At 33.1% G+C, this 57671-nt stretch carries 41 protein-coding genes and 1 pseudogene (1 of these 42 running past the window's edge); 13 read left to right on the top strand and 29 right to left on the bottom strand.

Annotation, left to right across the window (positions count from 1 at the left end; genetic code table 11):
• Positions 1-492 precede the first annotated feature (492 nt).
• The 12 genes and pseudogenes from ANASTE_RS00595 to ANASTE_RS00540 all read right to left on the bottom strand — a co-directional run bounded on the left by ANASTE_RS00595 (position 493) and on the right by ANASTE_RS00540 (position 22718).
• Positions 493-3240, bottom strand: coding sequence for an ATP-binding protein (locus tag ANASTE_RS00595; protein ID WP_007048910.1), 2748 nt, complete (start codon positions 3238-3240; stop codon positions 493-495).
• Positions 3241-3357: 117 nt separating this feature from the next.
• Positions 3358-4902, bottom strand: a complete 1545-nt coding sequence (locus ANASTE_RS00590; protein WP_007048909.1) for an InlB B-repeat-containing protein — start codon at positions 4900-4902, stop codon at positions 3358-3360.
• A 57-nt stretch (positions 4903-4959) separates the two neighbouring features.
• Positions 4960-6807 (bottom strand): leucine-rich repeat domain-containing protein, encoded by a 1848-nt coding sequence (locus ANASTE_RS11140; protein ID WP_007048908.1) that lies wholly within the window; start codon positions 6805-6807, stop codon positions 4960-4962.
• Between the two features lie 539 nt (positions 6808-7346).
• Positions 7347-9986 (bottom strand): annotated as a pseudogene (ppdK, locus tag ANASTE_RS00580) (pyruvate, phosphate dikinase).
• A 90-nt stretch (positions 9987-10076) separates the two neighbouring features.
• A complete protein-coding gene (locus ANASTE_RS00575; RefSeq protein ID WP_007048905.1) occupies positions 10077-10592 on the bottom strand; it encodes a hypothetical protein in 516 nt (171 codons plus the stop codon).
• 189 nt (positions 10593-10781) lie between these two features.
• Positions 10782-12170 (bottom strand): glycine--tRNA ligase, encoded by a 1389-nt coding sequence (locus ANASTE_RS00570; protein ID WP_039944547.1) that lies wholly within the window; start codon positions 12168-12170, stop codon positions 10782-10784.
• Between the two features lie 28 nt (positions 12171-12198).
• On the bottom strand, positions 12199-12960 hold the full coding sequence (gene recO / locus ANASTE_RS11135; protein ID WP_007048903.1) for a DNA repair protein RecO: 762 nt from the start codon (positions 12958-12960) through the stop codon (positions 12199-12201).
• 18 nt (positions 12961-12978) lie between these two features.
• On the bottom strand, positions 12979-14418 hold the full coding sequence (locus ANASTE_RS00560) for a TrkH family potassium uptake protein (RefSeq protein WP_007048902.1): 1440 nt from the start codon (positions 14416-14418) through the stop codon (positions 12979-12981).
• A 15-nt stretch (positions 14419-14433) separates the two neighbouring features.
• Complete coding sequence (gene trkA, locus ANASTE_RS00555; RefSeq protein WP_007048901.1) at positions 14434-15789, bottom strand: Trk system potassium transporter TrkA; 1356 nt, start codon at positions 15787-15789, stop codon at positions 14434-14436.
• A gap of 64 nt (positions 15790-15853) precedes the next feature.
• The gene (locus tag ANASTE_RS00550; RefSeq protein WP_007048900.1) at positions 15854-18244 is read right to left on the bottom strand and encodes an endonuclease MutS2; all 2391 of its coding nucleotides are present in this window, start codon (positions 18242-18244) and stop codon (positions 15854-15856) included.
• A 1-nt stretch (position 18245) separates the two neighbouring features.
• Positions 18246-19763 (bottom strand): D-alanyl-D-alanine carboxypeptidase family protein, encoded by a 1518-nt coding sequence (locus tag ANASTE_RS11130; RefSeq protein ID WP_007048899.1) that lies wholly within the window; start codon positions 19761-19763, stop codon positions 18246-18248.
• Positions 19764-19790: 27 nt separating this feature from the next.
• Positions 19791-22718, bottom strand: a complete 2928-nt coding sequence (locus ANASTE_RS00540) for an insulinase family protein (protein ID WP_039944546.1) — start codon at positions 22716-22718, stop codon at positions 19791-19793.
• 232 nt (positions 22719-22950) lie between these two features.
• Between ANASTE_RS00540 and ANASTE_RS00535 the strand changes: the two genes are divergently transcribed.
• From ANASTE_RS00535 to ANASTE_RS00515, 5 genes are all read left to right on the top strand, one after another.
• Positions 22951-26130: a transglycosylase domain-containing protein gene (locus ANASTE_RS00535; protein ID WP_007048897.1), complete on the top strand. Its 3180-nt coding sequence runs from the start codon at positions 22951-22953 to the stop codon at positions 26128-26130.
• Positions 26131-26255: 125 nt separating this feature from the next.
• Positions 26256-26981 (top strand): DUF421 domain-containing protein, encoded by a 726-nt coding sequence (locus ANASTE_RS00530; protein WP_007048896.1) that lies wholly within the window; start codon positions 26256-26258, stop codon positions 26979-26981.
• A gap of 15 nt (positions 26982-26996) precedes the next feature.
• Complete coding sequence (locus ANASTE_RS00525) at positions 26997-28442, top strand: spore germination protein (protein ID WP_007048895.1); 1446 nt, start codon at positions 26997-26999, stop codon at positions 28440-28442.
• 1 nt (position 28443) lies between these two features.
• Entirely contained in the window at positions 28444-29520 is a 1077-nt protein-coding gene (locus ANASTE_RS00520; RefSeq protein ID WP_007048894.1) for a Ger(x)C family spore germination protein, read from the top strand.
• A 3-nt stretch (positions 29521-29523) separates the two neighbouring features.
• Entirely contained in the window at positions 29524-30594 is a 1071-nt protein-coding gene (locus ANASTE_RS00515; RefSeq protein WP_007048893.1) for an endospore germination permease, read from the top strand.
• A gap of 91 nt (positions 30595-30685) precedes the next feature.
• Here ANASTE_RS00515 and ANASTE_RS00510 read toward each other — a convergent pair whose 3' ends face one another.
• Complete coding sequence (locus ANASTE_RS00510) at positions 30686-31405, bottom strand: RsmE family RNA methyltransferase (protein ID WP_148344995.1); 720 nt, start codon at positions 31403-31405, stop codon at positions 30686-30688.
• 176 nt (positions 31406-31581) lie between these two features.
• Between ANASTE_RS00510 and sigG the strand changes: the two genes are divergently transcribed.
• Positions 31582-32343, top strand: coding sequence for an RNA polymerase sporulation sigma factor SigG (sigG, locus tag ANASTE_RS00505; protein WP_007048891.1), 762 nt, complete (start codon positions 31582-31584; stop codon positions 32341-32343).
• A gap of 116 nt (positions 32344-32459) precedes the next feature.
• On the top strand, positions 32460-33053 hold the full coding sequence (locus ANASTE_RS00500; RefSeq protein ID WP_007048890.1) for a DUF3267 domain-containing protein: 594 nt from the start codon (positions 32460-32462) through the stop codon (positions 33051-33053).
• An 11-nt stretch (positions 33054-33064) separates the two neighbouring features.
• Here the strand turns inward: ANASTE_RS00500 and ANASTE_RS00495 are convergent, their stop codons facing one another.
• Genes ANASTE_RS00495 through rnr form a run of 9 tightly spaced genes read right to left on the bottom strand, consistent with a single transcriptional unit; the run spans position 33065 to position 45111 of the window.
• Positions 33065-33484 carry a DUF3842 family protein gene (locus tag ANASTE_RS00495; protein ID WP_007048889.1) on the bottom strand — a complete coding sequence of 140 codons (420 nt, stop codon included), beginning with the start codon at positions 33482-33484 and terminating at the stop codon, positions 33065-33067.
• A complete protein-coding gene (locus ANASTE_RS00490) occupies positions 33485-34750 on the bottom strand; it encodes a methionine gamma-lyase family protein (RefSeq protein ID WP_007048888.1) in 1266 nt (421 codons plus the stop codon).
• Positions 34743-35669: a tRNA (adenosine(37)-N6)-dimethylallyltransferase MiaA gene (miaA, locus tag ANASTE_RS00485; RefSeq protein ID WP_007048887.1), complete on the bottom strand. Its 927-nt coding sequence runs from the start codon at positions 35667-35669 to the stop codon at positions 34743-34745. The genes ANASTE_RS00490 and miaA overlap by 8 nt, the downstream gene beginning before the upstream one ends.
• A gap of 2 nt (positions 35670-35671) precedes the next feature.
• Positions 35672-37651: a DNA mismatch repair endonuclease MutL gene (mutL, locus tag ANASTE_RS00480; RefSeq protein WP_007048886.1), complete on the bottom strand. Its 1980-nt coding sequence runs from the start codon at positions 37649-37651 to the stop codon at positions 35672-35674.
• A gap of 2 nt (positions 37652-37653) precedes the next feature.
• Positions 37654-40329, bottom strand: a complete 2676-nt coding sequence (mutS, locus tag ANASTE_RS00475; RefSeq protein WP_007048885.1) for a DNA mismatch repair protein MutS — start codon at positions 40327-40329, stop codon at positions 37654-37656.
• Positions 40330-40344: 15 nt separating this feature from the next.
• Positions 40345-41661, bottom strand: a complete 1317-nt coding sequence (gene miaB / locus ANASTE_RS00470; protein WP_007048884.1) for a tRNA (N6-isopentenyl adenosine(37)-C2)-methylthiotransferase MiaB — start codon at positions 41659-41661, stop codon at positions 40345-40347.
• Positions 41662-41686: 25 nt separating this feature from the next.
• The gene (mnmM, locus tag ANASTE_RS00465; protein ID WP_007048883.1) at positions 41687-42244 is read right to left on the bottom strand and encodes a tRNA 5-(aminomethyl)-2-thiouridylate-methyltransferase MnmM; all 558 of its coding nucleotides are present in this window, start codon (positions 42242-42244) and stop codon (positions 41687-41689) included.
• Between the two features lie 7 nt (positions 42245-42251).
• Positions 42252-42968, bottom strand: coding sequence for a pseudouridine synthase (locus ANASTE_RS00460; protein ID WP_007048882.1), 717 nt, complete (start codon positions 42966-42968; stop codon positions 42252-42254).
• A 28-nt stretch (positions 42969-42996) separates the two neighbouring features.
• Positions 42997-45111, bottom strand: a complete 2115-nt coding sequence (rnr, locus tag ANASTE_RS00455; RefSeq protein ID WP_007048881.1) for a ribonuclease R — start codon at positions 45109-45111, stop codon at positions 42997-42999.
• Between the two features lie 117 nt (positions 45112-45228).
• Here rnr and lysA point away from each other — a divergent pair, with 117 nt between their 5' ends.
• The 4 genes from lysA to scpB are packed head-to-tail and all read left to right on the top strand — an operon-like array spanning position 45229 to position 48493.
• On the top strand, positions 45229-46503 hold the full coding sequence (lysA, locus tag ANASTE_RS00450; RefSeq protein WP_007048880.1) for a diaminopimelate decarboxylase: 1275 nt from the start codon (positions 45229-45231) through the stop codon (positions 46501-46503).
• A 14-nt stretch (positions 46504-46517) separates the two neighbouring features.
• Positions 46518-47129 carry a site-2 protease family protein gene (locus ANASTE_RS00445; protein WP_007048879.1) on the top strand — a complete coding sequence of 204 codons (612 nt, stop codon included), beginning with the start codon at positions 46518-46520 and terminating at the stop codon, positions 47127-47129.
• Positions 47130-47138: 9 nt separating this feature from the next.
• On the top strand, positions 47139-47858 hold the full coding sequence (locus ANASTE_RS00440) for a segregation and condensation protein A (RefSeq protein ID WP_007048878.1): 720 nt from the start codon (positions 47139-47141) through the stop codon (positions 47856-47858).
• 8 nt (positions 47859-47866) lie between these two features.
• Entirely contained in the window at positions 47867-48493 is a 627-nt protein-coding gene (gene scpB / locus ANASTE_RS00435) for an SMC-Scp complex subunit ScpB (RefSeq protein WP_007048877.1), read from the top strand.
• A 285-nt stretch (positions 48494-48778) separates the two neighbouring features.
• Here scpB and ANASTE_RS00430 read toward each other — a convergent pair whose 3' ends face one another.
• A complete protein-coding gene (locus tag ANASTE_RS00430; RefSeq protein WP_007048876.1) occupies positions 48779-49363 on the bottom strand; it encodes an SOS response-associated peptidase in 585 nt (194 codons plus the stop codon).
• A 121-nt stretch (positions 49364-49484) separates the two neighbouring features.
• Here ANASTE_RS00430 and dinB point away from each other — a divergent pair, with 121 nt between their 5' ends.
• Together dinB and ANASTE_RS00420 are read left to right on the top strand one after the other, a co-directional pair.
• Complete coding sequence (gene dinB, locus ANASTE_RS00425) at positions 49485-50729, top strand: DNA polymerase IV (protein ID WP_007048875.1); 1245 nt, start codon at positions 49485-49487, stop codon at positions 50727-50729.
• A 9-nt stretch (positions 50730-50738) separates the two neighbouring features.
• Entirely contained in the window at positions 50739-50972 is a 234-nt protein-coding gene (locus ANASTE_RS00420; protein WP_007048874.1) for a hypothetical protein, read from the top strand.
• An 83-nt stretch (positions 50973-51055) separates the two neighbouring features.
• Here ANASTE_RS00420 and ANASTE_RS00415 read toward each other — a convergent pair whose 3' ends face one another.
• From ANASTE_RS00415 to lpdA, 6 genes are all read right to left on the bottom strand, one after another.
• On the bottom strand, positions 51056-53272 hold the full coding sequence (locus ANASTE_RS00415; protein WP_007048873.1) for a leucine-rich repeat domain-containing protein: 2217 nt from the start codon (positions 53270-53272) through the stop codon (positions 51056-51058).
• Between the two features lie 206 nt (positions 53273-53478).
• Positions 53479-54345: an ABC transporter permease gene (locus ANASTE_RS00410; protein ID WP_007048872.1), complete on the bottom strand. Its 867-nt coding sequence runs from the start codon at positions 54343-54345 to the stop codon at positions 53479-53481.
• Positions 54338-55255, bottom strand: coding sequence for an ABC transporter ATP-binding protein (locus ANASTE_RS00405; RefSeq protein WP_007048871.1), 918 nt, complete (start codon positions 55253-55255; stop codon positions 54338-54340). Before ANASTE_RS00405 ends, ANASTE_RS00410 begins: the two co-directional genes overlap by 8 nt.
• Positions 55256-55395: 140 nt before the next feature.
• Positions 55396-55818 carry a hypothetical protein gene (locus ANASTE_RS00400; protein WP_007048870.1) on the bottom strand — a complete coding sequence of 141 codons (423 nt, stop codon included), beginning with the start codon at positions 55816-55818 and terminating at the stop codon, positions 55396-55398.
• 14 nt (positions 55819-55832) lie between these two features.
• A complete protein-coding gene (locus ANASTE_RS00395) occupies positions 55833-56267 on the bottom strand; it encodes a LytTR family DNA-binding domain-containing protein (RefSeq protein ID WP_007048869.1) in 435 nt (144 codons plus the stop codon).
• Positions 56268-56388: 121 nt separating this feature from the next.
• Positions 56389-57671: the 3' portion of a dihydrolipoyl dehydrogenase gene (gene lpdA, locus ANASTE_RS00390; RefSeq protein WP_007048868.1), read on the bottom strand. Its footprint extends 757 nt past the window's final position; the window shows 1283 of its 2040 coding nt (coding positions 758-2040); its start codon lies off the right edge, out of view; the stop codon is at positions 56389-56391.

Here is a 57671-nt window from a genome sequence, read left to right as displayed (position 1 = left end):
ACTTTTACCATTTTAATATTTAAAATTTCCGCATAAGACCAAGATATGGAGAAAACCAATAAGATAGAAAAATACGATGTAGTCGCAGAATTAAGTAAAGTTACTATATCAAATATAAATCTAATATTTTGACTTTGGAGCCAAGATTGATAAGCAGGTATCGGAATCGATAAAATAACAGAGGAAAATGAATAGACCATTATTATAGGTATCATAAAAATAAAACCACGTCTAACGGCTTGGATAAATTTTACTTGTTCAAATTTTTCAGCTAAATTGAGAAGTTTATTTTTAAATGCCTGCAAATTCATGAGCTGATTTCCCCTTTTTAATATAAAGTAATTATATCATATGAAATATTTTAAGTAAAAGAAAAAATAAGTTTGATCAATAACTTATACAGTTATGAACATAAAAAAGTAAAAAAATTACTTATTTTTACTATGTATCATAAAAATAGAAGCCTAAATTTAATCTCAGGCTTCTATATATTTATTTTGTTTCAGATATTATTTTATAAAATTCGTCTACATTAAAAGGTTTGGAAAGAAATGCATTCATACCGGCATCAAAAGCATTCTTTCTATCTTCTTCGAAAGTATTGGCAGTCATCGCAATTATTGGTATGTTTTTTGCATAATCACTGTTTATACGTCTGATTTCTTTGGTGGCTTCAATACCGTCCTTTTCCGGCATTTTTATATCCATTAAAATCAAATCATAATAATTATCTTCACTATCTTTAAATAAAGTGACAGCCTCTTCCCCGTTTAAAGCTCTTTCAACATTAATATTATTCATTTCAAGAAGGGAAATAACTATCTCTGCATTCAAATCATTGTCTTCTGCAATAAGGACCCTCGTATTTTCCAGCTTTGTTATATTGTTTTCCGCTATTTCTTTTTTTACATCTTTTTCAGAAGCAATAGGTAAATTCAAAGTAAAGTAAAAATCGGAACCTTCACCTTCTGTACTTTTTACTTTTAAATCTCCGCCCATAAGCTTAACCAAATGATTACATATGAATAATCCCAGTCCGGTGCCGGTTTCATTATTATAATTGATTGAAACCTGTTCAAAAGCTTCAAATATTTTACTTAATTTATCTTCTTTGATACCGATTCCGTTATCTTTTATGCTAAAGAAAACATCGGAAGAATTACTATCTTTAACAATCTCTCTGATAGTTAAAATAATTTCTCCGTCTTCTTCGGTAAATTTGAAAGCATTGGAAACTATATTGGATATTATCTGCTTGATCCTTACACTATCACCCATAAAGTATTTATTTTGAAGGTCTATATCATAAGTTAGTTTTATACATTTTTCTTCTTTTTTAGATATAAATAATTCATCAATATCATTTATAACCTTAGTCAAATCAAAACACTCACTGTTTATAACCATTTTATAATTTTGAATTTTAGACATATCTAAAATATCATTTACCAAGGATAATAAGAATTGTGCGGATGAATCAATTTTAGATAAGTTCTTTTTCAAAGGTTCAGGTAAATCCTCGTTCATCATATTAATATTTGTAAGACCTATTATCGCATTGATAGGAGTCCTGATTTCATGTGACATCAAAGAAAGAAACTCGGATTTAGCTTTTGACGAGGCTTCAGCTTCTTCTACTTTCACCTTCATAACATTATTTTTCATTTTAAACCATATAAATAATAATATGATAACAGCTACCAAGATTATAAATCCTACTATTATGGAAATTACCAAAGTTGGATTGGAATAATAATAAGATTTAAAGCTGACCTTATTATCGCCTATTGAAACCATATTATCTTTTTTTATGTTTCCGGCTTCGGTTTCAGAAATATTATTGACCGTCTTGTTTAGAACCGTATACAATCTTGAATCGGAACCTTTCTTTAATGCTATGGATAGCCCCGGTAACGAATGCTCACTGGAGGTATAAATCACATTTGGATAGTAATTTTTCAAATATAAGCTTTCCATTACGGAAGAGGGCATTATAGTTTGGTCGGTTTGTCCTGAATTGACCGATTTTAAACATTCTTCATAACTATCATAATATTTTAAGACAATATCTTTACTTGCAGAATTTGTATTTCCGCCTTTTAAAACAGCTTGCGTTACTTTCGATGAACCGGTATTAGCATTTTTATTTTTGAGTATTACTCCGTCTACATTTATATATGACTTTGTCAATATTAAATTTTGTTTGTCCGCGAAATAACTGTCATCAAAAAAGCCTCCGAGGATATCCGCTTTACCGTCCTTTACAAGGTTTAGCGCATCCTCATATGTCTTTGCGGTTACATAAGTAAATTTCAGTCCGCTTTTTTCAGATATCAGATTTATGATATCTGGTATTATCCCGTCTGCTTCTTTATCCTTATAACTTATCGGATATAATTCTTCCGATACTGCAACCTTTATCGCTCCCGCATTTTTTATAAAAGATAAATCGCTTTTGGAAAAGCTTATTGTATTTATATACTGCTCAGGGAAATATTTATTATAAAGCTCGTCGGCAAAATTAGGATTTGCGGCATAAATCTCTTCCATTGCATCGCTGATTTCTTTGCATATTTCCTTTTGATCATGCGAAGTAACAATGTAATAAGGATCGGCGACGAATTTAGCAGCTACATTATAATCATCGTTCATATAAACATCGGAACCAAGCATCAAATCAGCTTTTTTATTTTTAAGACAAGATTCATAATCCTTTAAATCCAAATATTTTATTTTACATTTTATTTTATTTGAATCGAGAAATATTTTAAGTCTTTTTATTTTATGACCGGCTTTTTTATAAACGCCGATAGTTTTGCCATTTAAAGTACTGAGGTCAAAGCTTTTTATACTTTCATCTTGTTTAGGGTATATTAGAAGAGAGTAATTGCTTCCCATTGAATATTTGGGATAAGAAAAATACTTTTCCAAATCCTTTTGATAAAGCATCCCGCCCATTATATCATATTTGCCCTGCATCATTTCGCCCAAAAGTTCATCTGCATTCCCGTTTACGAATTCATATTCCCAGCCGGTATATTTCGATATTTCCATTAACCATTCATATACACTTCCTCCGTAAGAACCGTCTTCATATACTTCATTTATCCCCGCACTTTCGGGAAATGCAACCTTTAATACTTTTTTATTATTTTTAGCATTAACAGGCACACAAAATACTGATAATGATATTATTACAGCAAGAACTACAGCCCCTATTTTTTTAACAAAACCTCTCATAAAACTATCCTATCCTTAATGTTTACGATATTTATTTAATAATAACATAATTTTTACCCTTATACAAAAATATAAACAATAAAAACAGAGTCGATTAAAGACTCTGTTTTCATTTAATTAAATATGCTTTTTCTTATATATTATTATTGCTAAAATTGCAATAAGTGATGCAATACAAATACCTGCGTATAAAAAAATATTACTGCTGTCGCTTGTATCTACTGTATTGATTTTATCTGTGTAAATGCCATTTGTATTTAATTTGTTATTATTAGTATTTTTACTGTTATCGGAAACTGACACCATTTCACTGCCGATAGATTTAAACACGGCTTTTATACTATGATCTTTATCTATATTTTTAAATGTATATTTTTCTTCTGCCTTACATTTTTCACCGTCTACAAGAATATAATCGACTTTATAACCTATATCGGGATTTATATAAAATGTCTTGCTCTCACCTTTTTTGACTTCTACATTCCCCTTCGGTGAAATGGATCCATGTTTTGATGCAGAAGCTTTGACAGTAAATTTCGATACTGTTTCGTTATCCTTATAAGATAAGGCATATACCGAGAATTTATCGCTGCTTACTGTTACGGTACCTTCTATATCATCTTCATCTTTTAGCATATCTACACTCTGAATACCGTTTTCTTCATGAAGTCTTATAATAAAGAATTCCCTAAGTGTATTTTTACTTGATAATAATTCCTTAGGTATATCAAAACTTAGTTTGATAGGATAACTTAAGTTAGATATAATTAAAGATTTATTATTGCCCCCTGCGGATATAACATCTTTCTTGATACTTATATCATAGTAATTTGAAATATCTATATCTTTTACAGATTTATTGATTATGTTTTGATAGCTATTATTTGAGTTTACCTTTTTAATATCCAAACTCATGCTTATTTTTGTATCGGGGTCGTCTTTTAATATCTTAATATCATCAGAAGTTAAATTATCTAATAGAAGAGAACTATCATTAATATTTATTTCCTTATTTATATTTTTAACTTCCAAATATATTTGAGGAACTTTCAATAACGCTTCACATAATTCCTGTTTCTTCTCATATGTTAAACTTCCCTTTGAATTATCATCTAATGTTTCATAGTTCAGTTTTGTATCCAAAACATCATCAACTTCACTTTCAGTCAGCTCATTATTATTATGAACATCAGGAAGATTGTCTATCATGTCTTCAACATCATTACAGCATAACTTTACAAAACTTACTTTTATATCATAATCTTTTTGAACATTCCTTAATGTATATTTATCATCTTTAACTTCAGAGGTAACATCTTTATCATCTAATTTTAAACTTCCCAATTTATACCCTTTATCCGGAGTAAAAGTCAAAGTAAAATCATCCCCATGAGTAACGATTGTATTTCCCATATGAGAAACTTTACCATGTTCACCCGAAGAAATATTTATTATAAAATCTTTTTTATCGACACCTTCTATCTTGGCACTTCCCGTAACGGTTTTGTAATCGGATATCCCGTGAACATTGTTTTCAGGAATAAATGTCCAATTATATTCATTTAATCCTTCTTTTATAGTCTGTCCTTCATCCCAACTTATAACACCTTTGGTGTCATTATCGCTAAGTTTTATTTCCGGTAAATCCTTTGTGACCGTCATATCTACTTTATTATCAAAAATAGGATTTACAATCGGTTCAGCTTGTTTTAATAATATTTAAAAAGAGTGCTTTTGAGTATTAAACACAGTAGCCTTAGTACCATTTACTATACACGACTGAATAGTTACGTCACATGAAATTGCAAATCTCGGTTCTCTGACATTTGTAATAGAAAATTCATTTTTGTCATAACCCGCAAGCTCGTTAGATGACGAAGTAATGGTAGAATATCGCCAAGTATAATAAAATACAACATCACCTGTTTCAGCTTCTCCAATAGGCTTATATAAAGGATGATGAGCGGTTACTTTCATAATATGAGCATTACCGTCATATACAGCGTCAATATGATCGCTGAAAGAAAAAGTCGGATCGGCTAAAGGCTCTATTGCATAGAGAGTAGAAGATGTGACTTTGGTACTTACGTTTACCCCTTCCAAAGCAGTAGAAGAAAATGCCCACTTTTTACTTTCATTTCCTGTCACTTTAGGAAGTTCATATGAAGTATCGATTGAATAAGTATCATCTTCATTTTGTACAAAATTTAAAGCATGATTGTATAATCTTTCTATGCTGTCATAACTTCCGTTATCTCCATCATTAAATGTTACGGTTACAGGATATCCGAGTTTAGGTTTATCAGAACTTGCAAGCGTATTATATATATTGGTATAATTCGAAGAACTGCATACTATGGCAGTCAAATTACTGCAGCTTGAAAACGTACTTGATGCAACATATCCGCTTAAAACCGAGTATTCATTATCGGGTATATAAACCGTAGTTAGTTTTGTAGACGCAAAAGCAGTTGCCGCAATCGTCTGTACGGAATCGGGTATAACAAAAGCACCGGTCAATCCGGTATATCTAAATGCGGAAGTATTTATTTTAGTCAAACTTCTTTTTGGCAGTATAACTTTTGACAGAGCATTTTGATATGAAAATGCTGTAGCATCTATTACGGTCACACCCTCGGGAATTACAGCTTTAGTAAAACCGTCATAGCTGTTTGATTGTCTGAATGCGCTGTTATTTATAGAACTTACTCCGTTTGGTATAATAAGCTCTCCCGTAAATCCGGAATTATAAAATGCGTAATTTTGAATTAAAGCTAAATTATTTGATAAAGTCAAGCGTCCGGTCATTGACGAGCATCCGCTGAATGCATAAGTTCCCAAAGTCGTTACAGAATCAGGTATAGTAAGAGAACCAGAAAGACTTTTACATCCATCAAAAGCATGGTCGGAAATAGTTGTTAACGTATTTGGAAATACCAAATTTCCTTCCATGACAGTATCACTATAAAACGCCCAGCTTCCTATGCTCGTAAGATTACTACAATTTGATAAATCTAGATAAGTAATTTTACAATTGGCATAATTCGACGCTTTAAAAGCATTATCACCTATTGAAGTAACAGCTATACCATTAATACTCTCGGGTATCTCAAGTCTGATATTCAGCTTTTGTTCATCACTTAGACCGTTTATATAACTGCTGTTAAGCCCTGTTATCTTTCCAGACGAAAAATTATAATCACTTTCACTCGGAACCGCATAATCATTTATAGACGACAAAGAATACTTCTTCGTTTTATTTACTTCTTTTGTATTATTTTTATCATTTTCTTTTAAAGAATTTTCAGATAAATTATTTTTAACCGAGTCATCTTCATTTTCCTCTTTTATTTTATTATTACCATAATCAGTTATTTTGTCCTGATTAGTATTTTCATCAATATCATTTGATGATGAAGATATCCCATCCTTTTTCTCTGTGATATTATCATTTATCTTTATATCATCATTAACTAAGCTTTCCGCAAAAATAGGCGTAACATTGACGCTAATAAAAAATAACGAAGTCAACATCACACCTAAAAGCTTCTTTAAATAATTATTCATTTGTATATCCCCTTAATTCGATCATACTTTGGTTACATAATTATAACACTTAATATGAAAATAATCAAATATATAACCATAGTTTAATTAACAATTAATACCATATTATTCATATTTGATTAAAAGGTTGAATATTTTATGCTTTTGCATCAATTTAAAGTACAAATAACATCAAGATAAATGACATATTTTTAAATTTAATATATTAATATAATACCGAGGTATAAAAAACGATTAATAATTATTGAAGTAACAAGTAATAAAATGTATATAAGAACATTTAAAGGAAGAAAAACTTGAGCTTAATAGTATTTCAAAAGAAGAACACTATTCAAAATATCATATCCACAGAATGTTTTCTTTTATATCAGGTTTAACAGTTCATTAACATATAATAAGAAGAAGACTTATAGAAGCAAATGAGCATCAGGATGAAAAAAAAATAATGTAAAAGTCCTTATTTCCATATTATAGTTTTATAACTTAAAATCACTCAATTATATAAAAAAGACGTTTCCTACGAAACGTCTCTTTTAAATCTATTTATTTTTCTTATCGTTTTTGATCCTTGCCTGTGCGGCAGCAAGCCTTGCTATAGGAACTCTGTATGGAGAACATGATACATAATCAAGTCCTACGCTGTCGAAGAATTCGATACTCGTTGGATCCCCGCCTTGTTCACCGCATATACCGCAGTGAAGTTCAGGATTTACACTCTTACCTTTCTTAACAGCCATGTCTACAAGCTGACCGACACCTTCGGTATCGATTGTAGCAAATGGATCTTTAGGGAAAATACCTTTTTCAAGATATTCTTTAATGTAAACACCGGCATCATCTCTACTGAAACCATATGTCATTTGTGTTAAGTCATTGGTTCCGAAAGAATAGAATTCAGCTACTTTCGCAAGCTGATCGGAAGTAAGGGCAGCTCTTGGTATTTCAATCATAGTACCTACTTTATAGTCTATTCTGATACCATTTTCTTTGAATAGTTCATTCACTGTTTCTCTTATTTTATCTACTACATATTTAAGTTCCAAATAACTTCCAGCCAAAGGAACCATGATTTCAGGAGTGATATCGAGTCCGTCTTCCTGTTTTGCTTCGATAGCAGCCATGATAATAGCCTTCGTCTGCATAGCAGCTATTTCAGGATATGTAACCGCAAGTCTGCATCCTCTGTGACCAAGCATTGGATTCAATTCATGAAGTTCGTTTACTCTTGCAGATAATTCTTCATAGGTCATATCCATATCTCTTGCAAGCTGTTTGATATCATCATCTTCTTTTGGAAGGAATTCATGTAGAGGCGGATCAAGAAGTCTTATAACAACAGGTTTTCCGCCCATTGCTTTGAATAAGCCTTTAAAATCGTTCTTCTGCATTGGAAGGATTTTAGAAAGTGCTTCTTCTCTTTGCATCAATGTCTTGGAACAAATCATTTTTCTGAATGCAAAAATCCTGTCAGCTTCAAAGAACATATGCTCTGTTCTGCATAGACCGATACCTTCTGCGCCGAAGTTAGCCGCAACTGTAGCGTCTTTTACTGTATCAGCATTTGTTCTGACACCAAGTCTTCTGACTTCGTCTGCCCAAGCCATGATTTTATTAAAGTCTTCGGATAAAACAGCGTCAACCGTTTTTATTTTACCTTCATATACATTACCAGTAGAACCGTTTATGGATAAATAATATCCTTCATAGAATAATCTTCCGCCGATTTCAACGTATTTTTCTTCTTCATTTACATGTGCGGCTTCACAACCTGCAACACAGCACTTACCCATACCTCTTGCAACAACTGCCGCATGAGATGTCATACCGCCTGTAGCTGTTAAAATACCGTTGGCAGAATTCATACCTTCGATATCTTCAGGAGATGTTTCTTTTCTGACAAGTAAAACTTATTCTCCTCTTTCCTTTGCTTCGACTGCGTCTTCGGCAGAGAAATAAATCTTACCGCAGCCTGCACCAGGAGAAGCAGGAAGACCGTTAGTAAGCGGGATTGCTTTAGCAAGTTCGTCAGGGTCAAAACCTCTATGTAATAATTGATTTAAAGTAGTAGGGTCCAATCTAAGCAAAGCTTCTTCTTTTGTGATAAGACCTTCTTCTTCCATATCTACCGCAACTTTCAAAGAAGCCTGAGCTGTTCTCTTTCCTGAACGAGTCTGTAGGAAATAAAGCTTTCCTTCTTCGATAGTAAATTCAATATCCTGCATATCCAAATAATGATTTTCAAGTAAATTACAAGCGTTTACAAATTCTTCGTAAACTTCCGGCATTACATCGTTTAAAGTTTCGATATGCTGAGGAGTTCTGATACCTGCAACAACATCTTCACCCTGTGCATTCATAAGGAATTCACCGAATATCTTATTTTCACCCGTAGCAGGATTTCTAGTAAAAGCAACACCAGTACCGGATGTTTGACCCATATTACCGTAAACCATTGATTGAACGTTTACAGCAGTACCGATACGATTTGGTATATCATTTAATTTTCTGTAAGCTATAGCTCTAGGATTGTTCCAAGATTTAAATATAGCTTCAACAGCTGCCATTAATTGTTCCCTTGGATCATCAGGGAATTTATATCCTTTTTGGTCTAAGAATAAATCTTTATATTGTTTTACGATTTGTTTCAAATCAAAAGCGGTAAGCTCGGTGTCGTATTTATAACCTTGCTGTTTTTTTCTGCTTTCCAATATATCTTCGAAAAGATTTCTATTCATACCAAGTGCAACATCACAAAACATTTGTATAAAACGTCTGTAACTGTCATATGCAAATCTTTCGTTGCCAGTCTTCTTAGCCAAAGCTTCAACCGTTACATCATTAAGTCCCAAGTTTAGGATCGTATCAAGCATCCCCGGCATAGAAATTTTTGCTCCGGAACGCACGGAAACCAACAATGGATTATCAGTCCCTCCAAATTTCTTTCCAGTGATTTGTTCAAGTTCAGCCAATTTTTGATAAATTTGGTCAACTATTTCCTTATCGATTTCACATCCTGTTTTATAATAATCAATACAAGCCTCCGTAGTTATAGTGATACCTTGTGGTACGGGAAGTCCTATATTGGTCATTTCAGCCAGATTGGCTCCCTTTCCGCCAAGTAGATCTCTTTGGCTTGCGTCACCTTCTTTGAAGGCATAAACAAATTTTTTAGCACACATTTTTTTACCATCCTCCTTATAAAATGTTATATGACATTACACAGTAATTTAAAACTGCAAATATATATAATAAGCTGCCGAAGCAGCATATTATCGTTTTATATAACTATAATCAACCTGAAAACCGTCATAAGCCGGGATTCTCTTTTCATTATATCTTTTAATTATTTCTCTGGATTCGTGAGCAACGACCCCGTTTTCTTTCTTACGTTTTGCAAAGTCTCTTAAGTTATCTATTGCCTGCCTTGTATTAAAGCCTGTCTTTATACATATTACACTGCATATATATTTAACTTCGTATTTACCGCTTTTGGAAAGCTCTGCTATTATATCTTTGTATTTACCGAAATCTTTAAGCATAAAATCCGTGATATTATTAAGATCCTGAACATAGATCCTGGCATTTATAAAGTCCTTTGTTTCAAAACATTTTGCCCTTTTCATTACCGTTGTTTTAAAAAGTTCGACTAAATCTTCACTGTTTTCTATTTGAGCCATTGTAAGAGCTTCTATCGTCTTTTTCTTTTCCACTCTTCTTCTGAGTCTGGCTTGTTTTCTTTCTGCTTTTTCCCTGTTATGCATATCAATTCGTTCTTTTAATGACATACTATACACTCCTTATATATCCTATTTAAACTTTTACATAAATAATATATTCTTATTTTACTATATTTTTTTAATAATTACAACTAAAAAGCCCCTAAAACAATATTACACCTGTCATAAATTTTAACCGATATGACAGATGTAATATATATTTTTTATTTAATTTTATATTTTTGATTGATAATAAGACTAAAATTCAACTTTTTTAGTTATATAATCAGCTAAATCGTCAATTTTTACTCTTTCCTGTTCCATAGTATCTCTGTCTCTTACGGTCACTGCTCCGTCTTCTTTTGTATCGAAATCTATCGTTACACAGTAAGGAGTACCTATTTCGTCCTGTCTACGATATCTTTTACCGATATTTCCGGCTTCATCATAGTCTACCATGAAATATTTAGCAAGTTTAGAGTATACTTCGGTTGCTTCTTCTGATAATTTTTTGGTAAGAGGAAGCACCGCAACTTTATAAGGTGCAAGATAAGGATGTAGTTTAAATACATTTCTCGTTGTACCGTCTTCCAAAGTTTCTTCAACATAATTATCACAAAGAAGCGTAAAGAACAATCTTCCCGCACCTACACTCGGCTCTATACAATATGGATGGAACTTTTCATTGGTAATAGGATCAACGTATTTCATATCTTTACCGGAAAACTCTTCGTGAGATTTTAGGTCAAAGTCCGTTCTGTCCGCTATTCCCCATAATTCTCCCCAGCCGAACGGGTAGTTATATTCTATATCCGTAGTTGCATTCGAATAATGAGATAACTGCTCTTTTGCATGGTCTCTGAACTTGATATTTTCTTTATCTATACCGAGAGAAACGAGGAAATCAAAACAATACTGTCTCCAGTATTCAAACCATTTCATTTCATCTTTAGGTTCACAGAAGAATTCAAGTTCCATTTGTTCAAATTCTCTGGTTCTGAAAATAAAGTTGCCCGGAGTAATTTCATTTCTGAAAGATTTCCCTACCTGACCTATACCGAAAGGAAGTTTCTTTCTTGTAGAACGCTGAACGTTCTTAAAGTTAATAAAAATCCCCTGACATGTTTCAGGTCTTAAATAAATAGTATTTACGCTGTCTTCTGTAACACCTTGGAAAGTCTTGAACATAAGATTGAACTGTCTTATACCGGTAAAATCATGCTTTCCGCAATTAGGACATACTATATTGTTCTCTTCGATATAGCCTTCCATTTTTTCATTGCTCCAGCCGTCAGCATTGGGATCCAAACCTTTCTTTTCAAGATCGTCTTCGATTAATTTATCAGCTCTGAAACGAGCCTTACAATTTTTACAGTCCATTAAAGGGTCATTAAAATTCTTAAGATGTCCGCTTGCTTCCCAAACCTTGGGATTTACAAGGATAGCACTGTCCAAAGCTACGTTGTAAGGACATTCCTGGATAAACTTTTTAAACCAAGCGTTCTTTACATTATTTAAAATAAGAGTTCCTATGGGACCGTAATCAAAACTGTTCGCAAGTCCTTCATAAATTTCCGAACCCGGAAATATGATACCTCTCATTTTCGTTATACTGATTATTTCGTTTAAACTAAGCCTCTTTATCATTTTTTCCTCCACATTTTTTTACCACATATTATTTTAATTCTAACATATCTGAAAGAAATTTAAAACTATTTGTTTTTCTATGCAGCGTATATGTTATATAATTGTTTAAAATAACAATCATATTATTGCACTCTTCCAAAGTAAATACATCAAAACTCATATTTTTGATATCATTCACATTTACATAAGTAAGTTTATTTATTAAATCAAGCTGCTTTGAAGTAATCTTATTCATAGAGAAATGCTTCATTGTACATTTACTGCAAAGGATGCTGCCGCTGTCAAAATCAAGGATATAATATTCATCGTTAGTAGCAGAACATATGCTGCACCCGCTGAAATCAGGAATTATCCCCGAAATACCAAGTAATTTTAACATAAAAGCAAGAGTAATGAAAGACAGCTTCTCCAATTTTTCTTTTTGAAGTAAATCTAAAATATAAATTATTAAATTAAATGTAATAGGTTCTTCCATTTTATCTTCATAAAAAATATCTACAAGCTCGGAAATATAACTTGCGAAAGAAAGCCTTTCCAAATCCGTTTGAAGTCCGGGAAAACTCTTTATATAATCCGCACTTTTAAGAGTATAAAAATTCTTTCCGGGATACAAACAAAAGTAGCTGTAGGAAAATGTCGAGGTCTGCGCTATGACTTTACTCTTCTTTGAAGCAGCATTCTTAGCCATTACGCTTATCTTTCCTCTTTCTTTTGTAAAGACCGTAAGGATCCTGTCATTTTCGGAAAACTTTATATTTTTAAGTACAATGCCATGAAATTCTCTTATCATATTTTCCCCTATCTATGACTATTTTTTCCAAGTTCCCGGTGCAAACAATAACAGTATAGGGAACAATTCAAGTCTTCCCGCTATCATATCAAAGGATAAAACGAATTTAGAAAAATCCGATAAAAAGCTATATGACGTTGCGGGACCGACAAGGTTAAGCCCGGGTCCTATATTGTTCATCGTTGCGGCAATCGCACTGAAATTCGTAGAAAAGTCATAATTATTTAAAGATATAAGAAGAAGTGAACCTATAAATATTATCATATATACAAACAAATAAGCGCAAACGTTATGAAAAGTCTTCTTTTCTATTTTTTTGCCGTCCATTTTCATTACTTTTACTCTTCTGGGATGTATGAGCATAGAAAGCTCGTTTACCGCGTCTTTACATACGATTATAAATCTGCTTACCTTTATCCCCCCGCCGGTACTGCCTGCACAGGCTCCTATAAACATGAGAATAATTAGTATAGTCTTTGAAAGTTCCGGCCATAAATTAAAGTCCACACTGGAAAATCCCGTCGTTGTCATAATACTCGCCACTTGAAAAAGAGCATGATGAAAGGCCATTCCCATTGATTTAAACTGAGAGGAGATATTAAGTGCGATTATAATCGTAGCTGAAATAAGGATTATGAGATAATATCTCACCTCTTCGTTTTTAAGTACATCTTTTATTTTTTTACCTAAAATAAGAAAATAAACATTAAAGTTAATCCCGAACAAAATCATGAATATGGATATGATAAGCTGGCAATATGTATTATAAGCCGACATGCCGGCATTAGTCATGGAAAATCCACCTGTTCCAGCAGTAGCCATTGAGTTTAGCACAGCATCAAAAAGAGGCATACCGCCGAAAAGGAGAAATATGATTTCAAGCACTGTCATCGAAAAATAAATCCCATATAAAATCATCGGTGTACTTCTAAGCTTCGGCATAAGCTTTCCTACCATGGGTCCCGGAGACTCAGCCCTCATAAGGTGCATATTCTGTCCCCCTCCTATTAAAGGTATAACCGCTATGATAAAAACAAGTACCCCCATACCTCCGAGCCAGTGCATGAAGGATCTCCAAAACAGTATACATTTACTAAGTGCGTCTACATTATCCACTACACTAGCACCTGTTGTTGTAAATCCCGATGCACTTTCAAAAAGTGCATTAAAAAACCCCGATATCTCACCGCTTATAAGGAAAGGAAGAGCTCCTATCACCGCTATGATAATCCAGCTTAATGCAACGATAGAAAACCCTTCTTTTGCGTATATGGTTTGATTTTTAGGTTTTCTTATAATACATAGGATACCAATGAATGTACTTATTACAGATGTAAGAAGAAATGCAGTCCATGTATTTTCTTTGTATATTACAGCTACTAAAATAGGTAATAATAAAACAAGCCCTAGGAGTATAAATACCCAGCCGGTTATATGCTTGATCATACCTTTGTTCATAAATCACTTCTCCAACTATTTTAATATATCAGTTAAATCTCTTAATTTCTTATGTGTCGTAACAACTATGACACTGTCTCCGATTTCTATAGTATCATTTCCGGACGGTACGATGATTTTACCGTTTCTGTTGATACTTGCAATCAATAAATTTTCTTTCAAGGTAAGCTTTCCAAGTTCCTTCCCCGTCACTTTGGAATCTTCACGCACTACAAATTCAAGAGCTTCTGCTTTTCCGCCTACTATTTTATATAAAGATTCAACATTACTTCCAAGGGAATTTTGAATGGCTCTGACATACTGGATTATATATTCGCTTGTCAGATACTTTGGTCTTATTACACTTCCGATCTCCATTTTATCTATTATGTTATCAAAAGTAAGCTTATTTACCTTTGTCATTATCTTTGCCTTTGATACGCTTGCAGCATACAAAGAAAGTATTATATTCTCTTCATCAAGCCCCGTAAGAGAAGCAAATGCATCTACAGTGGCAAGACCTTCTTCAAGCAGGAATTCCTTATCAAGCCCGTCTCCGCACAATATAGTCGCATTTGGAAGGATATCGCTTATTTCCTCACATTTAACGGGATCGACTTCAATGATTTTTACGGATATATTGCTGGATATAAGCTGTTTGGCAAGATAAACTGCGATACGTCCGCCTCCGACCAATATTGCTGTCCTTCCCGTCTCAACAGGAACATCAAAGCTTTTAAACATCCTCATTGCATCTTTAGGCTTGGATAAAATATATATTTTATCCAAATTGTTTAAAACGAAATCTCCGGAAGGAATAAATACTTCGTCTTCCCTTTCCACCGCACAAATTTGGTAATCACTTTTACCTATCCCGCAAATATCTTTAACTGCCTTACCGTTAAGCTTTGAAAAAGAGGGAAGTCTTAATTTATAAAGTTCTGCTCCGCCTTTGGCAAATCTGTTTATTTCTATTGCAGCCGGATATCTGATTAGCCTTGACATTTCGCTTGCCGCCGTAAGTTCCGGATTTATTGAAAGTGATAGACCAAGATCATCTTTTATAAGATGTATATCTTCGGAGTATTCCGGATTTCTTACTCTAGCTATTGCATTTTTAACACCTGATTTCTTTGCTATCAAACAGCAGTATAGATTGACTTCATCACGATTGGTAACCGCTATTAATAAGTCCGCGGTATCTACTCCCGCTTCAATAAGTACAGAACTTGTAGCACCGTTTCCTTCGATAGTCATAATATCAAGTTTATTACTTAAAATCTCAAGCTTATCCGCTTTTGTATCTACTACGACAATTGAATGTCCTTCTTCATTTAAATGCTCGGCAATAGTACTTCCTACTTTACCGCAGCCAACTATTATAATATCCATTATTACCTTACCTGAAAAATATTTGATTTAATCCATTATATCATTACTTCGACAATTTTCAACATTATTTGAGGGTAACTATAGTAGCTCCGTCACCGCCTTCGTTTAAAGATCCGAACCTATATTTTTTCACATATGAGTGATGTTTTAACAAGTCCTGAACGGCATTCTTAAGTACCCCGGTACCTTTTCCGTGGATTATTGTTACCATTTTCAAGTTTGCAAGATAAGCGTCATCCAAATACTTCTCCACTTTAAGTATTGCATCATCGGAGTACATTCCCCTTATATCAATAGAAGTATCTATTGTCTTTGCCTTTGTATTTGAAAACTTTACCGCAGTCTTTTTTATATGTTCCTTTTCTTTATTTGAATGTTCGATTTTTGAAATAGGGATTTTAGTTTTTATTATACCAGCTTGGATAAATACGTTACTTTTATTGTCAAACCCCAAAATGCTTGCATATTGGTCCAAACTCTTTATATAAACTTCTTCGCCGACTTTAAAGTCCTCTTTTCTATTTTTATTGTTCCCCTCTTTTTTAAGTTCATGAGAAGGTATATAAGAATTCAAAAGCTCTTCTTTTTCTTTTATTTGTTTCTTAATATTTTCCGCTTCTTCTTTAAACTTAGTGTTATTGGCATTGACATTCTTCGGTATATTTATTTTATTTAATCTGTTAATAAGCTCCTTAGAATCTCTTTTGGCTGCTGCTATGATATCCTTTGCTTTCAAAGAAGCTTCCATCATGATTTTGGATTTATTTTCTTCTATATAAGCCTTTTCACTTTCAAGCCTTTCATTCAGCTCTTTATTTTCTCTAAGTAATCTATCGATTTGAGTCTTTTCTTCTTCTACTTTGACCGCTTTTTCGTTAAGCTCTTTTATCAAGTCTTCAACTTCTCTGTTATCTTCGGTCAAATATTTTTTTGCATCTCTTATGATACTATCTTTAAGACCCAATTTTTTTGATATTTCAAAAGCATTAGATTTTCCGGGAATACCTAAAATCAACCTATATGTCGGAGATAGAGTCTCAACGTCAAACTCAACGCTTGCATTCATTACATTTTTTTTGACTATCGCATATTCTTTTATCTCACTGTAATGTGTTGTGGAAAAAATCCTGGCACCTATATTTTTAAGATTATCTATAATAGATATTGCAATACTTGACCCCTCTGTCGGGTCTGTTCCGACACACAGTTCGTCAAGAAGTACCAAAGTTTTATCATTTGCACTGTTTACGATATCCACAATATTGGTCATATGCCCTGAAAAAGTACTTAAACTTTGCGCGATGCTTTGATTATCCCCGATATCGGCAAATATCTTTTCATATATTGGAAGCCTGCTTCCATCATTTGCGGGAATAAAAAGCCCCGACTGAAATAACAGTGAGCATAGTCCCACTGTCTTTAAAGTAACGGTCTTACCTCCGGTATTCGGTCCCGTAATTATTAAAGCTCGATGATCCTTATCCAAAATAATATTTGAAGGAACGGCTTTATTCATTTCTATCAAAGGATGTCTTGCGGATTTCAAAACTATTTCTTCATCAGAACTTATCTTAGGCTTATGATAATCATTTTTGATAGAAAATCTTGATTTTGCATTTAATACATCTAAGTAAAGAAGAATGTTTTCATTTACATTTAAATTACTGGCATTCTCTTTTATTTTATTTGAAAGTATCCTTAGAATAACTTCTATTTCTTTTTGTTCCTCTACTTCGAGTTCCTTTAATTTATTGTTTAAATTAACAATAGCTTCTGGCTCTATAAACAGTGTAGCTCCGCTTTGGGAAGTATCGTGGACTATACCTTTTACCTCTCCCCTGTATTCACTTTTGACAGGAACAACATATCTGGAATATCTTATGGTTACGATATTCTCACTCAAGTATTTCTGATATGTCTTGGAATTTATTATACTGTTTAGCTTTTCTCTTATTTTATTGTTTGTATTCTTTATGTTTCTTCTTATATCGTATAATGTACTGCTGGCTTTATCACTTATGGCTTCACTGTCTATTATAACTCTGTCGATTTCTTTTTGTAAAAATGATAAATCTTCTATATTGTCAGCGTAATCTAAAAGTATATCAAAATTATCCTCATCGCTGATATTTGAAAGAATATGCTTTTTAACCATTACAGCACACTTGATACTCTTTGCAATATTAATAAAATCTTCGTTGATAAGCAGTCCGTCCTTAGTTGCTCTCGATATTATATCCTTATTTATTTTATATCCGTAAATAGGGATATCGGCATAGGAACTGGAAAACCTTATCAGCTCATCCAGTTCATTTAACTTATCTTTGATCAAATAAACATTGTCTGTAGGTCTTAAATCCGTTATTTCTTCTTTTGCTTCATCCGAAAATGCATATTCGCTTATCTTAGAAATAATCTTATCAAATTCCAAAGCTTTTAAAGTTTTATCGTTCATTTTATTTTTTTCTGGTTCTCTTTCTTGTCCTCATATATTTTGTATTTTTATTTATAGGTTTTGATTTGTTGTTCTTCTTTTTGACAACTTTTATTTTCTGTCCTCTGTCATTGGTTGACGGTCTTCTTTTAGGTACCCTCGAACCATAAGTCTTTATTTCATTTTTTAGCCTTGCTCTTTTTAAATTTTTTCTATGCTGTATCCTCTTCTTGGTTCTATATCTTGATGATAATACAAGTGCCATGATTATCAAACATAACATTGAAATCATTATGAGTGCATTTGTAATTATGATATCTCTCGTAGAACGCATATTAACATCATTCTTTGAAAAAGCATCTACGCTTTTAAAAAATTTTCCATTTAGATATACATTGATTTTTCCTATTTTATCATCTTCGCTTATAGAGTTTACCAGTTCATAATCTTCGGTATTTGTCTTCTTTAAATATTTTGAGCTAGGTTCAAATGAAATCGTAAAATTATCCTCGGTATAATTTTTATCCGCATATACTTCGATATCTTTATTTACTTTTACTTTGAATGCACCTTGTTCTCCGAGAGCAAGGTTTCTTACGGTATACTTATATAAAGTGTCGCCTTCTTCTTCGATAGTAAGCTTGGAAGTCTCTTCATTACCATATTTAAGTAAATCCCTTGCAAGACCGAACTGCTGAGCAGTAGTCGGAGAATGAAGTACTACGGCATAATATCTTATACCCTCATCATTTTCGCTGGAACCTACGACACATCTTCCCGCTTCTCCGGTATATCCGGTCTTATCCCCTTTTGCAGGTTTATAGAAGTATTTACTTCCTCTTAAAATAAGAGCGTTGTGTCCTGACCAGCGATGAGTGGTTTTATTTGTCGTTGTTTCATAATATGTAGAATCAACTACTCTGTTATAGTAGCTGAAATCATCGGCATAAGCTGCTAAAACCGCCATATCGTGAGGAGTGGAATAATGGTTCTTATCGTGAAAACCGTGAGGATTATTGAAATGAGTTTTTGTCATTCCTATTTCCTTTGCTTTTTTATTCATCTCCTTAACAAATACACTATATGCTTTGTCTTTACTTATGTTCTTATCTTTACTTATCACTTTTCCCACATTACAGGCAAGGACTATCGCAGCGTCATTACCCGAGGGAAGCATCAGTCCATACAATAAGTCTTTATAAGAAAGGGTTTCGTTTTTATAAAGACTTGCCGTTGAACTTCCTGCGGGAAGTCTGTTTAGCTCGCTTCCCGTGGTTACTTTCTTATTTAAATCTTTTATATATTCCAGTGTCAGCGCGGCAGTCATGATTTTCGTCGTGCTGGCAGGATACATTTTTTTGTTTCCGTTGTGACTGTAAAGCTCACTTTTGGTAGAATCTTCGTAAAGATATAATCCAAGTGATGAATCTTTACTTACTTTCGGAGCAGCCGCATATATATTTGAAGTAATATTTAACAATAATACAACGACTATTAAAAAGCTTGATAACGTTCTTTTTAATATGTTTTTATTCTTCATATTCTTCCTTTCTATAATCAATTAAATCTAAAATAATGTTATTTCTTTATTAAAATTATCTTTGATTTCATCTATTTTAGATTTGTTCCCGGCTACACATTTAACCGATTTATCAATAAAATCATTAAACATATCATAATGTCTCTTTAAATCATCATTAGTAGTCGTTAGGACTTCTTTTCTTCTTCTCTTAATATTATCATATGTGTCAAGGGTATATTTTCTTGTTACATATTCTCTCAGTTTACTGTATACATTAAGAGGAGTATCCATATCCGAAATCGTTCCGATTATAAGTTTACTGATTTCTTCATCGTTCAAATCAATGTTTTTGATATAATCAGGTATCTTAGAGTACATTTCATAAGTTCTCGCTACGTTAGGGTCTCTGTATGAAACTAACCCTAAATTTCCGAATTTATCAATATGAATGAATGAACCGTAGGCTCCGCCCATTACTCTTACATTGTTCCAAAGGTATTCGGTAGCTAAAAATTTCTTTAAAACAAGCATTGAACCTTCATATTTATATCCAAGTTCACTGTAACTAGCCCCTTCACCGACATAATTTACCATGGAAGGAAGATATATGATAGTATTATCATCTGATTTTTTATATTCTATATCTATATTGGTATCATTACTGCATGGATATTTTTCAATGAAAGCTTTAGCATGTTTTAAACTTTGTTTTTTATTTTCTTTACCTACCGTTATAATAACGTCTTTTCTGGAATTTATTATTCTTTGAACCAGTTCCTTAATTCCTTTTATTATTTCGTCTGCTTTTTTATCAAAGTTATCATTTAAATCTTTTATAAAATCATAGAAAGGAATCCCGTTTAAGTGAGTCACAAACATGGATTTTTTGTTTATGCCTGCAAGAACTTCATTAAGGACCATTCTGTGCGTGGCACCCATGAACCTCGACTGCATTTTTGAAACTTCTTCCTTCACAACATCTTTTAATTTTGCCTTATTATCAAAATCGGTTCTAATCAAAAGCTCTTCCATGATTTCATACATCTTGTCTTCCTTGTTTGAAAAAGCCTTTACAGAACAGGTAAAGAAAGATCTGAATTTATCATGTTCCTTCATATTTTGATAAGGAGAAATCGTAAATAAAATATCACCCAAATTTTCGTTTATTTCATTATTTAAGCTTAAAATATCAAAATTTTCCGTGTTGAAGTTTTCAAAACACTTAGTAAGGAGAGACAGCATATGGACTTCTTCTTCATTATTGATTGGAACTTCATAATTTATATCAAGATACGTTATTCCTTTTGTGTCATCTGTCCTTATATAAATATCATTATTATCTAAATGTTCTATTTCCACATCATTTACTACTCCGGGATTTTCATCTATATCACTGATTGAAATCCTTGGTATCAAAGCCTTAGTTTCTTCGCTGTCTGGAGTCTTCTGCATTTCAAGTAAATTATTCGTGTCCTTGATCAGTTCATCTATTTCTTTATCCGTCAAGCTTTCCTTGTATTTTTTTAGCTTATCTTTGAGCTCTTTATCTTCCTCATCTGATAGATTTTCCTTAGGAGAAAGAATTACATAATTATATTTTTCGTTTTCCAAAATATATTCTTTAATGATATTTTCAAGAAGCCCGTTTTCAGCTTCTTCTTTGATTTCATTTAAAGCATTTTCATATTTTAAAAGAAGCATTGGATCTCCGTCATATAACCAGCTTTCCATAACTGTAATGCAGTATAACAGCCCCTTAGGATGACTTCCGCTGTCCCCTTCTTTCAATTCAAATTCAAAATTGTTTATTGCAGCTCTGATAATATCTTTGTCTATACCTTTTTTTACTATATCGTTGAATGTATTTATAATAACATTTTTAAATTCATCGATTTTATCTTTTTTCGCATTTTTCGCAGAAATACTGAATACCGGCTGAAGGATACCGTTATTGTAATCAAGCATTACTTCATCGGCGATATCCGCATCCAAAAGAGCTTTCTTTAAATAAGATGAGTCGGAATCAAATAATATTTTTTCTAGTATATTAAAAACAAGACCGAGTTTTAAATCAAGAACACTTCCCACACTATAGTTTAAAGAAAGTAAATATTTATTATCGATGTCTTCCCCGTCATTAACCGAATAAAATTTTTCAACTCTTTTTTCTACACTAGAGAAATCCGTTTGTTCGGTAAGTTTGGAATCAACTTTCATTTTATCGTAATTTTCAAGATAATTTTTATCCAAATATTCAAGGTGACGGATTATATCAGTATCTCCGTATATATAAATGTAAGAATTACTAGGATGATAATATCTTTTATGAAAATCCAAAAAAGTACTGTAGTCTAAAGTTGGGATATATTTAGGGTCGCCGCCTGACTCATAAGAATAAGCGGTATCTTTATATAAATTAGATTCTATATTTCTTGCCAAAATATCTTCAGGGTCCGAAAAAGCCCCTTTCATTTCATTGTAAACAACTCCGTTGTATTTTATATCGTCATCCGCATTTTCAATATGATAATGCCAGCCTTCCTGTTCTAAAATCTCCTTCTTATCATATATCAAAGGATTGAAAACCGCATCCAAATATACGTCCATAAGATTTCTGAAATCTGCTTCGTTTAAGCTCGCCACAGGGTACATAGTCTTATCTGAAAACGTCATTGCATTTAAAAAAGTATTCAAAGAAGACTTCATAAGTTCTACGAAAGGTTCTTTTAAAGGATACTTTTTAGAACCGCAAAGTACACTATGCTCAAGTATATGTGCACTCCCTGTATCATCTACAGGCGGAGTCCTGAAAGTTATACTGAACACCTTGTTTTTATCGTCATTGGATACAAATAATAATCTTGCGCCCGATTTTATATGTTCAAACTCATAAGAAATTGAATTTATTTCATTAACTTTTTCTATATTTTTAAGTAGAAAATTAGAATATGTTTCATTTTGTTTAAGTTCCATTTTTACCTCCAAAGGATTTTCATTCATAAATGTATATTATATATAATTTTGTTCATTTTATAAATACTTTATTATTATTATTTTTATAAAATTATTATTTATTATTAAAAAGTGATAATATTGTTAAAATTTTATTAAATATTGTCAAATTACAACATATGCTATTGATAAAAAAAGTTTAACAATATATAATGATAAAGAATATGCGAAGCATATATTACGGAGGTAAGAAATGGGCGATAATAACAGAAAGACTCAAGACGACATGCAAAGAAAAGTCAAAATGAGAAGAAAAAGAGTCAAAGTTAAAAAACCTAAAGATAATATAAGTGAAAGCACTTCACAAAAAGGTATTTTAGGTAAAAAGAGGTTTGGTAAAAATAAACCCAAAGGACCGAAAGGTAAGAAAATTACCGTTAAAAGAGTAATTGCAGCGATTGTAACGCTGGGTATAGTATGCTTTATAGGTGGATTTTCACTTATGCTTGTATGGATGGCGCAGGCTCCTGCTTTGGACTTGGATAAATTCGATTACGCAAGCGCAAGTCATTTGGTAGATAAAAACGGAAAATATTATCAGGAACTGCAAGGTTCCGAAAACAGAGAACCGGTATCTATCGATGAAATCCCGGAAATCGTACAGCTCGCATTCGTATCTATAGAAGATAAACGTTTCTATGAACATGGAGGAGTTGACTTCATAGGTACGGGTAAAGCTATTTTGAGAGTTTTCACATCGGGAAGTACAGACGGCCCAGGAGGAAGTACTATCACTCAGCAGCTTATAAAATTGACTCACTTAACAAGTGAGACATCTATTAAACGTAAAGTTCAGGAATGGAAATTATCAATAGAGCTTGAAAAGAAACTTTCAAAAGAAAAAATACTTGAAGCATATTTAAATAAAGTAAATATGTCGCAGGCTTGGGGTATTCAAGCTGGTTCTAGATATTTCTTTAAAAAAGATGTAAATCAGCTTTCTATCGCACAGGCAGCGGTCCTTGCTTCAATAATCAATGCACCAACTTATTATAATCCACTGAAATACGAAGATAAAGACGGTGACGGAGATTATACATTAGTAAAAGAAACAAATTCCGAAGGAAAAAAAGTTCTTGCTTATGATGAGAACAATAAAGAAAGAGCATTAGCAGTAGTCAAACAAATGTACAGTTTAAATCATATTACACAAAAAGAATATGATATAGCAGTAGACGAACTTAATAATAACAAAATAGGACTTAAACAGAATAAAAACCAGGGTGTATATTCTTATTTTACAGATGCGGTTTATGAACAAGTAGTTAACGATATAGCAAAGAAATACAACTATTCAAAAGAAGATGCATCAAGTTTTGTACTTAATAACGGATTAACAATAAAAACGACACTAGATCCCGTAGTGCAAAATGCACTCGAAAAAACAGCGGAAAACGATTCGATATTCCCTTCTCAGTCATATTCGGCAAGTCAAGCAAGTGCAGCAATGACAAAGAAAAAAGGCGAAAAGATAGAATATAAACCGGAAGTGGGTATGACGGTAATAGAAAACAAAACAGGCCGTGTTGCCGGAATTGTCGGAGGAAGAAATAAAACAGCGAGTTTATCATTAAACAGAGCCACTCAAAAATTCCAGCCGGGATCTTCTACAAAACCTCTAACCACATACGGACCGGGTATAGATTCGGGTCAAATAACCGCAGGAACGGCATTCAACGATACATCAATAAGTATCGGAGGATGGAGACCAAAGAACTCAGGCGGCGGTAACCAAGGTATGATGACAGTCAGAAAAGGTCTTACAAACTCTACCAATACGATAGCTGTACAGGCTATGATGCAGACAGGTGCAGAAACAATAGTCCCTTATGCAGAAAAATTAGGACTTGATATAGTAAAAGATTCAGATACAAATGACCTAAACCCTGCGGCTCTTGCTCTTGGAGGTTATACACATGGTCAAACGACCCTCAATATGGCAAGTGCATATACAACATTTGCAAACGGAGGAGTAAGACAAACACCGATATTGTATACTGAAATCACAGATAAAAACGGAGATGTGATTTTAAGTAACAAATCAGAAAAAGTAAAAGTATTCGAAGCAGGTACTGCATTCATAATAACCGATATACTAAAAGACGTTGTTAAAGGCGGTACAACATACATTTCAATTGACGGAACACAAGTTGCAGGTAAAACAGGTACAACAGACGAAAACAGACACGCATGGTTCTGTGGATATACTCCTGAATATTCGGGCGCGGTATGGTATGGATATGACCAAAACGTAGTTTCGGTAAACGGAAGTACTTATCATTTAAATATCGGTACTTATGGGGGATCCACAAACGGTCCGGCTGCATTCTGGAAAAATGCTTTCAGCGATATATATTCCAAGAAAAAAGTATCTAACAGCCAGTTTGCAAGTAAACCTGATGATGTATATCAAGCAGCGGTAGACGGAGTTTCAGGAAAGAGCCCTACAGCCCTATCTTCTAAAGACCCTAGAGGTTCAAAGGTATACACAGAATACTTCCTAACGGGAAAAGGTCTTAGCGGAAAAGATGATATCCACGTATCCGCAAGTATATGTTCAGCATCAAAGAAAAAGGCTACTAAATACTGTCCTAAGGATTTGGTTAAAAAATCAGTATTGCTTGATTTAAGTAAAATAACTTATCCACCGGGAGTAACAGGCAAAAATGAAGTAGGTTCTCAGGCTAAATACAGTCTTAAAGGAAAATGTGATATTCATAATAAGGGAACAGCACAAGCACTTACATTAACCATTTCTCCGGGAACGATAAATGTAGGCGAAAGTGCTACAGTAACTACTAAGATAACATTAGCAGATGGATCGACTAAAAATGTAAACGCAAAAATTTCATCTAGCAGTTCAGGGATAGCTTCAGTATCAGGAAACTCCATAAAGGGCGTGAGTGCTGGAAATGCAACGATTACTGCAACCTATACACAAGAAGGAGAAACCCTTACAGCTAAAGCTGGAATAACAGTTAAAGGTGCAGCAGCACCTACGGTACAGTCCTACGGGCTTGATTCAAATTCCGTTACGGTAAATAAAGGAAGCGGTTATTCAACCCCATCTGCAACCGTAACATTATCTGACGGTTCAACGGATTCAGCTACCGTAACGGTAACCGGAGAAGGCGGCTTTGACAGAAATACACCGGGAACTTATACCATTTCATGTTCGATAAGTTATAACGGAACAAGACTTGGAAGTGCTCAGTTTACAGTAACAGTTGTTGATAACAGCGGTGGTAGTGATGACGGAGATAACGAAGATGACAAAAATAAAAACAGTTTATCTTCAAAAGTCACTTTAAGCAATCAAAATACTTCATCGTACAGTATCGGATTTAGATCCTTACTAAGTCAAATATTTTAAATAAAAAACAAAAAACACCTGTAAAATTGCAGGTGTTTTTTTATTACTTAAAATTCTTTATTGATTAAAAAGTATATTTGTAACTCTTTTGGAAAAAAATATATTACAAATAAACGGAGGATATTATGAATAATTTTTTAGACGCATCTTTTTTAGTAATATGGAGAACTATTCTTTCTGTAGTCGTAATATTTATACTTGCAAAAATCACAGGTCCAAGACAAATAACACAGCTTACTTTTTTAGATTATATAGTAGGTATAACGATAGGTTCCATAGCAGCAGAAATGGCTATAGATACACAGATCCCTTGGTACCTTCCAATCATTGCGATGGCTTTATATACTTTTATGACTATACTGAGTGCATTTATAGCAGATAAAAGCATTCAGGGAAGAAAGATCTTTACAGGAATACCAATAATTCTGATAAATAAAGGCAAAATCATAGAAGAAAATCTAAAAAAATATAATTATGATATAAATGATTTACTTACTCAGCTTAGAGTCAAAGGCTATTTTGATTTATCAAATATAGAATATGCCATTTTGGAAACAACTGGAGATATAAGTGTACTTCCAAAAGAAAATTACAGACCTACCATATTAAAAGATATTTCCGTTCCGACAACACAAAGCGGTTTATTTGCAAATGTAATAATAGACGGCAATATCATGGAAGCTAATCTGAGAAATATGAAAAAAGACAGAAAATGGCTGGATAATGAAGTGAGCTCACGAGGATATAAAATAAAAGATGTTATTTTAATGACTCTGGATAGTGAAGATAATATCAACATCCAACTAAAAAATCAGAAAATTAAAGACGACGAAGACAATTATTTTTTATAGATTTGAAGGTTTAATATGAATAAATTACACAAGAGCTTAAAAATAAATACCGCTATAATCAAAAATCAATTCAATAATGATGACACGATCAGATACAGGCATTTCAATAATAAAGGGATTGATTATTTTCTAATGTTTATTGACGGGATGTCAAACAGCGAAAGAATAAACGAAGATATAATCAAAGCAATACTCGAAAATAAAAAAATGGTATTTAAATTTAATATAATTAAAAAGCTGGAAGATAAAATACTATATTCAAATGATGTAAAAGAAATAACCACATTTGAAGATATGTTTTCCGATCTTTTATACGGAAATACAATCCTCTTAATTGAAGGACAAAATATAGCACTGAGTATAGATACCAAGGGCTTTATGATGAGGTCGATAATGGAGCCTCCTACGGACAGAATAACAAAAGGTCCCAGAGAAGGTTTTCAGGAAAATATACTGACTAACCTTTCTATGCTTAGAAGAAAAATTCAAAGTCCGAATTTGAAATTCGAATTTTCCTCACTCGGTAATATCACAAAAACAAAAACCTGCCTGGCATATGTAGACGGGCTTGTAGACAAAAAAGTACTTAAAGAAATAAAAAGAAGACTAAAAAAAATAGATATAGATTCGGTGCTTGATGTAAATTATGTTTTGGAATCCATAAAAGACGATAAACGTTCCCCTTTTAAAACCGCGGGAACATATGAAAAACCGGATATAGTAGCCAGTAAGATACTTGAAGGAAGAGTAGCTTTATTCGTCGACGGTACGCCTATAGTAATGACGGTTCCGTATTTGTTTATTGAAAACTTCATGTCCGGAGACGATTATTATTTAAATTATTACTTCGCTTCGTTTACCAGAATGATAAGAATAATAAGCTACTTTTTAGCAATATGTATACCTGCATTATACTTGGCTATCATAACTTTTCATAAAGAAATACTCCCCAGTAATCTAGCAATAAGCATTATTGGAGCAAGAGAAGGTCTTCCCTGCTCTTCCTTTACGGAGTGCATACTTATGATAATAATATTTGAAATACTTGGAGAAGCGGGAAACAGAAGCGGAAGCGGAGCAAGCACAGCTCTGGGGATAGTCGGAGGTATTGTTGTGGGACAAGCGGCAGTGGAAGCAAGACTCATAAGTGCACCGATGATAATCGTAGTGGCTCTGTCCGCAATAAGCGAACTCATGATACCAAGCGTAAAAGGTTCTACTATAATCTTCAGATTTATTTTTATAATACTATCATCTATGTTTGGACTTTATGGATTTATTATTGCATTTTTATTTCTCATCGTTCATATATCAAGTCTTGAATCATTTGGAATGTCATATACCGCAGATGTAGCATTCCACTCTCCTCAGCAGTTCAAAGACAGTTTCTACAGAGCACCGTGGTTCAAGATGAATACAAGACCGGTAGATATGTCGGAAAAGACGGATAGGAGGAGCTGATATGAAAGGTAAAAAAATATTATCCATAATACTTTTAACATTTATAATCCCCCTATTATGTTCATGCTATGACTACTCGGAACTTGAAAGAGAAATATTGATATTTACCTTGGGAATAGATAAAGTATCCGACGGTTATGTGGTCAGTGCAGAAACTCTCGACGCAAGCGATTACGGCGGTGAACTAAACGTAAAACCTGAAGTGATAACATCAAAAGGAGATTCTATTTACGAAGCACTCAGTATTCTTGACGGAAAATTCAACAATAAAGTAAACCTTACCCACTGCGAACTTATAATAGTCGGTGAAAAATATGCAAAAGAAGACGGGATTTACGATATTTTAAATCTGGTATATGAAAAAAACAATTTAAGATTTAATACTATATTTACTACAACTTATGACTCATCAGCCGAGGAAATATTAATGTCTAAAGAAGGTCATGAAACTTTTCATGGTTTTGAAATCCTTGAACAGCTGAGCAAAAACAAGCTTTTCAGTGATAATTCAAGAGCATATAAAATCATAAATTCAATTGAAAACTCGGGAATAGAACTTACTCTTCCCGTTATAAAAGTTGCAAAAAGCGAAGAAAAGAAAAACTTTTATGCAAACAAAATCGCAGTCTTTAGAGGAGATAAACTTGCGGGATATATTGATGATAAAGATGTAAACTATTATTCTCTTTTAATGAACGAGAAAAATTCAATACAAATAAAAATGAAGGAAGAAGACAATCTGATAAATGCAAAAGTTTCACTAAAGAAAACAAGAACAAGTATTAAAAATAATAGATTAAATATAGATATGGATGTAAATGCATATATCGAAAGTAATAAAAAGAAAAATACCTCAAAAGAGAAGTTAAAAAGTGCTTTAGAAAATAAGTTAAAAAGAGATTTAAATAATTTTATAGAAGAAACTCAAAAGAGATTTAAACTTGATATATGCGGATACGGATATCAATTAAATAATTATAAAGAAAAAAAGAACAATCAAAACTGGAACAGGTACTATGAAAATTTAAATAGAAATATTGATGTACATGTAACACTTAAAGAAGATATGGAGGAGTAAAACATGGATAAACTATCAACAAAAGAAATGGCATCTATGATGATACTTTATATGCTCGGTACGGCAATAATGACCGGATATACATTCTACACGACTCCTCACCCTTTATATATAATAATTTCATTTTTGTCAGCACTGATACCGATCGTAACATGTACCATAATAATTAAAAATAACAAAAAAAATCTTTTTTCGGTAATAGATGAAAGTTTTAATAAATTCTTTTCAAAAATCATAAATTTATTTTTTGTTATATATGCTTTTATTATTGAATTATTTTATTTAAGATACTTCATTATATTTACAAAAAATAATATTTTAATAAAAACCCCTGTAATAATAACAACAATCATATTTTTACTATTGATTTTTTTAACACTAAAAAGGAATATAATTACCCTTGGAAAACTATCTACATTTTTGATACCAATAAATATCCTTATTATTTTATTTGGAATACTTTTCTCGGTTAAAATGTTTGATATTAACAATTTGAATTCACTTTTAACTCTGAATATGGATAATATTTATGATAATTTACTTTTAAGTATTATCCTTCCTTTCTCTGATATAGTACTCTTTGGGTTTATAATAAATAATATAAATAAAAATGAAAATATTAAAAAGAGCTATTCTATAGCATTCATTGTAAGTTTTATATTAATAATGCTTATGTACTTTACAAATATATTTGTACTTGGATTTCCGCTTTTATTAAAAGTTCCATATCCTACTTTTATTACCGTCGGGTTATCAAGTATAGGAACTTATGTGACCAGAATGGAAATAATCGTTGCTTTTAATTTCTTTATATCCACTTTAGTCAAAATATCCGTTTGCTCTTTTGCCGCAATGCTGGGATTAAAGCATATCATGGATCTTGATAATATAAAAGATATAAATATAATATACACTATAATAGTATTTATTACAGTAATGATAATGCCGTCAACCATTAATAAATTATTGTTATTGTTATTTAAATTCAAGTGGTATTTTCTATTTACCGCATTCATACTTCCTATTTTAGTTCTTATAAGATCTAAAATAAAAAACAGAAAAAAAGCAATCTAAAATATTATTTATTATTAAAATCATCATAAACAAAAAAGAGATAATATGATACTATCTCTTTTTTATATTAAAATAAACTAATATTAAATTATTACATATTATCGGTAAGCAGCATAAGAGCGGAAAGAGCGGCAATAGGAGCGGTTTCACACCTTAAGATCCTTTTGCCTAGCCCCATTAATGTAACTTCATTTTCTTTTGCATACTTAGCTTCCAAGGCGTCAAATCCCCCTTCGCTTCCGACTATAAATGCAATATCATTTAAATTTTCATACTTAAAATCTTTAAGGTTTTCTCCTCCATTTTCGTAAAATAAAATCTTCATATCAAAATCTTTTATTTCTTTTATTGCCTCTTTAAACGTAATCATATCCCTTACCCTGGGGATAATACCTCTTCCGCTTTGTTTAGCAGCTTCAAAAGCAATTTTATTATATCGCTCTATCTTTTTCTTCATAGATTTTTTATCCGGTCTTGAAATACATCTGTTAGTCATAATAGGTACTATTTCATATATACCAAGCTCAACAGTTTTTTGAACTATGGTTTCGAATTTGTCCGATTTTGGAAGTGCCTGATACAATGTAATTTTAACGTTCGGCTCAGTATCATTTTCCTTTTTTGATATTATTTTTCCCTGAACATTTTCACTATCTATTATCAGCTCACATTCATAGTCATATCCGTTCTTATCACATATGGTAATATTATCTCCTTCTTTCATCCTAAGGGATTTTATTATATGTTTACTGTCTTCTTTGTCCAAATAAAATCTGTCATTTTCTTTATTAATGCAAAAAAATCTAGGCATTTTTATCTCCTTAAACAAAATATAAATCATTATACTATAATTCTAATTTTTTTTAAAGTTAATGGAAAATAACTTCCATTAACTTCCTTGTTTTTTATTGGATAAATAGAATAACTTTCCCATCCTCGGTAAAAATTTATATAGTGACAAAACTTATTAACCGGAGGAAATAAAATATGATACGTAAAGTTGAAATCTGCGGCGTAAACACCGCAACATTACCAAATTTAAACAATAAAGAAATCGAGGATATGTTAATAAGGATCAAGAATGGTGAAGAAGATTTAAAAAACGAATTTATCAGATGTAACTTAAGACTAGTTTTAAGTGTTGTTCAGCGTTTTTCAAACAGAAATGAAAATATGGATGATTTATTTCAGGTAGGATGTATCGGACTTATTAAAGCGATAGATAATTTTGATGTGAAATTCGGAGTTAAATTCTCTACTTATGCGGTTCCCATGATAATCGGAGAAGTCAGAAGATATTTAAGGGATAACGGTACCATAAGAGTAAGCCGCTCGCTCAAAGATATGGCTTATAAAGCCTTAAAATACAAGGAAGCTCACAAAGATACAAATCCAACGAACAGAGAAATAGCGAAAAAGCTTGGAGTTAAGGAAAAAGACTTGAATTTTGCTCTCGATTCTATAGTAGAACCATGTTCTTTATACGACCAAATGTATAACGATAACGGAGACAGCATTTCACTGATAGACCAAGTTGGAGATGAAAAAAACAGAGAAGAAAATTGGACGGAAAAGCTTTCTCTAAAAGAAGCTGTTGAAAAGCTAAAAGGTAGAGAAAAAGAAATAATCCTTAAGAGATATTATTTGGGAAGGACTCAAATCGAAGTTGCAAATGAAATAGGGATAAGTCAGGCACAAGTTTCAAGACTTGAAAAAAGCGGGCTGAGAAAAATCAAGAATGAAATTTAAAAGAATAAGATATGACATATTTGTCATATCTTGTTCTTTTAATAAATATGAAAAAATAATAAATAATATGATAAAATATAAATAAATTATTTTAATTAGTTAAGAAAGGATTATATATGGATAAAAAAAGAAAAGAAAATAAAGAATTTACTATTTTATTAAATAAAATGAATAATGAAGGTTATATAAGAAAAGACCATATAATATCAGTAAAAAACGCAAATATATACGGGATTTTAACACCTATGCCATTTATACTGGTTACAATAATTTATTACATACTTAACTATAAAAGTTTCAATAACTCATTTCAGTTCGGAGTAGTTAATTTTATAATTATATTAATAGTTTCATTATTGATACACGAACTCATTCACGGTATTACATGGAGCATTTATTGTGAGGATAAACTTAAAAGCATCAAATTTGGATTTAATCTCAGCGGACTCATGCCCTATGCACATTGCAAAGAACCATTATCTAAAAAAGGATATATGATTGGTGCATTGATGCCCTTTTTGATACTTGGTATAATTCCAATGCTATTAATGTTCATATTTCAAAATAATTTTTTATTCTTTATGTCTATTATAAATATACTAAGTGCGGGAGGCGACTTGCTTATAGCTCTTCATTTATTAAAATATAAAAATATCAAAGTCCTCGACCATCCCACAGACCCGGGATTTGTAGCTTTCGAGAAAAAATAAAAAAGCAGAATTTATCTGCTTTTCTTTTTTTCTATTTCTTCTTTTAGGATATCAATAGCTTCTTCTATATATTCATTAATACTCTTATTTATGACTCCAACGGTAATGACATTACATTTATTCATCGGTATCAATATCTTTTTAGCTTCGCTTTCCGATATTGCATAAGCCATTTTGGGTGTTATCTCACCAAACATGGAATTTGCGGTAAGTATCCCCATAGGTCCGAGTATAAAATCGGCTCTCCCCGCATTGTATACAACGGGATTTTCTCCGCTGGCACAGTCTACACCCAGCTTATTCATTCCGGACATTGCAACGGAATTCGTACCGATCCCTATAATATCAACATCCAAATTACATTCCAATATTTTTTCTATAAGACTTACGCCTATGCCTCCGCCTTTTCCGTCTACCACCATTACTAACATTTATCTTACCTCATCAAGTTTAAGTATTTTATCCAAAGCTTTGATAGTACCTATCTTAGAATGTTCATAAGTAAGTCCGCCCTGCTGATAGACGATATAAGGTTCTTTCATAGGTGCGTCTGCACTGAGTTCTATTGAAGAGCCTTCAATGAAATTTCCCGCAGCCATTATTACCTGGTCATCGTAACCAGGCATATCCCAAGGTTCGGGAGTAACGTAAGAATCTACGGGAGCAGCTTCCTGAATACCTTCACAGTAAGCACATACCTTTTCCCTGCTTCCAAGGACTACAGCCTGGATAATATCGCTTCTTTCATCATCAACACCCGGGAATACTCTGTATCCTATGCTCTCAAAGACGCTGGCAGCCAGTATAGCGCCTTTTATCGCTCCGCTTGTAACTTTACTCGCCATGAAAAGTCCCTGCAAATAAGAGCGAATAACGCCCAGATTAGCTCCTACCTCTAGAGCAATACCCGGAGCCGTAAGACGGGAGGCGACTTTTTTGATATTTTCGCTGCTGCCTATTATATAACCACCTACGGAAACAAGTCCTCCGCCCGGATTTTTTATTAATGAACCTGCAATCAAGTCAGCACCCACTTCAATCGGTTCTTTTTTCTCAAGAAATTCCCCGTAACAGTTATCAACAAGTACCAATACATCTTTTTTTATACCTTTAACGAATTTACAGGCTTCCTCTATTTTCCTTATAGATAAAGCTTTTGCGTCGGTATACCCGCTTGAACGCTGAATAAATACCGCTTTTACATTATCATTTAACTTCTTTTCAACCTCATCAAAATCGATTTCTCCTCCGTCTTTCAAATCCACTTTATCATAATTCACATTATAATCTTTAAGTGAACCAAGGTTTTCCCCATTATCGTTTATACCAATGGTAGACCTTATGGTATCATAAGGGTCTCCTGTTATACTTAAAAGTGTATCGCCCGGTCTTAATACTCCGTAGAGCATCAGGCTTATTGCATGAGTCCCGCTTACTATCTGAGGTCTTACGAGTGCGGCTTCACCGCCGAACACTTGTGCATAAATCTTTTCGGTTATCTCTCTTCCCTCATCATCATAAGCATATCCGGTGCTTTCATTAAAATGTCTTAAAGAAAGACGATGATTTTGCATTGCATTTAAAACTTTATAAATATTATATTCGCATATATCATCTATTTCTTCAAATTTATATTTAATCCTTTTTTCCGCTTCTTTTACAATATTAATTGCTTTTTCACCGGCAAAACTACTCATTTATTATCCCCCTCATAAAAGTTAATATATCTTTTGTATCTTTATAATTTTCTTTATTTAACCATATTACATCTTCGTTTCGCTTAAACCAGGTAAGCTGTCTCTTTGCGAAATGTCTGGTGTCTCTCTTTATGATGTAGATTGATTCTTCTAAGGAAATATCTCCTTTTAAATAGCTTACTATCTCCTTATACCCTAGAGCCCTCATGGAATTTAAACTTTCATCATATCCCATATCCATAAGAGACCTTACCTCATCTACAAGTCCCAAGCTCACCATTTCATCTACTCTTTTATCTATTTTTTCATATAGCTTTTCTCTTTTATCATTTAAACAAAAGTAATAAGTATCTTTAAACCTATATTCCTTTTTTCTTTCTTCCCTATCACTTTTTTTCTTTCCAGTCTTCTTATATATCTCAAGTGCTCTTATTACCCTTTTTAGGTTATTTGGATGAATTTCATCCGCACTTTCCTTATCTGCTTCAATGAGCATATCATATATATATTCTTTGCCTTTTTCTCTTGCCAGGTTTTCAAGATATTCTCTGTAAGTCTTATCTTTGTCTTCTTCTTCAAAATCATAAGAATCATATACAAGGGCGTCAACGTATAATCCGCTTCCTCCCACTATAATGGGAACTTTTCCCTTGGAGAGTATTTCATTTATATACTTAATCCCTTTATCTGCAAAAACAGAAACGTTAAAATCTTCATTCGGATAAAACTCATCTACCAAATAATGTTTTATCCCCTGCATTTCTTCTTTTGTTACTTTTGCGGAACCTATATCCATATATTTATAAACCTGCACGGAATCGGCAGAAATTATTTCTCCGTTTATTTTTTTAGCAAGCTCTACGGCAAGCCCGCTTTTCCCCGATGCGGTAGGACCCGCTATAACTACAACTTTACTCATAATTAAATCCTTTGGAACATTTTTTCAAAATATTTCTTTTTTATCTTTGAAATGGTAGGTCTGGAATGAGGACAGGAAAAAGGATTATCCGACAGCTTCAAATCATTTAAAAGCTTGATCGCTTCTTCTTTTGATATATCGTCGTGTCCCCTTACCGCATGATGACATGCATTCTTTATAAGCCTTTCATTTCTGTTTATTTCATTAGTCAGCATAGAAGTATCTTTAAGTGAAGCGAGTAAATTTAAAATCACTTCCTTGGTATCCTCCAAAGATAACATTTCGGGAATTTCCCTTATTATAACATTATTACCGGCAAAATCTTCTATTTCATACCCTAGGCTTTTAAGCAGTTTAAGGTGATTTAGACATATATCCTTATGTATAACGCTTAATTCAAGGACTAACGGTGAAACAAGTATCTGAGTCTTGACTCTGTGCTTTTTGAATTCAGATAAGTATTTATCGTATAAAACTCTTTCGTGACTTGCGTGAGTATCCATGACGTATAAGGTTTCTCCGCTTTCAAATATAGCATAAGCCTTAAAGGCTGTCCCAACAAAGTGCATATTGATTATTTTATCAAATATACTCCTATCTACTATATTCTTTTGTTCCTTTGGTACTTCTTCATTCCTATTTAAAGATAAATTGTTCTCTGTTGGGTTTATAATAGGAATATCTTGTATTAAATTATCATCAAAAGAAGTATAAGAAGTACTTGAACTTTCATTAAAATATGTCGGTTCACTGTATTTATCATATGAAGCGATATAGTCGGTATTTATAATATCGGATTTACTTGCTTCTTCATTAATGTTATCTTCACCGATTTCTTTTTTTTCTATTTTTATTTCTTCATTATAACTTACTATAGAAATATCTTTATCACCGACAACATAACTGCTTGACTCTTCAAATGCAATTTGATTTTCAAGAGGATTTTCTTTCTTCTTTCTTTCTCCTATTACATTGTCGTTCAGATTTATAGATTCTCTCAGTGCACTTCTTACACCTTCACATATTAGCATGTTTATAAGGGTTTCGTTTCTGAATGATATACTGGTCTTTGCGGGGTGAATGTTCACATCGGTAAAATTATAAGGAAGCCTTATATACAAAACATAAGAAATCCTCTTTGTAAAAAGCCCGTACTGCTCCCTGTAAATATTGTTTATGACTTTATTTAAAGTATCGTTTTTAACGTATCTTCCGTTTATAATAAATATACTTTCTTCATTCTGCCTGTCCAAATAATTTGGAGAAAGAGTAAATCCCTTTACGGTAAGCGGTTCATCATCATAATCAACTTCTATCATCTTGGATACAAATTCATGGCCTAAAATTACGCTAACGACATTTCTTATATTATTATCCCCTAAAGTGACAAATACTTCCTTATTATCACTATATACACTAAAAGCAATACTCGGATTTGCAATCGCAAGTTTAGAAATTATATCCAGTGAAGCAGTCTTTTCCGCCTTGGCACTCTTCATATGTTTTCTTCTTGCGGGAGTATTATAAAACAGATCCTCCACTTCTATCCTAGTTCCGGTATTTAAGGCAAGATTTTTAATGTTTTGAACTTTTCCGTTTATAACAGTAGCCGAAGTCCCTATATTTTCATCTTTATATTTACTTCTTATCTTTACTTTACTTACTACGGAAATACTAAATAGAGCTTCTCCTCTGAAACCAAGGGTATCTATGCTCGATAGCTTATCTAAACTATCTATTTTAGAGGTAGCATTTTTATTAAAAGCAAGCCCCATTTCATCGGACTTAATCCCTATCCCGTTGTCACTGACCAGTATCTTGGTCTTCCCGCCGTTTTCGATTTTTATTTTGATATGGTCGGCTCCTGCATCTATTGAATTTTCAACAAGCTCTTTAATGACCGAAGCAGGAGAAACTACAACCTCTCCTGCCGAAATTTTATTTATAAGTTCATCCGAAAGTTTTTTAATTACATTTGCCATAATTAAATATCCTCTTTTTCCAATGACTGTTTTAATTCATATACAAAATTCATTACTTCGATAGGACTCATGCTCTCTATAGGAAGAGTCTTTATCTTATTTACGGCTTTCTTATTCAAAGTATATTTTTCCTTTAACTTTTCGTCATCGGGGTTTTGCCCTATGGATAACTGAGTAAAGGAATTACTATTCATTCTTATATGAGCGTTCATAGCGTCTATCTTACTCTTATAAGTCTCTTCGTTTTCTTCGAGTACATCAAGTATCTGCATACTCCTCTTTATTACTTCGTCCGGAAGTCCTGCAAGCTTTCCTACTTCTATGCCGTAACTCTTATCTATCCCGCCTCTTTCTATCTTTCTTAAAAAGACTATTTCATCGCCGTTGCTTTCCAGTCTGATAGAATAGTTTTTAACTCCGTTTTGTTCTCCTTCAAGCTCCGTCAGTTCATGATAATGAGTTGCAAACAAAGTCTTTGCCCCTATTTTTGATTTATCCAGCAAATATTCGATTACCGCATGAGCTATACTGAGTCCGTCAAAAGTAGAAGTACCTCTTCCCACTTCATCAAGTATCACGAGAGAATTTTTTGTGGCATATTTGAGGATATTGGATACCTCACTCATTTCTACCATAAAAGTACTCTGACCGCTGGCAAGGTCGTCGCTCGCACCGACTCTTGTAAATACCCTGTCTACGATACTTATACTTGCGGAAGTTGCAGGAACGAAAGAACCAATTTGCGCCATTATGGATATAAGCGCTACTTGCCTGATATAAGTAGACTTACCCGCCATGTTTGCACCGGTAATTATAAGAATTCTGTTATCTTCATTATCAAGAAGCGTATCGTTATGTATAAAATTATCAAGCCCCGTTATCTTTTCAACTACAGGGTGTCTTCCCTCTTTGATTATTATGCTTCCGTTTTCCGTAATGGTCGGTTTTACGTAGTGATTTTTCTTTGCAACTATGGCTAGAGAAATGACGGCGTCTATAACAGCTATCATCTTAGCCGTTACTTGAATTCTCTTTATATTTTCCAATATCCTGTTTTTTACATCCAGATATATCTTATACTCTTTTTCTTTAAGCTTTTCTTCTACGCTTAAAAGTTTTACTTCTATATCTTTAAGCTCTTCCGTGAAATACCTTTCAGAATTAGCAAGTGTCTGTTTACGGATAAAATAATCCGGAACAAGACTTGCATAAGAAGAAGTTACTTCAAGGAAATAACCAAAGACTTTATTATATTTGATTTTTAAATTTTTTATCCCCGTCTTTTCTTTTTCGTCTTTTTCTATATTGGCTAAAATTTGTGCGGAATTATTTTTTAAGTTTTTAAGCTCATCTATCTCTTCATTATATCCAAGCTTAACTATTCCTCCGTTTTTAAGGCTGACCTGACAATCATCATCTATTGACGACTCTATTAAGTCATATATATCGCTAAGCTCATCTAGCTTTGTATATATTTCACTTAAAAGCGGAGAGCTCTTCATAAGCTTTGAAAGAAGAATTCTAATTCTTGGAATAACACCTATCGATTCTTTCAAAGCCAGAAGATCTCTTCCGTTTGCTATATCGAGAGAAAGTCTCGATATTATCCTTTCCATATCCTTGACGTATTTTAAGTTGGAAGTGATATCTTCAAGTATCATTACGTCATCTATAAAAAGTTTTATCGCGTCTTGTCTTAGTATAATTTTATCTTTATTCGTTAAAGGTTCAAGTACCCACTTTTTAAGTTCCCTTGCCCCCATAGAGGTTACAGTATTATCCAGTACATCAAGCAAAGTATCTTTTTTGTTGTTAGTCCTTAAATTCTCGACTATTTCAAGATTTCTCTTGGTATTATAGTCAAGGTGCATATAGTCTTTATCTTCATTGATTTTTATTTCGTTTATATGTATCAGTGCTCTTTTTTGAGTTTCATCAAGGTATTTTAATAAAGCTCCCGCAGACCTTACGATTATTTCGTTATTATCAAGCCCAATCGAAGAAAGAGAATATACATTAAATTGATTTAATATATATTCTTTCGCTTTATCATGAAAGAAATAATTCAAAGGATGAGGCTCAAGCATTACTTTGGTAACATTTGATATATTCTTCTTTAAATCCAAATCTTCAAACAAAATAGTATTCACTATGATTTGTGCGGGATTTATCCTTGAAAGAAGGGATAAAAGCTCATTTCCTCTGTTTTCACCGCTAAGAGAAAGTACATTGAACTCTCCCGTTGTAATATCGCAGTAAGTAACTCCAAATTCCAGCTTATTGTAGTAAATACACATGATATAGTTATTTTCGCCTTCTTTAAGCATTTTACCCTCAGTGATCGTTCCCGGTGAAATGACTCTTTGAACTTCCCTTTTAACCAAACCTTTTGCAGTCTTTGGATCTTCTACTTGTTCGCATATAGCAACTTTGTAACCTTTCTCAACAAGTTTTGCAATATATGTATCAGCACTGTGATAAGGTACTCCGCACATAGGCGCCTTTTCTTCAAGTCCGCAGTCTCTTCCTGTAAGAACCAAATCAAGTTCTTTGCTGGCAGTCTTTGCGTCATCGAAGAACATTTCATAGAAATCTCCGAGCCTGTAAAATAATATCGTATCAGGTACTTCTTCGTGTGTCTGTAAATATTGCTTCATCATTGGTGTGAGTGATGCCATAAATTTTGTTTTCTCCTATTCTATTACTTCTCCGCTTAAGTGGAATGTATGTACATCCGTTATTTTAACTTTTACTATATCCCCTGTTTCTCCCTTACCTGTGAAGTTAACAAGCTTAAATGAGCTTGTCCTTCCGGTTAGAACGTTGTCGTTTGTTTTACTTTTCCCGTCTATTAAGATATCGACTTCTCTATTTAAATATTTCTTGTTTTGTTTTAAAACAATTTCATCATGAAGTTTTAGTAATCTGTCAAACCTGTCTTTGACCGTCTTTTCATCTATCTGTCCGTCCATTACAGCAGCTTTTGTACCTTCCCTCTTTGAATAAATAAAAGTAAAGGCGGTATCGAATTCGCACTTCTTATATACATCCAGCGTATCAAGAAAATCTTCTTCGGTTTCTGTGGGAAATCCCACTATTATATCCGTGGTTATAGCCACATCCGGGATTTCTCTTCTTATCTTTTTGACTAATTTTATGTAAGTATCTTTATCGTAATGTCTGTTCATAAGCTTTAATATCCTGCTTGAACCGGACTGCATGGGAAGATGGATATGCCTGCAAATCTTAGGATTATCTCTTATAACTTCTATAAGCTCGTCGCTTAAATCCTTAGGATGAGAAGTCATAAATCTGACTCTCTCAATACCCTCTACTTCACTGACCATTTTCAGCAGCTTTGCAAAAGGAACAGGATCATCCAAGTTCTTCCCATAAGAATTTACATTCTGACCTAAAAGGGTTACTTCCTTAACTCCGTCATTTGCCAGTTCTCTTACTTCACTTAATATATTTTGATATTCTCTGCTTCTTTCTCTTCCTCTGGTGTAAGGGACTATACAGTAAGAACAAAAATTGTTGCAGCCTTTCATTATGCTTACAAATGCCTTATGCTTGAACTGTCTGTGTACGGGAAGTCCTTCGGCAAGTTTGTCACTGTCCTCCAATACCTCTACGATAAGCTTTCTCTTCGCATCGCATTCTTCCAAAAGAGAAGGAAGAGATGAAATATTATGAGTACCGAACACTATATCCACAAAAGAATATTTCTCTTTTATTTTTTTTACTATATGTCCTTCCTGCATCATACATCCGCATACCGCAAGTATCAAATCGGGCTTCTTTTTCTTTAGTTTCTTAAAGTTCCCAAGATTTCCAAAGAAACGATTATTTGCATTTTCCCTTACGGAACACGTATTCATTATTATTAAATCAGCGTCTTTTTCATCTTCGGTCCTGCTGTAGCCAAGTTCTTCTACCATCCCGCTGATTTTTTCGCTGTCATTTTCATTCATCTGACATCCATAAGTTATAATCAAATATTTTTTCATATTCTATTTTATCCTCTATGTATTATTATTTAATTCTTTCTATTATTATCATTTTGGGAGAAACAGGTTTCCTGTTTGTATGTTCTAGTTTGGTAACGTTAAAATTACTCTTGCTTAAACTTGACACGAAAGATAATATATCTTTGTATTCTTCCATTCCACCCTCATGTCCGACATAAGCACATATTACGATAATGCCGTCATTATTTAAAACGGTCAATACATATTCGATACTTTTAACGGAGGAAGAGCTTTTAGTCACTATCTTTTTATCTCCGCCGGGAAGATAACCTAAATTATAAACAGCAAAATCAACTTTATCTGTTACGTAATTCAATACATTTTCATGAGAGTCGTTTATCAATACCGCATTATTTATACGATTTTCATCAAGGAGCTTTTTTGTATTCTTAACCGCTTGACTTTGAATATCAAAAGCGTATACTTTACCTTTTTCTCCGACTTTTTTTGAAAGATACAAGGTATCGTTTCCGTTACCCATTGTCATATCCAAAACTATATTACCGCTTACTACTTTATTATCAATGATAACATTTGTTATTTCCGTTACATTATTAAACATTCTTTTTCTATTTTAATAATTTACTTACTTCATTCTTAGTAAGCTTTCTATATTCTCCTATTTCCAAATCTCCGAGGCTTAATCCGTTTTCCATTGTTCTGTTAAGCTTAATTACTTTATGACCTACTTTTTCGCACATCTTCTTTACTTGCCTTTTTCTTCCCTCGATAAGAGTGATTTCGACCAAAGAATTTACGCCTATCATTTTTACAAGCCTTACTTTTGCTCTCGAAGTTTTTTTACCGTCAATCACAACACCCTGTTTAAGCTTATCCAACGATTTCGAGTCTACTTTACCCTTGACCAAAGCTTCATATGTCTTTTCTTTTTCATATTTCGGATGAGTAAGTTTATAAGCAAAATCTCCGTCATTAGTAAGGATTATAAGCCCTGTAGTATCTTTATCAAGCCTTCCCACAGGGAATAATCTATGTTCTTTTTTACCGAGAAGATCCACCACGGTTTCTTCTCCGTACTTACTTTTGCTCGCACTTATAACTCCCTGAGGCTTATTTAACATATAATAAACTTTTTTTGTATCTAAGCTTACTTCTTTTCCGTAAACTTTTACCAAATCTTTTTCTACGTTTATAATAGTTCCAAGTTCTCTTACGACTTCCCCGTTAACGGTTACTTTTCCCCTTGAAATTATCTCTTCGCATTTTCTTCTCGAAGCCACTCCGCAGCTAGCGAGATATTTATTTATTCTCATTTTTTCTTCCATTTTTACTCTCTCTATCAAAACTTTTATATCATATTATACAAAATTCTACTTCTCTTTTCAATTTAGAAACGCTAATTACTTTTATATTTATTTTATCTCCCATTGTAAATCTTCTGCCGAAATCTCTTCCGACCAAAGAATAATGTTCTTCGTCATAAATATAATAGTCATCATTCAAATTCGTGAAGTATATAACGCCTTCTATACTGTTATTTAACTTAACATACATGCCCTTTGAACTAAATCCGGATACTCTTCCCTCATATTCTTCATCGATAAAGTTTTCCATATACTGACAAATGAATATCTTATCGGATTCTCTTTCCATTTCCTCGCTTCTTCTTTCCATTTTGGATAAATGGTTAGCTTTTTTCTCCATTTTTTCTCTCTCTTTTTCGAGATTATTCAAATCGATGTTTCCGAGAAGTATATTGGATAATATCCTATGAACCATCAAATCAGGGTATCTTCTTATGGGAGAGGTAAAGTGTGTATAATTTTCTATGGCAAGGGCAAAGTGTCCTTTATTTTCCGTAGTATAAACAGCTTTTTTCATACACCTTAAAAGCACGGTCTTGAATAGCTGTTCATTCTTATCTCCTTCAATGGTCTTAAGAAACTCCTCAAGCTCTTTACTGTAGTGACCGTCATGAAGTCTGAGTTTGTAACCTAAAGCATTTGCAAATTTAATAAATCCGCTGAGCTTTTCTTTGTCAGGTTCTTCATGCACTCTGTATATACCGTTAAGTCCCATGGAAGAAAAGAATTCGCATGCGGAAGTATTGGCTACGAGCATAAACTGCTCTATTATCCTTTCAGCGATACCTCTTTCTCTTAAAGATACATCGGTAACGACTCCGTTTTCAACGGTTATAAAATTCTCATCCACATCAAAATCAAGGTTACCCTCTACGTATCTTCTCTGTCTTAAAAGCTCATAAAGCTCTTTCATAGTATTTAAATCTTCTTCATAAGTGTAATATTCTTCCCTTAAATCCTTACTGCCGTCAAAAAGCTCATTTACTTCATCGTAAACGAACTTAGCCTTTGACTTGATTATGGATTTATAGAAGTTATAATCCAAAAGCTTTCCCTCTTTATTTATTCGCATATCCACACTGAAAGCCTTCTTTTCTTCCTTTGGATTTAGGGAACATAGATTTTCACAAAGAGTCTTCGGTAACATCGGTATTACCCTGTCCGCAAAATATATGCTCGTACCTCTCTCGTAAGCATCTTTATCTATCTCGCTGTTTCTCTTTACATAATTACTTACGTCTGCAATATGAACGCTTAACACATATTCGTTTTCTTTTTTTACTATACTTACCGCATCGTCAAGATCCTTTGCGGTCGGACCGTCAATAGTAAATATATTTACATCTGTCAAATCTTTTCGCTTTCCTTTAAACTTATCAAAGCTGTCAAATTCAAGCTCGTCTGCTTCTTTTAATGCAAGGTGTGAAAATTCATAAGGCACATCGTATTCGTAAATAAGTGCTTCGATATCGACGCCATTTTCGTCTTTGCGACCGAGTACTTTGGTTATTTTACCTACCCAGTTCTTTTTATCTTTGGGAAAATCAGTGATTTCCACCACGACTTTATCTTTGTTTTTTGCATATTTTATTCCCGCTTTAGGTATATAAATATCGTTTGTAAAATTCGGATTGTCACTTACTACAAAACCGAAAGTCTTTTCTTTATAAAATGTTCCGACAGTCTGTCTCTTTACTTTTTCTGTAATTTCAACTATCCTGCCTTCTCTTTTTCTGTCTCCTTCTTTTTCTTTTATGACTTCGACTTTTACTTTATCTCCGGAAAAAGCGTCCATCGATTCGCTGCCGACGACAAATATGTCTTCATCAAGTCCTTCGACATTTACAAAACCAAACAAACCCCTGCCTTTTTCAAATACACCTTCATAAATATTTGAACAGGTGGGAGAATATCTGTTATTTATATATTTTATCTTTTTTTCTTTTATCAAATAATTCAAAGAATTCGATAAAAGGTTCTTTTGATTTTTGGAATGCATATCAAAAATAAAAGCAAAATCATTGAATTTCATAGGCTTATATTCATCATTTTCCATAACGGAAATTATTTGTTCACTTAAATATAATAATTTATCATTTTTCATACAAATTATTATATACTATTTAGTTAAAAATTAATATAATTTATTTAAAAAGATGTAATTATCTGATATAATGTGTAATTAAGCTAAATAAAAATTTTTAGATCAGGAGAAAAAAATATGAATGAACATTTTATTTTTGCAGGACATGATACAGTGGCACTTGCAAAAAAATTCGGAACCCCACTTTACGTTATAAGCGAAAACAAAATAATTGAAGCTATCGACTTGATAAAGAAGAGTTTTGAAGAATATGGTTTAGATTATGATATTAACTATGCGGGAAAAGCATTTACGAATATAGCAATGGTAAAAATAATTAAACAACAGGGAATTTCTTTGGATACGGTTTCCGGCGGAGAAATCTATACGGCACTGAAAGCAGGATTAGATCCAAAGAGGATCTGTTTCCACGGCAGCAATAAATCGGCACAGGAAATAAGAGAAGCCATCGAAGCAGGCGTAGGAGTGATAACTATCGACAGCTTTTACGAAATAGGACTTGTAGGAAGAATAGCAAAGGAACTTGAAACTGTTCAAAACGTACATTTCAGAGTATCTCCGGGAGTTGAAGCACATACTCACGAATACATACAAACCGGAAGGATAGACTCTAAATTCGGTATCCCGGTAAACATGGCTGTCAGAGCCGCAAGAATGATTATAGACGAAGAATATCTAAACCTAACAGGTGTTCACTGCCATATCGGTTCGGATATATCTTCTCCGAAACCATTCGAAATAGCTGCAACGACAATGCTTGAAATAGTATATAACATCAAAGAAATGGGCGTTGAAATAGAAGCACTTAACTTAGGCGGCGGATTTGGTATAAATTATCTTCATGATGACCCTGTTTTCGACGTTGAAGAATACGTGCATACAATCAGTAAAATCATAAGAAAACAATGTGATATTTTAGGAATTAAAATACCAAAAATAATCGTTGAACCGGGAAGATATATTATCGGTCCGGCAGGTATAACTTTATATTCAATCGGAACAATAAAAGAAATACCTTATCTAAGAAAATATATAAGCGTTGACGGCGGTATGGCGGATAATCCGAGACCTGCTCTTTACGGAGCTATTTATCACGCCGTAATAGCAAACAAATACAACAAAGAAGCAAACGAACTTTACACCGTCAGCGGAAAATGCTGTGAAACGGATATGTTGATAAAAGATATACTTCTTCCTCAGGCAGCACCGGGAGATATCCTTGCTGTTTTAAACACCGGAGCATATAACTATTCGATGGCAAGTCACTACAACAGGCTTCAGTCACCTCCTGTCGTACTGTTAAAAGACGACAAGGCGGAATTAATGGTCAAAAAAGACACATATGAAAATCTTATTCAAAACGATGTCGTTCCGAGCTGGCTGGAAGATTAATTTAAGGAGAAAAAATGAGTTTATTTAGTACTGAAAGAATAATTCAGATGTTATATATGCTGGTACCTATAATACTAGCACTTAGCTTTCATGAATTTGCACACGCATATGTCGCGGATAAATTGGGAGATCCGACTGCCAGAGTATCAGGCAGGATGACACTGGACCCGACTAAGCATTTGGACCCTATAGGATTTGTTTCATTGCTGCTTTTCGGTTTCGGCTGGGCAAGACCTGTCCCGTTCAATCCGATGAATTTAAAGAAAAGAAAATCGGGGACACTTCTGATAAGTCTTGCGGGACCTCTTTCAAACTTGATACTTGCGGTAATATTTTCTGTTTTACTTAGATTTGTGATAATCCCTATAAATAATGAAGTACTGACTTATATCTTCTACTACGGAGTTATAATCAATATTTCACTTATGGCATTCAATCTTATACCGGTTCCGCCTCTTGACGGTTCGAAGATATTGGCAAGTCTCCTTCCGGACAGACTTGAAATGAAATTTTATCAATATGAACATTATTTATACTTATTACTTATACTACTGCTTATAACAGGAATTATAGGTTATATACTAAGCCCTATCATGGCTCCGTTTTTAAGCGTATTATTACCGTAAGGGAAAAACATGAAGAATAATATTTTACATCTGAGCAGTTTCGAGGGGCCCCTTGATTTACTGCTCCATTTAATTAGTAAGAACGAAATAGATATATACGATATACCCATCGTTGAAATCACAAAACAATATTTGGATTACATTTATAACCTTAACGATTTGGATATGGAAGTAGCAAGCGAATTCGTAGTCATGGCATCCACACTTTTGGAGATAAAGTCTAAAATGCTTCTTCCCGTAGAAGTAGACGAAAATGAAGAAGAAATAGACCCCAGAGAAGACCTTGTAGCAAGACTTATCGAATATAAAGCTTTTAAAGAGCTTACCAAAGAACTTAAAGAAAGCGAAAAGATATACAACAGTACCGTTACAAAAGACCCTGAGTACTACAGCGAAATAAAAGAAGAATATGTCGTTGAAGATATCGATTTAACTCTTTTATCTAAAGCTTTAAGAAGCATTTTAATAAAACATAAGATGAGAGTAAATGAATTCAGCGAAAACCAAACTATCGAAACGGATACTTTTTCCGTTGACGACTCGATACTTACGATAACAAAAGTGTTGGAGCAAAAAGAAAAGATAAGCTTTTTTTCACTGTTTAAAGGAGAAGTAAAAAAAGGATACGTCATAGCAACCTTTCTTGCTACACTTGAACTGCTTAAAATGAACATGGTAAAACTTATCCAAAACGAAGCATATGATGATATATTACTTGAAAGAATATAGGAGTACAAATGAGCGATATTTCTAATGATTTTATAAATAAAGATGAACAGGAACTCATACATATAATCGAAAGCATATTATTTGCCGTAGGCGACAGAGTAAATATAAAAACAATAAAAGAAGCACTGGATATAAGTGAAAAATATGCAGAAACTTTACTTAAAAAACTTCAAAGCGAATACGACTTTAATATGAGAGGTATCAAAATAGTAAGGACAGATGACACATATCAGCTTGCAACGAGAAGCGAATATTTCGACTATGTAAAGAAAGTTCTTACTAATTATAACACCACCACATTATCTCAAGCAGCTTTAGAAACACTTGCCATAGTCGCATATAAACAGCCCGTTACAAGGCTTGATATAGAGCTTATCAGAGGTGTAAAATCAAGTAGTTCACTGGATTTACTTATGGACAGAGGTCTTGTTGAACAGGCGGGAAGAATGGAAGATGTAATCGGTAAGCCTATGAGTTTTAAAACGACAAAGGAATTTTTAAGATTAGCGGGAATAGAAAAGCTTCATGAACTCCCTGAATTTGAAAACTTCGTAAACGACCTTGAAGAACATTTGGATGAAAAAATGGAAGAAGCAAGCGAACAGCTTATGTTTACCGAAAAAATAAACGAATAGAAATAATAAAAAAGGCCATTGCATAATAGCCTTTTTTTATTTATTTTAAAGTTTTGACTTTACAATATTAACCCTCGTATTTATTTACAAAATACTTTTATATTATTTAACTTTAATTTAATATAATAAACAATTTAATATAATAAACTTTTATTATTGGTATTAACCTATATACATATTTTACAAGATTATTTTAATTTAACTTTCTTATATAAATGATAAAACGAGTTATGCTCTTTTCTTTCAGCTTAAATAAAATTGACACATAAATGAAATTTATCTTTGCTAAACCAACTTTTTCTCTAAAGTTGTCATTTCACTGCCAAATAAAGTATCCATGAATTTATCATCGTAAATCCAGTTTTCGATAGAATTTTCTCCCAGTATCACAGGCATTCTGTGATGAATATTTTTCATTGAAGCATTTGCACCGGTAGTCAGAATAACGTATTTCTCTTCCCCTTCAAATTCATTATATATACCCGCCATATACACCATTTTTCTGCCGGGTATATTAAACAAGTATTTTTCTTTATTCTTCTTTCCCTCTACTTTCTTCCACTCAAAAAATCCCGTTGAAGGAATTACACATCTCCTTTGTTTTGATGAAGAAGAAAACATCCTTTTCTCCCCTGCTGTTTCACTCCTTGCATTTATTATAAGTCCGTTTCCTTTAAAACTTGGAAATCCCCAAGTAAATAATTGGGGAGATATTTTATTTTTTTCATCGGTAAGTATGGGAACTTTATTTCCGGGAAAAATCTCTCCCTTATCAAAGCTATCTTTACCGTATCTTTCCTCTATTTCAAGAGCTATCCTCACTGCTTCTCTGTTTTCTTCATCAGTATAAAAAGTATATCTTCCGCACATGATTTATCCTCCTTAACATAATTATATTATACCTCAATAAATTGGAAATATTTACTTGTAGATTAATAAAGTTTTAATATATATAATAATATTAGAACATCTGTTCTAATGGGTGATTTATATGGATAGAGTAATTTTGCACAGTGATTTAAATAATTTTTATGCTTCGGTAGAATGTTTTTATAACCCAACATTAAGGAATAAGCCTGTTGCAGTATCGGGTAACCCCGAACTTCGTCACGGGATTATTTTAGCTAAAAATTATATTGCAAAGAAATACGGGATACAAACGGGAGAAGCAATATGGCAGGCAAAGAAAAAATGCCCCGAACTCATATGTGTATCTCCTCATTACGATATTTATCTAAAATACTCAAAGCTAGTAAAAGACATATATGACGACTATACGGATAAAATCGAAAGCTTCGGTCTCGACGAATGCTGGCTTGACGTTACAAACAGTACAAAGTTATTCGGAAGCGGCGAAAAAATAGCAGATGAAATAAGAAAAAGAATCAAATATGAGCTGGGTATCACAGCCTCCGTTGGAGTAAGCTTCAACAAAGTATTTGCAAAATTGGGTTCGGATATGAAAAAGCCTGATGCAACAACAGTCATATCAAAAGAGGATTTTAAAAATATCATCTGGAAACTGCCGGTGCAGGAACTCATATATATAGGAAGAGCAACAAAAAACAAATTAAACAAATGCGGGATATATACTCTCGGAGAAATAGCAAATTCAAAGCCTTCATTTCTTAAAAACTTGTTGGGTAAAAACGGACTTATATTATACAGCTGGGTAAACGGATACGATAACTCGGAAGTATCCGATCATAACAGCAGTCCTCCTATGAAAACCATAGGAAACAGCACGACAGCTCCAAAAGATTTGATAACAGATGAAGATGTAAAGATAACTCTTTATCTGCTGTGTGAGAGTGTAGCTTCAAGACTTCGTGACTACGGACATTCATGCAGAACGGTACAGCTTACCATAAGAGATAAAAATCTGGTTTCGTATCAAAGACAGGCACCGTTGATAATCCCCTCTTGCAGCAGCGAAGGAATATTCGAAAAAGCATATGAAATATATAAGACAAGAAGAATAGACAATACACCAATCAGAACTCTCGGCGTGAGAGGATGTAATTTAGTAAGTAATGACAAAAAACAGCTTTCCCTCATTCCCGAAATACAAAATCTTGAAAAAGAAGAAGAACTTGAAAGGTGTATAGATAATATAAGAGGAAGATTTGGATTTTACAGTATCAAAAGAGGGCTCATGCTTACCGATGAAGAACTGTCACAGTTAAACGCAAAAGAAGAACATACGATTTATCCCAAAAGCTTTTTTCATCCTTAGGAGGTCATTATGAAGAAAAGATTTGTAGAAGTAAAAGCCATATTTCACGAAGACGGTTCCATAACACCGACACACATAATATGGGATGACACGAGAGAATTCGAAATTGAAGAAATACTGGATATAAGAAAAGCCGCAAGTTTAAAAGTCGGCGGTCAGGGATTAAGATACACTGTCAGAATTTTAGATAAAAAAAAATATCTATTTTATGAAGAACCGAAGTGGTTTGTTGAAGGTAAATAATCATATAATATCAAATATGAACTATAAAGGTTATTAAAGCAAATAAAAAGACCATTCTTTTAGAATGGTCTTTTAAATCATCACTATTCAGCTATGCAAATTATTTCATTTTCAGCTGCATATTTTTCTGCTTTAGAATCTTTATTTACGAATAAATATAGGTTATCACAGCCTTTAAAAGCATTTTCACCTATTTCCGTATCATCACCCAAAATAGTTACACTATTCAAGTTTTGACAGTAATTAAAGATGTATCTGCCTAAGTGTTTTACGGACTTACCGATAGTAGCGGAAGTAAGACCGCTGCAACCGTCAAATGCTCTCTCTCCGATATCCTCAACACTTTCAGGGATATTTATCGTCTTAAGACTTACACAGTCATAAAAAGCAAATCCTGATATTGTTTTAACACTTTCAGGGATAATAAAGTCTTTTAAATTAGAACAGTCATTGAATGCCCCTGTACCGATAATATCGACACTGTTTGGAAGAGTGATATATTCAAGTTTCGAACATCCGTCAAAAGCATAATTACCTATACTTGACACACTGTTTGGTATAGTAATGCTCTTAAGTCCGGAAAATCCTGCGAAAGTATAATCTCTTATGGTAGTAACGTTATTAGGAACTACTAATTGAGATAGGTTTTTACATCCGAAGAATGCCTCTTCTCCGATTTCTTTAACCGTGTTTGGAAGAGCAAGATTAGTAATTTTATCACAGTAACTGAATGCTCTGTTTTCAATCTTCTTAACACCTTCCGGAACAATAACAGAACCTTTTCCCGCAGAACAGCAAACTACAATAGTTTTTTCTTTATCGTATAAAATACTTCCTTCACTTGAGTAGTATTCATTTTCTTCGTCTACTAATATTTTTTCTAAGTTTTTACATCCGGAGAATACTTCAATATCAATATTTACTACATTCTTTGGTATATAAATTTCTTTAAGTGAAGTACACCTATGGAAAGCAAGTCTTCCGATACTTTCAACTTCGTCACCTATATTGATTTTCTTTAAATCAGAACATAGGAAGAAAGCATAATCATCTATATTTGATTTTGTAACGGTAACCTCTTTAAGTGAAGCAGGTACGATAGAACCATTTTCGTAATACGAACTTGCACCGAAGAAATATCCGAGATACGTATTATCATCTTCACTGCTTCCTACAAACGGTACCGTGATGGATTCCAGTCTCCAACAGCCATTGAATACGCTTCTCTTAATGGTTTCAACACTGTTAGGAATTACGATATCAGTAAGGTGTCTGCATCCATCGAATGCTCCCGCACCTATACTTACGACACTGTCCGGAATTTTGATTTCTTCCAAAGATTTACATCCGTCAAAGGCAGAATTACCGATGCTCTTGATATTATCGGAAAGTTCAACATTTTCAAGGTTACCGCATCCTAAGAAAGCTCTGTCCCCTATTGCGGTTACGCTATCAAGTATATTGACTTCGTCTTTACCGCCCGGACAGCAAAGAAGTTTAGTCTGGTCTTTATTGTATAATACTCCGTTTTCACTCGAGTAAAACTTATTGTCTTTATCTACATTGATACATTCAAGGCTGGAACAATTGGCAAATACATATGCTCCGATACATTCTATAGTCTTAGGGATATTAAGTCTTTTAAGACCTATAGCTCCGTCAAAAGCATAATCACTTATATTTGTAAGGCTTTCAGGAATAATGATCTCTTCCAAATGCGTACATCCGTCAAAGGCACATATACCTATATTTGTAAGACTCTTAGGAAGAGTCAATGTACAAAGTCCCGTACAGTTAGAAAAAGAATAAGCACCTATACTTTCTATACTGTCCGGAAGTTTAAGGTCTTTAAGTGAAGCACATTTATAGAATGCAAATAAATCAATGTCCTTAACACTGTCAGGGATTTTTACACTTCTAAGCCCCGAACATCCGTAGAATACATAATAACCTATACTGTCCATGCTTTTCGGTATTACTATATCTTCAAGGGATTTACAATTATAGAATGCAATATTTCCTATCTTTTCCAGCCCTTCAGGGAAATTGATCTTCTTTAAATTTGTACATTCTTTAAACGAATAGTTACCTATTATTTTCAGACTGCTTGGTAAGACAACTTCTTCAAGATTGCTGCATCCGTCAAATGCTCTGTTGCCTATTACCGTTACACCTTCCGAAATCACTACTTTTTTAAGGTTCTTAAAACCTTTAAAAGCTCTCTCCTCTATTACTTTTACATCTGAGGCTACGATATATTCGCTTACGTTCATAGCTTCAGCTTTATCAATTTTACACATCGTTAAATATCTCCTATCTAATGCTTTATATATTAGATTTTAACCTCTTCTATACACTGAAATATTAACACATTTTAATGGTTTTATCAATATTTAAGTATTTTTATTTACTCTTTTTACCAGTATAGCTTGTTTTTACTTTCATATTTAATAAATAAAAAAGACTAAATCATATCTATAAGTTAGTCTTTTATAAATAATAAAAATTATACTCTTTTACTTTTTCTCGATATATTAAGCACAGCTAAAATAAAAAATATTATCCCCACAACAAGTAAAATCAAAATATGCATGGCAGGTGTCAATGTATAATCACCGAATTTAAGGATTATCCCCATAGATTCTTTAAATTCGTTTACCCTTAATATACCTGCATTTTCAAAAGATATCCTAATGGGTTCGGTCATCATGACTTGCCTTAAAAGAGCTGCCGAGTGTGATAAAGGAAATAGTTTTATCAACCACTGCATGGAATTTGACAATACCGAAATAGGAAAGTAAATACCTGTCACAAAACCGATAAGTGTTCCGATAATCGTACTTGCGGTGGAAAATGCACCCTGACTGTAAAAGAAGCTTACAATAAAGAATACCAAAGAACTGGACATAAATACGGATATGAGTATTATCCCGAGAACTTTTAGTACAGAAGTAAAACTTAAAATTTCTCCACCGGAAATAGAAATATATACCTCCGCGGCTATAAAAGTTATGACACTCATTATAAAACCAACTATATAAGAACTAAGCACATAACCGCCTACAATAGTTACCTTTTTTATTGGTGAAGAGAAAAAATCTTTACTCAAATTTTTTACTCTATCCTCTACCATTACATTAAAAGCTCCCATAGTGGTAGTAATGGAAGCAACGGATATTATACCTGCCATTACCCAACTATTGACTAAATTTTCTACTCCGTTAATCCCATTAGCATCTAAAGAAGAAGTCAAATTCTTTCCAAGGAATAAAACATATAACAAAATGATTATAAATACACTCATAAGCGAAAAAAAGACGGTGCTCTTTTGTCTGAAATATATCTTTAAATTTCTCTTTGCGATATTAATCATTAAGTTCACCTCCCGTTATATTTAAAAATACATCATTCATCGAACCATGAATCACTTCAAAACTTGAAATAACATCTTTTATCTTATTAATTATCTCGATAGCCTCAAGTGTGTCATTTAAATATATAACAATAACATCGTTATCTTCTTTATAATCTAATACATTGCTGTCTAATATATCTATTAAAGACTCCGTGTTCTTAGGTTTTATCCTTAATTTATCCTTACTGTATTTATCTCTAAGGGCATAAGGCGTTCCTTCGGCAACGACTTCACCATGGTCTATTATCGTTATATAATCGCTCAGGCTCGCTTCCTCCATATAATGAGTAGTTAGAAATATAGTCATATTTATTTCTTTTTGGAGTTTTAAAATCATATTCCATACGCTGTCTTTTGTCTTTGGGTCAAGTCCCGTTGTAGGTTCATCCAAGAACAGTATTTCAGGTGTATTTATAAGTGCTCTTGCTATATCCGCTCTTCGTCTCTGACCTCCCGATAATTTACCGTAAGGCCGATTTATAAATTCTCCAAGCTCGCATATTTTGTTTACTTCATCTACTTTATTATTAAGCTCCTCTTTTGTGAGCTCATAAAATTTTCCTCTCGTCATAAGATTTTCTTTTACCGTAAGCAAATCATCAAGCACACTATCCTGAAAGACCACTCCGATATGCTTTCTTATCTCATTATCATCATTACCTAATTTAAATCCGTCGATAAAAACATCTCCGTCGTTTTTATCGAGAAGAGTACATAAAATTTTTATCGTCGTTGACTTTCCCGCTCCATTGGGACCGAGAAATGAAAATAGCTGTCCTTTCTTAACAAAAAAATCTATTCCTTTAACAGCTTCGATATCATTAAAACTTTTCTTAAGTCCATTAACTTCAATTATTTTTTCTGTCATTTTTTCCCTCCATAGGTTTAAGAATATCAAAAATGACTTAAATTACAATACAGTTGAATATAAGATGACTTTTATGAGGTATAAGATGACAAAAAACCAAAATAAAAAGACTGACAAGATCATCAGCCTTTTTAATATGATTATTTAATATCCTTTTTTCTTTTTATAACCTCATTTATCTCCTCCGTTTCTTTATAACAAATCATATAAGAAACTATATAAGTAACTATAAATGCTATTAGCACTATAGGACTTATGGAAAGGAGCGAATGAAGAGAAAAGTCAAACATTTTAAAGTATATTCCTTCGAAAAATACAACAAAATAACATATTATTATCCTGCTTAATATACCTCTTATTAAATTACTTTCGTAGTATTCACCAATTTTATCTTCCAACTTATCAAGCAACACCAATAAAATCGAAATGGTAAGTGACATCAAAAACAACTGCAGTATAATAAGTCTATTTATATTCGGAGACATATCTGTACCAACCAGCAAAGTAGTGAGTAACATTACAACAGTAAAACTTGTCGAACATATAGTTATTAATTTTTTCATTCTCTTATCTCCTGCTATATAAATTTCTCTTTAAAATCTTTGGTATAATGTTTGGATACTATCACATGTTCGTCATTATCTAAAATTGCTTCTATTCTTCCACTGAGCTGAGGTCTTACCTTTTTTATACAATTAGAGTTTAGAATACATTTTTTACTCACCCTTACAAATGAAGTCTGCTTTAAACTTTCCTCCAATTCATAAAGCTTCTTATCGCATTCGTATACCTCATTAGATGTATATAAAAATGTCTTATTATCCACAGATTCGAAATAATAAATATTTTCAAGTGCAATAGCCGACCTGCTGCCGTCTTTAAAGCCCATTACGGAAAAAGAATATAATCTTATCTGTTCAATCAATTTTTTCAGTCTTTCATCCATAAGCCCGCATTTTATTGTTATCTCGGGTTCCTTTATATCGAGAGACTGCTCAATAAGTAACTTCATAATAACTCCTGATAATTTTACTTTGTTCTAAGTTTAAAGAATTATTATTACAAAGTCAACAAAAAAACCCGACCGGTTTTACCCAGACGAGTTTCTTTGTGAAAAACTACTACTTATTTAATTAACCGTGAATCATTTTGCCGCTGATACCTTCGCATGCTTCCATAAAACCTTCACTTAAGGTTGGATGTGCAAAAGTAATATTTGCGATTTCTTCACTGGTAGCTTCCAAGTCTATAGCTATCGCACCCTGTGCAACTATATCCGATGCATTAAGCCCTACGATATGTACACCTATGATTTCATCAAATCTTTCATCTGTGATTACTTTAACGAAACCGGTAGTATCGTTCATAGCCAGAGCTTTACCTACACCTGCGAAAGGCATTTTGCTTGATTTATAAGGAATACCAAGTTCTTCTGCTTGTTTTTCATTTAAACCTATCCAAGCAACTTCAGGAATAGTAAATACGCAGGAAGGTATTCTGCTGTAATCTACTGTTGCACCTTCACCATACAAATCTTCAGCAACAACGATACCTTGTCTGCTGGCTGTATGTGCAAGCATTACTTTACCCGTAACATCTCCTATAGCATAAATATTATCTACACTCGTTCTTAATTTATTGTCTATTTCAACAAATCCTCTTTCGCTTACAAGAATATTTATATTACTTGCAACCTTAACAGGTTTTCTTCCAACAGACATAAGAACAGCATCTGCTTTTATTTCTCTTCCGTCGGATAAAACAACGTTTCCTCCTGCAAGTTTACTTGCACCTACTCCCGTTATTATATCTATTCCATGATTTCTAAGTTCTTTATCAACGACTTGGATTACATCATCATCAGCCATTGCCAAAATACTGTCAAGCATTTCAACTATAGTTACATGCACACCAAACTCATTCATTATTCCCGCAAGTTCAACACCGATAACACCGCCGCCGATTATTACAAGATCTTCGGGAAGTTTATCTATATTAAGCATCCCTTCAGAATCATAAACTTTAACACTATTATCATTTTCAATAGGTATCATAACAGAATCACTACCGCAGGCGATTACAATGTTATCTACATCATATGATTTATCCCCTACCAAAATTTCATGTTCGGTATTGATTACTGCTTCACCCATGATAACTTCTACTTTATGACGTTTTAATAATCCGCTTACACCTCCGGTAAGTTTGGAAACAACTCCGTTTTTCCTTTCAATTACCTTTGACCAGTTAGTTTTGAAAGATTCAACTTCAATACCCATTTCACCGGCGTGTTTAACTTCTCTTAAAACTTCTGCATTTTTAACGAACGCTTTTGTAGGAATACATCCTTTATTTAAACAAACGCCGCCGATATGTTCTTTTTCGAAAATAACAACTTTAGCACCAAGCTGAGCAG

The sequence above is a fragment of the Anaerofustis stercorihominis DSM 17244 genome, assembly GCF_000154825.1.
Lineage (GTDB): Bacteria > Bacillota > Clostridia > Eubacteriales > Anaerofustaceae > Anaerofustis > Anaerofustis stercorihominis.
The sequence above is the reverse complement of the archived record's forward strand: the minus strand, read 5'-3'. Positions and strand labels throughout refer to the sequence as shown.

Coding starts and splice junctions, on each gene's coding strand:
- ANASTE_RS00595 (WP_007048910.1), bottom strand. CDS start 3,240: ATGAGAGGTTTTGTTAAAAAAATAGGGGCTGTAGTTCTTGCTGTAATA.
- ANASTE_RS00590 (WP_007048909.1), bottom strand. CDS start 4,902: ATGACGGTCACAAAGGATTTACCGGAAATAAAACTTAGCGATAATGAC.
- ANASTE_RS11140 (WP_007048908.1), bottom strand. CDS start 6,807: ATGAATAATTATTTAAAGAAGCTTTTAGGTGTGATGTTGACTTCGTTA.
- ANASTE_RS00575 (WP_007048905.1), bottom strand. CDS start 10,592: ATGTCATTAAAAGAACGAATTGATATGCATAACAGGGAAAAAGCAGAA.
- ANASTE_RS00570 (WP_039944547.1), bottom strand. CDS start 12,170: ATGATAAAGAGGCTTAGTTTAAACGAAATAATCAGTATAACGAAAATG.
- recO (WP_007048903.1), bottom strand. CDS start 12,960: ATGATAAGAGAATTTCATGGCATTGTACTTAAAAATATAAAGTTTTCC.
- ANASTE_RS00560 (WP_007048902.1), bottom strand. CDS start 14,418: ATGAACAAAGGTATGATCAAGCATATAACCGGCTGGGTATTTATACTC.
- trkA (WP_007048901.1), bottom strand. CDS start 15,789: ATGGATATTATAATAGTTGGCTGCGGTAAAGTAGGAAGTACTATTGCC.
- ANASTE_RS00550 (WP_007048900.1), bottom strand. CDS start 18,244: ATGAACGATAAAACTTTAAAAGCTTTGGAATTTGATAAGATTATTTCT.
- ANASTE_RS11130 (WP_007048899.1), bottom strand. CDS start 19,763: ATGAAGAATAAAAACATATTAAAAAGAACGTTATCAAGCTTTTTAATA.
- ANASTE_RS00540 (WP_039944546.1), bottom strand. CDS start 22,718: ATGGAACTTAAACAAAATGAAACATATTCTAATTTTCTACTTAAAAAT.
- ANASTE_RS00535 (WP_007048897.1), top strand. CDS start 22,951: ATGGGCGATAATAACAGAAAGACTCAAGACGACATGCAAAGAAAAGTC.
- ANASTE_RS00530 (WP_007048896.1), top strand. CDS start 26,256: ATGAATAATTTTTTAGACGCATCTTTTTTAGTAATATGGAGAACTATT.
- ANASTE_RS00525 (WP_007048895.1), top strand. CDS start 26,997: ATGAATAAATTACACAAGAGCTTAAAAATAAATACCGCTATAATCAAA.
- ANASTE_RS00520 (WP_007048894.1), top strand. CDS start 28,444: ATGAAAGGTAAAAAAATATTATCCATAATACTTTTAACATTTATAATC.
- ANASTE_RS00515 (WP_007048893.1), top strand. CDS start 29,524: ATGGATAAACTATCAACAAAAGAAATGGCATCTATGATGATACTTTAT.
- ANASTE_RS00510 (WP_148344995.1), bottom strand. CDS start 31,405: ATGCCTAGATTTTTTTGCATTAATAAAGAAAATGACAGATTTTATTTG.
- sigG (WP_007048891.1), top strand. CDS start 31,582: ATGATACGTAAAGTTGAAATCTGCGGCGTAAACACCGCAACATTACCA.
- ANASTE_RS00500 (WP_007048890.1), top strand. CDS start 32,460: ATGGATAAAAAAAGAAAAGAAAATAAAGAATTTACTATTTTATTAAAT.
- ANASTE_RS00495 (WP_007048889.1), bottom strand. CDS start 33,484: ATGTTAGTAATGGTGGTAGACGGAAAAGGCGGAGGCATAGGCGTAAGT.
- ANASTE_RS00490 (WP_007048888.1), bottom strand. CDS start 34,750: ATGAGTAGTTTTGCCGGTGAAAAAGCAATTAATATTGTAAAAGAAGCG.
- miaA (WP_007048887.1), bottom strand. CDS start 35,669: ATGAGTAAAGTTGTAGTTATAGCGGGTCCTACCGCATCGGGGAAAAGC.
- mutL (WP_007048886.1), bottom strand. CDS start 37,651: ATGGCAAATGTAATTAAAAAACTTTCGGATGAACTTATAAATAAAATT.
- mutS (WP_007048885.1), bottom strand. CDS start 40,329: ATGGCATCACTCACACCAATGATGAAGCAATATTTACAGACACACGAA.
- miaB (WP_007048884.1), bottom strand. CDS start 41,661: ATGAAAAAATATTTGATTATAACTTATGGATGTCAGATGAATGAAAAT.
- mnmM (WP_007048883.1), bottom strand. CDS start 42,244: ATGTTTAATAATGTAACGGAAATAACAAATGTTATCATTGATAATAAA.
- ANASTE_RS00460 (WP_007048882.1), bottom strand. CDS start 42,968: ATGGAAGAAAAAATGAGAATAAATAAATATCTCGCTAGCTGCGGAGTG.
- rnr (WP_007048881.1), bottom strand. CDS start 45,111: ATGAAAAATGATAAATTATTATATTTAAGTGAACAAATAATTTCCGTT.
- lysA (WP_007048880.1), top strand. CDS start 45,229: ATGAATGAACATTTTATTTTTGCAGGACATGATACAGTGGCACTTGCA.
- ANASTE_RS00445 (WP_007048879.1), top strand. CDS start 46,518: ATGAGTTTATTTAGTACTGAAAGAATAATTCAGATGTTATATATGCTG.
- ANASTE_RS00440 (WP_007048878.1), top strand. CDS start 47,139: ATGAAGAATAATATTTTACATCTGAGCAGTTTCGAGGGGCCCCTTGAT.
- scpB (WP_007048877.1), top strand. CDS start 47,867: ATGAGCGATATTTCTAATGATTTTATAAATAAAGATGAACAGGAACTC.
- ANASTE_RS00430 (WP_007048876.1), bottom strand. CDS start 49,363: ATGTGCGGAAGATATACTTTTTATACTGATGAAGAAAACAGAGAAGCA.
- dinB (WP_007048875.1), top strand. CDS start 49,485: ATGGATAGAGTAATTTTGCACAGTGATTTAAATAATTTTTATGCTTCG.
- ANASTE_RS00420 (WP_007048874.1), top strand. CDS start 50,739: ATGAAGAAAAGATTTGTAGAAGTAAAAGCCATATTTCACGAAGACGGT.
- ANASTE_RS00415 (WP_007048873.1), bottom strand. CDS start 53,272: ATGTGTAAAATTGATAAAGCTGAAGCTATGAACGTAAGCGAATATATC.
- ANASTE_RS00410 (WP_007048872.1), bottom strand. CDS start 54,345: ATGATTAATATCGCAAAGAGAAATTTAAAGATATATTTCAGACAAAAG.
- ANASTE_RS00405 (WP_007048871.1), bottom strand. CDS start 55,255: ATGACAGAAAAAATAATTGAAGTTAATGGACTTAAGAAAAGTTTTAAT.
- ANASTE_RS00400 (WP_007048870.1), bottom strand. CDS start 55,818: ATGAAAAAATTAATAACTATATGTTCGACAAGTTTTACTGTTGTAATG.
- ANASTE_RS00395 (WP_007048869.1), bottom strand. CDS start 56,267: ATGAAGTTACTTATTGAGCAGTCTCTCGATATAAAGGAACCCGAGATA.